Origin of the sequence: Acinetobacter sp. SK-43, from assembly GCF_015351505.1 — a bacterium.
Lineage (GTDB): Bacteria > Pseudomonadota > Gammaproteobacteria > Pseudomonadales > Moraxellaceae > Acinetobacter > Acinetobacter junii.
In genome coordinates this window covers 1-43,600 of record NZ_JADKPY010000066.1, presented here as the reverse complement: position 1 = coordinate 43,600, position 43,600 = coordinate 1, and the positions used below count along the sequence as shown (strand labels likewise).

35 protein-coding genes, 1 tRNA gene and 3 pseudogenes are annotated in these 43,600 nt (G+C 38.2%); 11 read left to right on the top strand and 28 right to left on the bottom strand.

The features are described 5' to 3' along the window. A partial coding sequence (locus tag IRT38_RS12515) for an FAD-dependent oxidoreductase (protein WP_194597889.1) occupies positions 1-265 on the top strand: 265 nt, incomplete at its 5' end. Between the two features lie 48 nt (positions 266-313). Here the strand turns inward: IRT38_RS12515 and IRT38_RS12510 are convergent. From IRT38_RS12510 to IRT38_RS12485, 6 genes are all read right to left on the bottom strand, one after another. Next, positions 314-2,332, bottom strand: coding sequence for an esterase/lipase family protein (locus IRT38_RS12510; protein WP_194597888.1), 2,019 nt, complete (start codon positions 2,330-2,332; stop codon positions 314-316). A gap of 120 nt (positions 2,333-2,452) precedes the next feature. Then, positions 2,453-3,352 carry an ABUW_2363 family tetratricopeptide repeat lipoprotein gene (locus IRT38_RS12505; protein WP_194597887.1) on the bottom strand — a complete coding sequence of 300 codons (900 nt, stop codon included), beginning with the start codon at positions 3,350-3,352 and terminating at the stop codon, positions 2,453-2,455. 113 nt (positions 3,353-3,465) lie between these two features. Then, positions 3,466-4,278 (bottom strand): serine O-acetyltransferase, encoded by an 813-nt coding sequence (cysE, locus tag IRT38_RS12500; RefSeq protein WP_004911872.1) that lies wholly within the window; start codon positions 4,276-4,278, stop codon positions 3,466-3,468. Continuing rightward, positions 4,271-5,116, bottom strand: a complete 846-nt coding sequence (locus IRT38_RS12495; protein ID WP_004962645.1) for an RNA methyltransferase — start codon at positions 5,114-5,116, stop codon at positions 4,271-4,273. Before IRT38_RS12495 ends, cysE begins: the two co-directional genes overlap by 8 nt. 14 nt (positions 5,117-5,130) lie before the next feature. Then, positions 5,131-8,694, bottom strand: coding sequence for a DNA polymerase III subunit alpha (gene dnaE, locus IRT38_RS12490; RefSeq protein WP_194597886.1), 3,564 nt, complete (start codon positions 8,692-8,694; stop codon positions 5,131-5,133). A gap of 169 nt (positions 8,695-8,863) precedes the next feature. Further along, on the bottom strand, positions 8,864-9,931 hold the full coding sequence (locus tag IRT38_RS12485) for an asparaginase (protein ID WP_194597885.1): 1,068 nt from the start codon (positions 9,929-9,931) through the stop codon (positions 8,864-8,866). Between the two features lie 555 nt (positions 9,932-10,486). Here IRT38_RS12485 and IRT38_RS12480 point away from each other — a divergent pair. Further along, a complete protein-coding gene (locus IRT38_RS12480) occupies positions 10,487-11,389 on the top strand; it encodes an SEL1-like repeat protein (RefSeq protein WP_194597884.1) in 903 nt (300 codons plus the stop codon). 41 nt (positions 11,390-11,430) lie between these two features. Here IRT38_RS12480 and IRT38_RS12475 read toward each other — a convergent pair whose 3' ends face one another. Then, positions 11,431-12,861 carry a pyridoxal phosphate-dependent aminotransferase gene (locus tag IRT38_RS12475; RefSeq protein WP_004911850.1) on the bottom strand — a complete coding sequence of 477 codons (1,431 nt, stop codon included), beginning with the start codon at positions 12,859-12,861 and terminating at the stop codon, positions 11,431-11,433. A gap of 240 nt (positions 12,862-13,101) precedes the next feature. Between IRT38_RS12475 and msrB the strand changes: the two genes are divergently transcribed. After that, positions 13,102-13,521, top strand: a complete 420-nt coding sequence (msrB, locus tag IRT38_RS12470; RefSeq protein WP_194597883.1) for a peptide-methionine (R)-S-oxide reductase MsrB — start codon at positions 13,102-13,104, stop codon at positions 13,519-13,521. Beyond that, positions 13,518-14,006 carry a glutathione peroxidase gene (locus IRT38_RS12465; RefSeq protein ID WP_004954840.1) on the top strand — a complete coding sequence of 163 codons (489 nt, stop codon included), beginning with the start codon at positions 13,518-13,520 and terminating at the stop codon, positions 14,004-14,006. The genes msrB and IRT38_RS12465 overlap by 4 nt, the downstream gene beginning before the upstream one ends. A 56-nt stretch (positions 14,007-14,062) precedes the next feature. Here the strand turns inward: IRT38_RS12465 and IRT38_RS12460 are convergent, their stop codons facing one another. From IRT38_RS12460 to IRT38_RS12450, 3 genes are all read right to left on the bottom strand, one after another. Further along, the gene (locus IRT38_RS12460) at positions 14,063-17,212 is read right to left on the bottom strand and encodes an efflux RND transporter permease subunit (protein WP_194597882.1); all 3,150 of its coding nucleotides are present in this window, start codon (positions 17,210-17,212) and stop codon (positions 14,063-14,065) included. Position 17,213: 1 nt separating this feature from the next. Next, the gene (locus IRT38_RS12455; RefSeq protein WP_194597881.1) at positions 17,214-18,404 is read right to left on the bottom strand and encodes an efflux RND transporter periplasmic adaptor subunit; all 1,191 of its coding nucleotides are present in this window, start codon (positions 18,402-18,404) and stop codon (positions 17,214-17,216) included. A 145-nt stretch (positions 18,405-18,549) separates the two neighbouring features. Then, the gene (locus IRT38_RS12450) at positions 18,550-19,002 is read right to left on the bottom strand and encodes an Lrp/AsnC family transcriptional regulator (protein ID WP_194597880.1); all 453 of its coding nucleotides are present in this window, start codon (positions 19,000-19,002) and stop codon (positions 18,550-18,552) included. Between the two features lie 155 nt (positions 19,003-19,157). On the opposite strand from IRT38_RS12450, the gene IRT38_RS12445 reads away from it, so the two are divergent. Continuing rightward, positions 19,158-19,775, top strand: coding sequence for a LysE family translocator (locus tag IRT38_RS12445; RefSeq protein ID WP_194597879.1), 618 nt, complete (start codon positions 19,158-19,160; stop codon positions 19,773-19,775). Positions 19,776-19,830: 55 nt separating this feature from the next. On the opposite strand, the gene dapC is transcribed toward IRT38_RS12445, so the two are convergent. The 3 genes from dapC to purT are packed head-to-tail and all read right to left on the bottom strand — an operon-like array spanning position 19,831 to position 24,934. Further along, complete coding sequence (gene dapC, locus IRT38_RS12440) at positions 19,831-21,000, bottom strand: succinyldiaminopimelate transaminase (RefSeq protein WP_194597878.1); 1,170 nt, start codon at positions 20,998-21,000, stop codon at positions 19,831-19,833. 25 nt (positions 21,001-21,025) lie between these two features. Beyond that, a complete protein-coding gene (gene glnD, locus IRT38_RS12435) occupies positions 21,026-23,692 on the bottom strand; it encodes a [protein-PII] uridylyltransferase (RefSeq protein ID WP_194597877.1) in 2,667 nt (888 codons plus the stop codon). Between the two features lie 24 nt (positions 23,693-23,716). Next, a complete protein-coding gene (gene purT / locus IRT38_RS12430; protein ID WP_194597892.1) occupies positions 23,717-24,934 on the bottom strand; it encodes a formate-dependent phosphoribosylglycinamide formyltransferase in 1,218 nt (405 codons plus the stop codon). 268 nt (positions 24,935-25,202) lie between these two features. On the opposite strand from purT, the gene IRT38_RS12425 reads away from it, so the two are divergent. Next, a complete protein-coding gene (locus IRT38_RS12425) occupies positions 25,203-25,664 on the top strand; it encodes a hypothetical protein (protein ID WP_194597876.1) in 462 nt (153 codons plus the stop codon). A 143-nt stretch (positions 25,665-25,807) separates the two neighbouring features. On the opposite strand, the gene IRT38_RS12420 is transcribed toward IRT38_RS12425, so the two are convergent. Next, positions 25,808-26,512: a Crp/Fnr family transcriptional regulator gene (locus IRT38_RS12420; RefSeq protein ID WP_194597875.1), complete on the bottom strand. Its 705-nt coding sequence runs from the start codon at positions 26,510-26,512 to the stop codon at positions 25,808-25,810. Between the two features lie 106 nt (positions 26,513-26,618). Here IRT38_RS12420 and IRT38_RS12415 point away from each other — a divergent pair, with 106 nt between their 5' ends. Together IRT38_RS12415 and IRT38_RS12410 are read left to right on the top strand one after the other, a co-directional pair. Continuing rightward, positions 26,619-27,152 (top strand): DUF962 domain-containing protein, encoded by a 534-nt coding sequence (locus IRT38_RS12415; protein WP_194597874.1) that lies wholly within the window; start codon positions 26,619-26,621, stop codon positions 27,150-27,152. 128 nt (positions 27,153-27,280) lie between these two features. Further along, a complete protein-coding gene (locus tag IRT38_RS12410) occupies positions 27,281-27,850 on the top strand; it encodes a hypothetical protein (RefSeq protein ID WP_194597873.1) in 570 nt (189 codons plus the stop codon). An 87-nt stretch (positions 27,851-27,937) separates the two neighbouring features. Here the strand turns inward: IRT38_RS12410 and ychF are convergent, their stop codons facing one another. The 7 genes and pseudogenes from ychF to IRT38_RS12375 all read right to left on the bottom strand — a co-directional run bounded on the left by ychF (position 27,938) and on the right by IRT38_RS12375 (position 35,556). After that, positions 27,938-29,029, bottom strand: a complete 1,092-nt coding sequence (ychF, locus tag IRT38_RS12405) for a redox-regulated ATPase YchF (RefSeq protein WP_004911821.1) — start codon at positions 29,027-29,029, stop codon at positions 27,938-27,940. Positions 29,030-29,128: 99 nt separating this feature from the next. Further along, the gene (locus IRT38_RS12400; RefSeq protein WP_194597872.1) at positions 29,129-29,788 is read right to left on the bottom strand and encodes a methionine ABC transporter permease; all 660 of its coding nucleotides are present in this window, start codon (positions 29,786-29,788) and stop codon (positions 29,129-29,131) included. Next, positions 29,769-30,839: a methionine ABC transporter ATP-binding protein gene (locus tag IRT38_RS12395; protein ID WP_194597871.1), complete on the bottom strand. Its 1,071-nt coding sequence runs from the start codon at positions 30,837-30,839 to the stop codon at positions 29,769-29,771. Before IRT38_RS12395 ends, IRT38_RS12400 begins: the two co-directional genes overlap by 20 nt. Before the next feature lie 11 nt (positions 30,840-30,850). Continuing rightward, positions 30,851-31,669 (bottom strand): annotated as a pseudogene (locus tag IRT38_RS12390) (MetQ/NlpA family ABC transporter substrate-binding protein). A gap of 27 nt (positions 31,670-31,696) precedes the next feature. Further along, a complete protein-coding gene (locus tag IRT38_RS12385; protein WP_194597870.1) occupies positions 31,697-33,109 on the bottom strand; it encodes an LLM class flavin-dependent oxidoreductase in 1,413 nt (470 codons plus the stop codon). Beyond that, positions 33,109-34,332 carry an SfnB family sulfur acquisition oxidoreductase gene (locus IRT38_RS12380; RefSeq protein ID WP_194597869.1) on the bottom strand — a complete coding sequence of 408 codons (1,224 nt, stop codon included), beginning with the start codon at positions 34,330-34,332 and terminating at the stop codon, positions 33,109-33,111. Before IRT38_RS12380 ends, IRT38_RS12385 begins: the two co-directional genes overlap by 1 nt. A 13-nt stretch (positions 34,333-34,345) precedes the next feature. Then, a pseudogene (locus IRT38_RS12375) lies at positions 34,346-35,556 on the bottom strand (SfnB family sulfur acquisition oxidoreductase). A 357-nt stretch (positions 35,557-35,913) separates the two neighbouring features. Between IRT38_RS12375 and IRT38_RS12370 the strand changes: the two are divergent. Both IRT38_RS12370 and IRT38_RS12365 read left to right on the top strand, forming a co-directional pair. Next, positions 35,914-36,684, top strand: coding sequence for a glutathione S-transferase family protein (locus IRT38_RS12370; RefSeq protein WP_087536195.1), 771 nt, complete (start codon positions 35,914-35,916; stop codon positions 36,682-36,684). Between the two features lie 456 nt (positions 36,685-37,140). Beyond that, positions 37,141-37,611, top strand: a complete 471-nt coding sequence (locus IRT38_RS12365; protein WP_004911804.1) for an Lrp/AsnC family transcriptional regulator — start codon at positions 37,141-37,143, stop codon at positions 37,609-37,611. A gap of 42 nt (positions 37,612-37,653) precedes the next feature. On the opposite strand, the gene IRT38_RS12360 is transcribed toward IRT38_RS12365, so the two are convergent. Continuing rightward, entirely contained in the window at positions 37,654-38,403 is a 750-nt protein-coding gene (locus IRT38_RS12360; RefSeq protein ID WP_004954784.1) for a YebC/PmpR family DNA-binding transcriptional regulator, read from the bottom strand. Between the two features lie 142 nt (positions 38,404-38,545). Continuing rightward, on the bottom strand, positions 38,546-39,100 hold the full coding sequence (locus IRT38_RS12355; protein WP_039048249.1) for a 1-acyl-sn-glycerol-3-phosphate acyltransferase: 555 nt from the start codon (positions 39,098-39,100) through the stop codon (positions 38,546-38,548). 224 nt (positions 39,101-39,324) lie between these two features. Between IRT38_RS12355 and IRT38_RS12350 the strand changes: the two genes are divergently transcribed. Next, positions 39,325-39,891: a lysozyme gene (locus tag IRT38_RS12350; protein ID WP_194597891.1), complete on the top strand. Its 567-nt coding sequence runs from the start codon at positions 39,325-39,327 to the stop codon at positions 39,889-39,891. 76 nt (positions 39,892-39,967) lie between these two features. Here the strand turns inward: IRT38_RS12350 and IRT38_RS17570 are convergent, their stop codons facing one another. The 5 genes and pseudogenes from IRT38_RS17570 to IRT38_RS12330 form a co-directional block, all read right to left on the bottom strand. Next, positions 39,968-40,201, bottom strand: a complete 234-nt coding sequence (locus tag IRT38_RS17570) for a hypothetical protein (RefSeq protein ID WP_099948791.1) — start codon at positions 40,199-40,201, stop codon at positions 39,968-39,970. A 270-nt stretch (positions 40,202-40,471) separates the two neighbouring features. After that, the gene (locus IRT38_RS12345) at positions 40,472-40,693 is read right to left on the bottom strand and encodes a cold-shock protein (protein ID WP_004911781.1); all 222 of its coding nucleotides are present in this window, start codon (positions 40,691-40,693) and stop codon (positions 40,472-40,474) included. Positions 40,694-40,963: 270 nt separating this feature from the next. Further along, positions 40,964-41,040, bottom strand: a tRNA-Met gene (locus tag IRT38_RS12340). Between the two features lie 117 nt (positions 41,041-41,157). Further along, positions 41,158-42,087, bottom strand: a complete 930-nt coding sequence (locus IRT38_RS12335; RefSeq protein ID WP_194597868.1) for a lauroyl acyltransferase — start codon at positions 42,085-42,087, stop codon at positions 41,158-41,160. A 150-nt stretch (positions 42,088-42,237) separates the two neighbouring features. Further along, positions 42,238-43,400, bottom strand: a pseudogene (locus tag IRT38_RS12330) (catalase family protein). Between the last annotated feature and the right edge of the window lie 200 nt (positions 43,401-43,600).

The following is a 43,600-nucleotide window of genomic DNA, read 5'->3' as shown; positions in this document are numbered from 1 at the left end:
CGATGTAGAACACACAGTAGAACTTGCGGGAATCTTTGTACAAATTGGTTTATTGCCAAATACGGATTTCCTAAAGAACAGTGCAGTTGAACTCAGCAATCGTGGTGAGATTGTGATCAACGATCGTAATGAAACCAATGTACAGGGTGTATTTGCTGCAGGTGACTGTACGACAGTACCATACAAGCAAATCATCATCGCAACAGGCGAAGGTGCGAAAGCAGCATTATCTGCCTTTGATTACATGATTCGTTCTACGAATTAATTAGAACTAGTAATAAAAAAGCCCAAAATTAACTTTGGGCTTTTTTGTTTAGTTTTGCGGTTTATATAAACCGTGTTCAACCAGATGTTGTCGTAAAATTCGTCTTAATTCGAGGACTGCTTCGGGAGTTTCTTGAATTGAATGACCACCTTGAATATTTTTTTCAGAAACAGCTCCATCTAGGTGAGCACTTTTATACGGAACTATTCCATCTGTCATGATGTTAGGATCTTGGCTCTTTGTGATATTTCCCATGATGGAATGAAACAGTAGACCTTTTTGTGGAGGAATATCAGCCGTTAACTCCATAAATTTGGATTTTTTACTTAGATCACTTGGACCATTCTGAATAACATCATTAGTAAGTGTTTTTACAAAATCTTTAAGCTCAACATCATTACTTGTTAAAGTATCTGCCAGTGTTGTGAGAAATGTGGTCGGTAGTTTAATGATTTTCCGTGCTGCGAGAGTAAACCAACGATCAGCGTAATCTGTACCTTTATGCGGTGCTGCAAGAAAAATCGCACGATCAAAATTAGATATAGGTTGCATTTTTAGTCGCTCACCAATTACGGGATGCTTGCGTAAACGAGTTTGCTGACGACTACTCATCATTACTAATGCTTCTTTTGATATATCAGCATTGCTCACTAAAAGACGACTGATAATACCACCCATACTATGTCCAATAAGAACAGCATCTTTGGCTGCAGCATCTTGCATATTCACCGAGCCAAATGCTTGTTTAAGTAGAGCATATATTTGAAAACGACTTTCTAAGATTGGCATATTGGTTGAATAAAAAACTTGCCAGACTTGATAATGTTCACGAAGTACAGGATCACCCATAATATCGTTTGTTACCGCAATCCATGCTTCAGGACTACTAGCTAAACCATGAACCAATACGATGACTTTTTTATTAGGATTGTAAGGTTCCAGCATATATAAATGTGGCATGGTTAGGTGTTGATCACGATCAATTAAAGTTAAGTAAGCTGCTGCGCCTAAATTATTTTCAGACAACCATAAACCATATGGAGCAGAGAAATTTGCAGCCAATGAATAAGGTTTTCCAGCGATATTAACTTTTTCAACGCTATATGGATCGTAAACTTTAATCTCAAATTCTGGGCTATTTAACACTTCATCTGCTGTTGCAGCGGCGCGTTTAGGTTGAGCGATAATAGTCGCAGCTAAATAACGAGCTTTGTGAATATTCGGATTTGTACCTTTAGGGTAGTTGTAGTTGAGAGGATCTAAAATATATTTATTTTCAAACTTATTAGCTGTGTCAGCAGGGAATACTGCTACAAAATCAGAACCAAAACCATCGCGTCGGTTAATTGCTCTTAATCCAGAGAAGTTCATGTTATAGCTAGAGACAAATTTTTCTAGCTTCATATTCTGTAAACGTTGATAAGCTTGGATATCAATCGTATACGTACTTTTCCCAATTTTAATAGTCGGTGCGAGGTCTTTGGATGGATTTCTTAGACTATGAATATTGACCAGTTGAGTTAATGCTTGGTTGTAAAAGTCACGAATTTGTACTTGGCGGTTATCAAAAAGTCGTTCTTGTGGTGCGCGACTGGTTTTAAATAGATAAGCATAGCTATAGCGAATACTTTTATCTAAAGCTTCTAATTGTTGATCTAAGCACTGCTCATAATTTTTCTGAATATTCTTTTGTTCTTCCTCGGATTTGTGTTTGCTTAGTTTACTTATTTTGCATTCTGATGAGTCCGCTAGGGCTTTGGATTTCGCTAGAAATAATTCACTGCTAGTCGATAAGAGCTGTTCATCTAAGATTTGAGGAATCTTATGTAAATCTGCAATGCACTCATCTGCAGATTGCATGCAATACTTTGCTTCTTTACCTGACATCGATAAAACATTGAGACTTGCTTCGCTGAGTCTTTTTTGAGTCAGGATACTATTTCTCTCATTAGCAATTGTGACATCAATGGCTTGCTGTTTTAAGCTTACAACTTGGCAACCACTCATGACGACTGTACTGAGTAGCGTTATTGCAAATAGGCGATGTGAAGAATTAAATGCACGCATTAGGGTTTCAGTAAATTGAGAGCAGGATTACCGCTATAATACGAAAAAAGGATGCATTTTCAATCAACATAAAAAAATAGACCGTATAAAACGGCCTATTTTTACAAAAAAGAGAGTAATTTAGTTAAGAACTTGCCACATGTTCCAACGTTTTCCTGATTCAACTTCTTGAATCAAACGGTCAACTACTTCTGCTTCGTCAGGATAATTAATTTTGTAATTTTTGAGCGTTTGAAGCGCATTTTTCTTCTGTTCAAGCCATAAGAAATTGTTTGCAGCAGAAAGATATGCCTCTTGCACTCCACCTTTAATCGCTTTATCTAGGTATGGAATCGCTTCACGTTGTCCACCACCTTCTGATAATCCAAAACCGAACCAAAAATTGGTTTCAGGATCGTTAGGGTTAATGGCTAAAATTCGTTGAGCATAAGTTAAAGACTTAGATGTGTAAGCTGTACCCAAGTCAAGGTTGCGAGCCATTACACTGGCTTTAAATGCACGGGTCAAAATATCCATCGATGCATTTGGTTTCTCAGCGAGAGCATCTAGTTTGTGTGTGATTTCTTTTAACTTTACTTCATATCCTTTGCGTTCTTGGCGTTCAGTAAATCGAGGAGGGTAATGACGTGCTTTTCCTTCAACTAGTTGTAAGAAGTCATCAATTTCCGTTACATCAATTTCATTTTCGCCTGCAAGAACCGCATATTTCATCCGTCTTTCAGAACTATCAATTGTTGGGACAATCAATTTATTAATATCTAAAGTTGCAGATTTTGTTGGGTCATTTTGCAAAGAAACAACCATCTTTGTCACTGGTTGTGTAGAGGCATCTTTGATGGCAACTTCAAAGCTTGGTGGTGCATCATATCTGATTGGATTTAAAGCATAGAATGGTGGTGTCGGATCTGGTTCTTTGAACACAAATGGTTCAACAATCTTCTCTTTTTTGGTCGGCGCAATACCACATGCGGTTAAAAATGTGGTTGAAATTACAAGTAATGCCAAAGGCTTAAAATTCATGCTTTACATCCATTAATTTTAGTAAAATGAGAAGTAGTTTGTTGGTTTTACCAGTCTAGGAAAAGCAAAACCAACTTGCAATGAAAAGCTTGTTACATTTTTTATAAATTGTATTATGTTGTTGATATTTTGCTTTGTGCTTCACACTCTCTTCTAACTTCCTCAATAATCTTAAGTTCTTCTTTACTCAATGGTTGATTTTTACCACCTTGAGGTTTAAATGTTGGGTCAAGCTCAGATAGACGCTGACATAGAATATTCATACGCTTTTCATTTTTCTGCATACGATCTAATAACACGCGTATGCCTTCTAAAATAGGATCTGATTGATCTTGAGTTGTTGCATAAGGTTGGAAACCGATGCTTTCTGCATAGTCGCGACGGTTTGCTTCATCTTGCTCAACTTGATTTTTATCTTTAAATATATAACGTGCTGGGTTACCTACAGCGGTAACTCCTTCCGGAACTTCTTTGGTCACAACAGCATTTGAACCAACTTTCGCCCCTTTATGTACAGTAAATGGTCCTAATATCTTTGCTCCAGCGCCAACAACAACACCATCTTCTAGAGTTGGGTGACGTTTACCTTTATTCCAAGTAGTACCACCAAGCGTAACACCATGGTATAGGGTGACATCATCACCAATTTCAGCTGTTTCTCCAATCACAACGCCCATGCCGTGATCAATAAAAAAACGTTTTCCAATTTTTGCACCTGGATGGATTTCTATCCCAGTTGCAAATCTACTAAATGACGAGAGCAGGCGAGCTGTACCTTTGTGATCTTTTTTCCAGAGTTCATGTGCTACACGATGCATAATTAATGCATGAATACCAGGATAAGTGGTTAAAACCTCAAGTGTATTTCGAGCCGCAGGGTCACGTGCAAATACAGCTTCAATGTCTTCTTTTAGCTGTTTAATCATGAGAGTGATCCTCCGTCTGTGTTTTTTTCCATGAACCATTGGCTAAAGCTTGTACTCGACTGAAAATACCGCGCAATAAATGATATTCCATACGATCTAATTGTATTCTTCCAAATAAACGACGCAAACGCAAAGGCAATAAACGTGGATTATTTGGATCTAAGAATTCAATTTCAGTTAGCATTTTTTCTAAATGAGGATAGAACTCTTCCATTTGTTTCTGTGTCACCAATGGCTCATCCCATTGCATACTTTGATTTTGCTTTAGCTGCATATGTTCTTGCGGGTCAGTCTGATCAGTGTTTTGCTGATTGAGCTCAAGTGCTGCCATCCTTAATTCATAGCATACCACTTGAATTGCTTGAGCTACATTTAAAACGCCATAACTTGGATTGACTGGAATAGTTAAATGATAGTTTGCTAATGCTAGCTCTTCATTAGTTAGACCACGATCTTCACGACCAAAGACGATTGCAATATTTTGATCTAAATTGGCTGCTTTTAAACTTTCTTGAGCTGCAGGGCGAACATCAAGCAGAGGCCAAGGAATAGTACGGCTGCGAGCACTGGTTCCAAACACCAGATGGCAGTCTTCAATTGCTTGTTCCAAAGTATCAACGATTTGTATTTTTTCGATTAAATCTTGGGCGCCAGCGGCTAAAGCATCAATATCAGGATGAGGATAGGTTTTAGGTGCTACCAATATTAATTTAGACAATCCCATCGTTTTCATGGCACGAAGTGCACTACCTATATTGGCAGGGAGAGTCGTATTTACCATAACAATACGAACATGATCCAATTGTTTGGACACGTCATTTTGGTCAAACAGGTTCATAAATGATCCAATTTTTAAGAATATTGAGAAACTTCGGCTTGATACAGATCTAAAGCATCATCTATAGACATATTTGCAGGTGGAGGAGGAACCACACTTACTTTGGGTGTTTCAATGACTTTTGCTGCTTTGGATTTTACTTGATATTCAATATATATCGCATCTTTGCCAAAGTAGTCACGTAATTTACCGAGCAGTTCATCTAAAGGAGCAACTTTCCACTGAGCACCTAAATGTAACTCAGCTGTCGCAAAACTTTGATCGATAAAAAGCTGTATACCGATATGCTGACACATATCTACATTGCAATATGGTAAGAGAATGTTTTGCATATCTTTTGCTAAAGATTTAGTCATGAGATCGTGTGGCATACGTATTTGAATGGATTGAGCACGTTTTTGACGAATTTCATTCAAACTAAATGCTTTACTTAAACGTGCCATTGGGCGGTCAAAGCCTTCACGCTCATAAATCTCGCCTTCGATCACGACGACTTGTTCTAAGCGCACAATATCTTTATATCTTTGAAAACGTTCATGATTGCAACTAACTTCAATCCGTGCAGTACCATCGTCTAAAGTGATCATGATTCGGTTTGGAAAGTTTGCTACATCGAGTACCAAACCAGCAAATACGGTGGTTACACCACGACGTGTCGGGGTAACTTCATTCAGTTTTGCAGGAATGAATGATTTTAATTCTGAACGATACACATCGATTGGATGTCCTGTTAAGTAAAGTCCAAGTGTATCTTTTTCACCTTTTAAACGAACTTCATCTGACCATGGTTTAACAGGTTTAGCTGGTTTACGCTGAACTTCTTCAACTTCACCAAATAAATCCATAATTCCTGTTTCACGATTGCTTCGTGCTTGTTCCGCAGCTTGAACGGCTTCAGGAAGCTGAGCCATAAGACTGGAACGTTCTATTCCTAAACAGTCGAGTGCACCTGCACGAATAAGCGCTTCGAGTGTACGTTTGTTAATTTTTTTCAGATCAATACGATGGCAAAAATCAAACAAATCTTTATATGGTCCATCTTTAATACGTGAATCGATCACAGACTGCATTGCCTGCTCACCAACACCTTTGATTGCACCTAAACCATAGACGATTGTACGCTCATCAATGGCATGGAAATGATACAAGGACATATTTACAGAAGGGGGAAGAACTTCGAGTTTGTTATTACGACAGTCATCAATTAAGAATACGACACTATCCGTATTCTGCATTTCCGATGACATTACAGCTGCCATAAATTCAGCTGGATAATGTGCTTTCAACCATGCAGTATGGTAAGCAACTAAAGCATAAGCGGCCGCATGTGATTTGTTAAAACCGTAACCCGCGAATTTTTCCATGTAATCGAAGATATGATTCGCTGTTGCTTCATTAATGTCTTTTTCTGCCGCACCTTTAATAAAGATTTGGCGTTGTTTTACCATTTCTTCAGGTTTTTTCTTACCCATTGCACGGCGCAATAAGTCGGCTCCGCCAAGCGTATAGCCAGCGCAGAACTGTGCTGCCTGCATTACTTGTTCTTGATAAACCATAATCCCATAGGTAGGTTCTAAGACACTTTCAAGCAAAGGATGCAAATATTCAAATTCTCCACCGTGCATACGATGGATAAAGTCTGGAATGAGGTCCATCGGACCAGGACGATACAAGGAAACGAAAGCAATAATCTCTTCGAATTTGCTTGGTCTAGCTTCCTTTAACATCTTTTTCATGCCGACGGATTCAAACTGGAAAACCGCAGTCGTATTTGCCTCAGCAAATACGAGATAAGCATCTTTATCATCTAATGGTACATTAGCGATATTTAGTGGGACATCTGATTGAATTCTTTTATTAATATTTTGAACAGCATCTTCAATTACTGTTAAATTTCGCAGTCCTAAGAAGTCGAATTTAACTAAACCTGCTGCTTCAACATCATCTTTATCATATTGAGCTACACGGTTTGTGCCATCAGGATCACAGATAACGGCCGAGTAATCTGTAATTTTTCCAGGTGCGATGACAACACCACCCGCATGTTTACCTGTGTTACGTGTAATGCCTTCTAATTTTAGCGCCATTTCCCAAATTTCAGCAGCATCATCATGATCAGGGTTTGCAGGGTTGGTGACGATATCTTTCAGTTGTGGTTCAAGCTCTATGGCCTGTTTTAAGTCTACACCCAATGGTTTTGTTGGAACCATTTTGGAGATACGGTCAGCTAAACCATAAGATTTACCTAAGACACGTGCTACGTCACGAATTGCACCTTTTGCAGCCATTGTTCCAAAGGTTGCAATCTGTGAAACTGCTTCACGTCCGTAATTTTGTGCAACATATTCAATAACACGGTCACGACCTGCAATACAAAAATCGACATCAAAGTCAGGCATGGAGACACGTTCAGGATTTAGAAAGCGTTCAAATAACAGGTCGTATCGTAAAGGATCAAGGTCAGTAATTTTTAAACTATATGCAACTAATGAACCTGCACCCGAACCACGCCCTGGTCCCACAGGTACACCATTGTTTTTTGCCCATTGGATAAAGTCCATGACGATAAGGAAGTAACCTGGGAATCCCATCTTGAGGATAATATCGACTTCATATTTGATTCGTTCATCATATGGCTTTCGAATATCAGGCCAATCTTCATCGCGTTCATCAATTGGATATAGATGATTTAAACGTTCTTCTAAACCTTCTCGTGATAAATGTTCGAAATAGGTATCAATGGTATAACCATCAGGAATAGGGAAATCAGGCAAGAAATAGGTACCAAGCTGCAAGGCAACGTTGCAACGTTTTGCAATTTGGTAAGTATTTTCAATCGCACTAGGAATGTCAGAGAATAACTCAGACATTTGTTCTGCTGTTTTAAAGTATTGTTCAGGACTATAAGGTTTAGGACGCTTATCATCACCTAATACGTATCCATCTGCGATACAAACACGCGCTTCATGAGCATAAAAATCGTCTTGCTCGATAAAGTGGATATCGTTATGAGCCACTACACCGATTTGGTACTTAGCAGCAAGTTTTACCGCCTCAACAATAAAATCTTCTTCCCCAACACGATCTGTGCGCGTCAAACTAAGATAGACACGATTTCCAAATTTACTAATCCATTCTTCAAGAAGAGGTTCTGCTTTCTGAGGGTTGGAAGAGCAGAGCATTTTGCCTACATCACTGTGTTGCCCCAATAGAATGATTAAATCTTCTGCTTGTTCTAATACCCATTCTTTTTGAACACAAGGAACACTAAGTTGCTGACCTTCGATGAATCCTCTAGATACTATTTCCGTTAAATTTCGCCAACCTGTATTGCTCATCGCAAGTAAAGTTGCACGATGTTCAGCATCATTCAATCGAATAACACTGCCCATAATAGGCTTAATCCCTTTACCTAAGCATGCACCATAGAATTTAACAGCAGCATGTAGGTTCGAAAGATCAGTAATTGCTAAAGCTGGCATTTCTTCAGCAACAGCAGCTTTGACCAAATCAGGTATGCGAACTATCGATTCTGTAATCGAAAACTCTGTGTGAATACCAAGATGAACAAACTGCATAAATCTATCCTAAACGCGATTGAAGAATATTCTAACACGCTCTGTTTAGGACAGTTGTCTAATATTTTTGCAATAGAATGCTGTTCGGAATGATCTAACCAAGAATAAATAAAAAAACGATGCTAATCAGATCAATTGATTAACATCGATTTGGATTTCAGCTTAGCAATTAGTATTGCCAAAAGATTCGCTGAATTTCTTTTGCATCATTAGTTTTAGTCAGTGCTAAAGCAGTCAAAATACGAGCTTTTTGTGGGTTTAAATCATGTCCAGCCACCCAACCGTATTGATCATCAGGTTGCTCTGCATTTCGTAATACAAAACCTTGACCTACGCGAGATGAACGGACAATTTGAATGCCTTGTTCATCATGTAGTTGTTTCAATGTCGGAACAAGATATTTTGCTACTGAACCATTTCCTGTTCCTGCATGAATAATCGCTTTCGTTCCAGCTTTTGCATAAGCAAGATAAGCTTCTGGTGTCATTGAACCTGAACCATATGCGATTTGAACCGATGGAAGTTGATCACCTTTGATGTTTTCAATATTAAATTCAGAGTTGTTAGTATGACGTTTGATACTATTTCTGAACCAATAAGGTTTGCCCTCAACGATTGTACCTAATGCGCCCCATTGGCTTATAAATGCATTGGTATGAATGTTAATCCCTTTGGTTGCATCACGCGCAGCAAAAATTGAATCATTCATCACGATGAAAACACCTTTATTTTTTGCTTCGCCAGATGCAGCGATTGCAACGGCACTATAAAGGTTGTGTGGGCCATCTGCTGAAAGAGCAGTTGATGGACGCATAGAACCAACAAGAACGATAGGTTTTTCAGTGTGAATAACTAGATTTAGAAAGAATGCCGTTTCTTCTAGCGTATCGGAACCGTGAGTAATTACAACGCCATTTACAGATGGTTTTTTAACTAAATCATTGACTTGGCGAGCAAGGGAGAGTAACTCTTTGTCAGTGATATTTTCAGAAGCGATTTGAAGGGCTTGAATACCACTTACATTTGCCAGATCTTTGATTTGAGGAACAGCATTAATTAAACCATCGACTGGAACTTTGGCTGCGGTATATGTCGCACTGTTCGTTGAACTTGCACCCGCACCAGCAATTGTTCCACCTGTTGCTACAACTACAACATTGTTTTTCGCATGTAACGCAACTGATGAAGCAATCAGTGTTAAAGCTAATCCAAATGATTTAACCGTTTTAGTAATCATTAATCACAATCCTGTATTTTAATTTTCCATAGATGTGCTATGTCTATACACGACATGACACTGGAATATTATTCAAATTTTTATAGATCAAAATCATTGGCATTATATTTTTTTCGAGTACATCTAATTTATGTCGAAGCAATGAGAGGTTGGGTTTTAAATTTATAATATTTAATTGCTATTTTAAGGTGTGAAAATCATGAATTTCATAAGGTATTTATGACCAAATGGTCAATTTTTTATTTTTCATATGAGGACTTTATGCTTTGGTCGTATTGTAAGAACCATAATTTTCAATACATGTGCTATGGCAAAAAGCAAACATTGATATTTTTTAACACATTTATCCATTTCCCATTATTTTATTTTTCATGTGATATTTGGTGATGAACAACTAGTTCTGAATAATTCACCTCAAAGTGCTACGGTTATTATAGTGAGCTTTTAAAAGATGGGTTTATTTCATCTAATTGGTAAATTTAAATTTAAGTTTACTTGGATGTTTTTGACGTTAAAATAGATACCAATAAAAAATTTATCCATGAGAAATTTATAATGAAATTAAAGAATATTGTTCTTTCAATACTATTAAGTAGCAGTGTCACTATTTCGAGTACTGTTTATGCCGAAGATGTTCCGTTTAGCCAAGAACTCGTAGAGCAGGCAAAATCAGGTAATGCTGAAGCACAAAATAATTTAGGTGATGCTTATTACTACGGAAATGATGTTGATCAAGATTTTGGTAAGGCTTTAGAGTGGTTCAAAAAGTCAGCTGCGAAAGGAAATGCAGATGCACTTTTTTCGGTCGGTTACATGTACGACTATGGTGAGGGAACAGAAGAAGATAATCCAACTGCATTGAAGTGGTACACTCAAGCTGCACAAAAGGGGCAACTGTATGCTCAATACTACCTTGGTTTTCTCTATTTGTATGGAGATGAAGGAGTTGGTGTGAATAGTAAAAAAGGCTTGGAGTGGATGACTAAATCTGCTGATGGAGGATTAGATTTAGCTCAGGCTGAATTAGGTCACTTATATAATGATGGAAGTGATGGAGTCACTCAGGATTTCAAAAAGGCTCTCCATTATTATCAGCTAGCGGTAAAACAAGATGAGCCAACAGCGATCAATAATCTTGGGATTTTCTATCTAGAAGGTAAGGGTGGTATAAAGCAGGATTATAAAGAAGCGCTAAGATTATTTACCCTTGCTTCTGAGGCAGATAACGGTTTGGGGTCATCAAATATTGCTTATATATATGAAGAAGGCAAAGGCGTCGCAAAAAACTATAAAAAAGCGGCTGAATATTACGAGCTTGCAGTTGATCAGGGTGAGAATGAGTGTTTGTTGGATTTAGCTCGTATCTATGAGAAAGGTGGTTTTGGTCTGAAACAAGATCTAAAAAAATCTAAAGAATACGAAGCTCAGTGGGATGAAATTCAAAGTTCAGAATACTGATAAAAAAATCCCCCTTTAGATAGGGGGATTTTTTTAGATGCTTAGCGCATTTTTGCCAAGAAACGGCTTAAACGATTGATTGCTTCACGTAATTCATTTTCAGCTGGTAAAAATACAACACGGAAGTGGTCTGGTGTTGGCCAGTTAAATCCTGTGCCTTGTACTAAAAGTACTTTTTCGGCTTTAAGTAAATCAAGCATGAGCTTTTCATCATCTTCAACTGGATAAATCTCAGGATCAAGTTTAGGGAAACAATACATCGCCCCATCAGGTTTCACACAACTTACACCTGGAATTTCATTTAACATTTCCCATGCAATATTGCGTTGTTCATATAAACGACCACCAGGACGAATCAAGTCATTAATTGATTGATAGCCGCCTAATGCTGTCTGAATCGCATACTGAGCTTGATGGTTTGAACACAAGCGCATTGACGCTAGCATATCTAAACCTTCGATATAATCAGCAGCTCGTGCCTTGTCACCTGTAATCGCCATCCACCCAGCACGATAACCTGCGATTCGGTATGCTTTAGACAAACCATTAAATGAAATACACAATTGATCACCAGCTAATGCTGCTAGAGCAACGTGTTCAATTCCGTCATAAACGATTTTGTCGTAGATTTCATCTGCAAATAAAATGAGATCGTATTTCTTCGCTAAAGCAACGATCTGTTCTAAAACGTGTCTAGGGTAAACAGAACCAGTTGGGTTGTTTGGATTAATTACAACAATACCACGAGTATTTGGTGTAATTTTGCTTTCCATATCTGCGAGATCTGGATACCAATAATTTTCTTCATCACACTTATAGTGGATCGCTGTGCCGCCTGACAGATTTACCGCAGCTGTCCATAAAGGATAGTCTGGCATTGGAACAAGCATTTCATCGCCATCATCTAGCAAACCTTGCATTGCCATTACGATTAATTCTGAAACACCATTACCTACATAGACATCATTGACATGCATGTCAAAGACGCCTTTTTGCTGATAGTACTGACAAATGGCTTTACGAGCAGGGAAAATCCCCTTTGAGTCTGTATATCCAATTGCATTCGGTAGGTTTAATGCTACGTCATTAATAATTTCTTGTGGCGCTTCGAAACCAAATGGTGCAGGGTTACCAATATTTAGCTTAATAATTTTATGCCCTTGCTCCTCCATTTCATTGGCGGCGCGTAATACTGGTCCACGAATGTCATAGCATACATGCTCAAGCTTTGAAGACTTTTTAATTTGTCGAGGCGTTTGAGCTGAGTGGGGTGTAGCAGTATTTTTAGGCATAGCGGGATTCACTTTTGCATATCGATATAGATAACTTTTAAATGTTTCAACTGTAACCAGATCAAGATCATGTTGATCTTTCAGTAATTCAACAATTTTTTCATGCGTAAAACCAGATTGTTGATACTGTCTGATGGTTGGTAATAGATTTTTAAAAACCACACTTTTTTTCTGTGACATTTTTTGTCCAATACAACCGCGCTGAACAAGAATACCACTATGACTGCTTACTTGAAAGGTGTTTTAAATGAAAATTGCTTACTTGTGTAAAAATATTTTGCTTACTATTTGCTATTTTAATATAAGTGCTTAAATTACGATAAATTACACATTGAAAGACTAGAGTTTTTTTTTTGAATGGCGTAAATATAAAGCATGATCATCAAGATATTTTTTACAACAAAATAATAGGTGCTGGCTATGGGAAAAGTGAATAAAACAGATCGAGAATGGCAAAGAGAGTTGTCACCAGAAGAATATCGTATCACTCGTAAAAAAGGCACAGAACCCGCATTTACAGGTCAATATTGGAATAGCAAACAACATGGCATTTACGTATGTCGTTGCTGTGGTGCTGAGTTATTTTCTTCAGAAACGAAATACGACAGTGGTTCGGGATGGCCAAGTTTCTATCGACCGATTGATAATAGTGCAATAGAAGAGCACGAAGACACATCACATGGTATGGTCAGAACAGAAATTGTCTGCCATGATTGCGATGCACATTTGGGCCATGTGTTTGAGGATGGTCCACAGCCGACAGGACTGCGTTATTGCGTGAATTCGGCATCATTACAACTTAAAACAGAAGAAAAGAATGACGAGGAAACGTATCCATGAGTAACATTTATCAGTTTGAAGCTGAATTGTTAGAGGGAGAAACAAAGGCGCTCGCTGATTATAAAGGCAAGGTCATGCTGATTGTGAACACCGCAAGTAAATGCGGTTTCACTCCGCAATTTGCAGGACTTGAGAAGCTTTACGAAAAATATAAATCTCAAGGATTAGAAATTTTAGGGTTTCCTTGTAATCAATTTGGAGGGCAAGATCCAGGGACAAATAAGGAAATTGGGAATTTTTGTCAAAGGAACTATGGTGTAACTTTTCCAATGTTTGCAAAGGTTGATGTGAAAGGGCCGGAAGCACACGTTATTTTTAGATTTTTGACACGTGAGGCAAAAGGTATTTTGGGTAGTCAAAATATCAAATGGAACTTCACAAAATTCTTGGTTGGTCGTAATGGTGAGGTTTTGGGGCGATATGCACCAACCACTAAACCTGAAGCTTTAGAAGCTGATATAGAGAAAGCTTTAGCGAAAAAGTAACAATAATATAAGTATTAAAAAAAGACGGTCATAAGACCGTCTTTTTCACATACAGATCAAAGCTGTTCAACCGCTTGATCTTTGGTTTTTCTAAAGCTATGCAGCTTGCGATTAATATCATCAATAAAGGTATACACCACTGGAATAACCAATAAAGATAAGAAAGTGCTCGTGATTAAACCACCAATTACTGAAATTGCCATTGGTGCACGGAAGCTTGGATCTGTTCCGATACCCAAAGCGATAGGTAGCATACCTGCACCCATAGCAAGGGTTGTCATAATAATCGGGCGCGCACGTTTATGACAAGCATCAAGCAAAGCATTAAATCGTGAATAATCTTTCTCTTTTCTTGCGATGATCGCGTAATCGACTAAAAGAATAGAGTTCTTACTTGCAATCCCCATCAGCATAATTAGTCCAATCAAACTTGGCATTGAAAAGCTGCTTTTTGCCAAAAGCAGCAATACAAATGCACCGCCCAAAGACAATGGTAATGCGACCAAAATAGTAATAGGTTGTAAGAAGTCTTTGAATAAGAGCACTAAAACGACATAGATACATAGTACCCCTGTGAGCATTGCCAATCCAAAGCTTGAGAAAAGCTCCTGCATTACCTCAGCATCACCAATATTGGTACGTTTCACGGTAGGTGGTAAGTTTTTCATCGTTGGTAATTGATCAACTTTTGCTGCTACATCACCAAGCGGTTGGTTATTCAACTCAATATTAAAATTAATATTACGCAGGCGATTGAAACGATCGATTTGTGATGGACCGCTTTCAATATTGACATCAGCAATTGTGCCTAACATTACTGGACCATGACTTCCTTTGATCATTAAGCGTTTAATTAATTCCTGATCTTGACGTGCAGAAAGCGGAAGTTTGATCACGACAGGAACTTGTCGTTGCGATAAATTTAATTTTGCTAGGTTTTGGTCGAAATCACCTGCAGTGGCAATTCTCAGTGTTTCTGCGATATCAAAAGTTGTAACCCCAAGATCAGCTGCTTTAGCAAAATCTGGGCGGATAACCAACTCTGGACGAATGAGTGCTGCACTGGAAGTAATACTGCCGATGTTTGGAATTGTGCGTAATTCGCGTTCCAGCTTACGTGCTGTTGAAATAAGAGCTTCAGGGTCATCACCTGATAAAGCGAGTTGATATTGGCTATTGTTCCCTGCGATACCGACTTGAATACGAGCACCAGGTAAAGGAGCGAGTCGTTGACGTATTTCACTTTCGATTTCTTGCAAACTTAAACTACGATCTGAGCGCTCTGAGGTTTGGATTGTCAGAGTTGCTTTTCGAGGCTCACTGGATGCACCACCAGAAAAAGGATCTGAACCTGCTGCACCACCGCCGATGGTTGTATAGATGCTTTTGATTTCTGGATGATCTTTAATAAGATTTCGTGCGTATTCGGCAGTTTTTAAGGTGTCTGCGAATTGTGAGCCTGGAGTGAGTTCTAATCTTACTTGAGTTTGTCCTGTGTCAGGTGGTGGAACAAAACCTGTAGGTAAAAGCGGAATCAGCATAATTGAGCCGATGAAAAACAGAATAGCACCTCCAAGCGTAACCCAACGGTGATGTAGACACCACGTGACTAGACGCATATAACCACGCATAACACGACCATCTTTTTCTCGGTCACGTGCGAGCTTGGATGTCCCTTGATCATTTAATCTATCTGCATCTGAGTTTTCTGCTGTGTTCTCAACTTTGCCAATCCAAGGCTTCAGAATATAAGCTGACATCATTGGTGTTAATAATCGAGCGACTAAAAGCGAGGCAAATATCGCTAGCGCTGCTGTCCAGCCAAATTGAACAAAGAATTTTCCTGCGATTCCGCTCATGAATGCGGTGGGAAGGAATACAGCAATCAATGTAAATGTGGTTGCAATAACAGCTAGTCCAATCTCATCGGCTGCTTCCATAGCAGCTTCATATGGTGTTTTACCCATCCGTAGATGCCGAATGATATTTTCAATTTCAACAATTGCATCATCCACCAAGATACCCACGACGAGTGACATAGCGAGTAGTGTTACGGTATTTAAGGTAAATCCAAAATAGTACATGCCGATTAAGGCAGGCAAAATAGAGAGTGGTAAAGCGGTTGCTGCAATAATCGTAGCTCGCCAATCACGCAGAAACAGCCAAACCACTAAAATTGCAAGAATTGCACCTTCATAAAGTAGTGACATCGAACCTTTATAGTTGTCAGCAACAGGCTTAACGAAGTTAAAGGCTTCTGAGATTTTGATATCTGGGTGAGATGCCTTGAGCTTATCTAATGCCTCAATAACGCCTTTTTCAACATCAACTTCACTTGCACCTTTGCTTCGTGTGATCTCAAAACCGATTACTGGTTGTCCATTCAGTAATGCTGCAGAACGTCGTTCCGCTATTCCATCTCGAATTGTAGCCACTTGATCAAGTCTGATATGTCGACCATCACTTAAAGCAATATCCATGGCACCAATTTCAGCAGCTGTTTTTACAGTTGCAATCGTACGAATGGATTGTTCACTGCCACCAATCTTGGTTTGTCCACCTGAAGCATCTTGTTGAACCAAACGAAGCTGGCGAGTGATATCCGTTGCAGTCGCATTGAGTGCCAGTAATTTTTCAGGATCGAGTTCGACTTCAACTTGGCGGGTGACACCACCAACACGTGCAACAGCACCCACACCTTTAACCTGTAACATAGCACGAGCAATATCGTAATCCACGAACCACGAAAGAGCTTCTTCATCCATTTTAGGGGATTGGATGGTATAGGTGAGGATAGGTGAACCAGATAGATTAATTTTACTAACAATCGGGTCTCTTAAATCAGCAGGTAGGTCTGAACGTACTTGTGAAACAGCATTACGCACGTCATCAACAGCTTCTTGTAGTGGCTTTTCTAGCTGAAATTCTGCGGTGACAGTCACAACACCATCTTGAATGTTTGTGTACTGATTTCTTAGACCTTGTAGCGTTGCAATTGAGTTTTCAATTTTTCGAGCAACTTCTGTTTCTAACTGTGGTGGAGCTGCACCTGGTAATGCGGCGGAAACAGTCACCATCGGTAATTCAATATCGGGAAATTGTTGTATTTTCATCCAGTGAAAACACAACAGACCTGCCAATCCAAGCATGATGAATAAAAGAATTCCTGGAATTGGATTTCGGATTGACCACGCTGAGAAATTCATTTTATTTCTCCTGCGATTTCACTAGTTTTTGAGTAAGTGGTGTTTCAGGAATTGCTTGCGCAACATTCACTAAATCACCATCGGTCAAGAAACCTGTACCAGAAGAAACCACTTTTACATTTAACGGGAGGTCTAAGATTTCAACTCGATCATTTTGTCGACGTCCTGTTGTTACTTTTTTCTGTGTTACACGGTTGTTTTGATCAAGTACAAAAACATAGGAAAATCCATCACGTAGCAGTAGAGCGGTCTGAGGAACGGTGATCGCTGTTTTTTCACCTAGATCAAACTCTCCCTTTACAAACATTCCCATACGAATTGCTTGAGTTGTTGGCAAATCAACATATACCAAACCATAACGTGTTTGAGGATCAATTACTGGTGCAATCATTCTAACTTGACCTGTCACTTTGGGTTGTGAAGGATCAGGTGAAATAACGTGAGCAGTCATACCTTGTTGAAGTTTGTATAAATCTGTTGTTGTAACTTCAGCTCTCCACTCCAAGCGATGATCTCGAATCAAGCGGAATAATTCTTGACCTGTTTGTGCTAAAGAGCCAACGGTTGCAGTTCTAGCAGAAATGACACCGTTGTCAGGAGAAATGACTTGTGTTTGGGCTAAGCGCAGTTGATTGCTTTCAATTTGTGCTTTTGCTGCATCTAAACGTGCTTGAGCTGTTGCTTGTGATGTTTGATATTGTGTTGATTCTTGAGCTGAAATAGCACCAGTATTTTTTAGCTGCTGAATGCGCTTATTATTGGTAATTGCATCAGCCAAGACAGCTTGAGCTTCTGCATAGCTTGCTTTTGCTGCCGCTAAATCAGCACGAATAGTTTCACTATTTATTTCAGCTAAAATCTGACCACGTTTTACTTCATCACCGACATTTACATTCACACGTGTTAATCGTTGTCCAGATAGCTCACTGCTAATTACAACTTCTTGCCAAGCTGCAATATTTCCATTTGCAGTAAAAACTTGTTTCCAGTTTTGTTGTTCTGGTGAAACTACTGTTACGGTGAGTGCAGCTTTTTGGGTGTTTGTTTGAGCATTTTTTTGCTTATCATCTATGTCTGAGTTTTTACTTGAAGTCGTTTTCCACATTAAAAATGCAACAGTGATAAGTACAATAATGATTGCAGCAATCAACCAAACCTTTTTCTTTGTATTTTGTGAAGTTTGAGGAGCCATCTTTCTATAGTCACCAAATTTTGATGCCTAAGTATAGACGAACATTTCAACAGATGGTCAATAGTTAATAGATAGATGAATAGCTTTTAAATGCACTATATGTCGGGAGACAAATGAATGGAAAGCGGCTACATATTATGAATATTTAAAGAGGTAATAAGCGGTTGATCACCACATTTTTCATCACAATCGTTGAGGTGAGTCGTTGCACATTTGGTAATGCCGATAAACTATCATCATAGAGTTTTTGAAAACTAGCTAGATCTTTGGCAACCACATGGAGAAGATAATCAGGATTACCAAACAGACGCTGTGCTTGAATAACGTTAGCTATTTCACTGACTTTTTCTTCAAATTGAGATAGTGCGCTTTTATCTCCATCTTTAAGTGTCACAAAAATGATAGCTGAGAAATTAAATCCAATTTGAGATGCTTCCAAATCCGCATGATAGCCTTTGATTACACCTGATTCTTCTAAAGCCTTTACTCTACGATGGCAAGGAGACAAGCTTAGACCTACTTTTTCAGAGAGTTCTGTGATAGATAGTCGCCCATTTTTTTGTAATTCAGCAAGAATTTTCTTATCTGTACGATCCATTTAGAAGAATCTCCTGAATAAATAGAAATAAAAGAAATTAATTAGGAAAACATTTTAACCATTTAAGCATATTCTCTCCAATAGATTTTTCAACACATGGTTGAAATAAAAATTCATTTCAATCGTAGTGTATTGAAATAAATAGAGTTATGGATATGGATTTAAATGTAATTATTGCCTTTTGGTGTGTTTCAATCTTGTTTGTTTTAACACCTGGTGCTGACTGGGCGTATGCAATATTGGCGGGAATAAAAGGGAAGTTTATTGTTACAGCTGTTTCAGGGCTTGTACTGGGGCATTTTTTAGCGATTATGTGTGTTGCAGCTGGCGTGGGCACTTTAGTTAGTCATTATCCAATTTTATTGACATCTTTAACGATTGTTGGCGCATGTTATTTACTGTGGATGGGGATAAGCTTGTTGATTCGACCAGCCACCATCTCAAGTACTGAACAGCAGACATCTGCGTTTGATTCAGCAAAGTCTTGGTTCGTTAAAGGTGTGGGAATTAGTGGGTTAAATCCAAAAGTTTTATTGCTCTTTTTTGCACTATTGCCGCCATTTATTCACCCAAACTTGCAGTTTTCAGCTACAGCTCAGATCCTTTCTTTAGGCATTATTCATCTAATTAGTTGCGCGATTGTTTATGTATTGGTTGGATTGGCAGCAAAGAAACTATTAAGTACTAGACCCTATGCGGTTAGGGTGGTAAGTCGAATTTCAGGTACGTTGATGGTTTTGATAGCCACAATTCTAATTATTGGTCAGGTTTAAGTTTTATTTCGGAATCTGTAATAAAAATCACTTACAGATTCCGAACTCATTGTATTTAAAGAATTGCTTTTAAGCGTTTAACCACTTGTTCACATTGAGCGAGATCAGCAACTAAAGCCATGCGCACGTGACCTTCGCCTGGATTACCTTGTTCAGTATCACGAGATAAATAGCGACCTGGAAGAACTTTGATATGTGCTTTTTCCATTAACATTTGAGCAAAAGTTTCATCATTGTCAACTTTTAACCAATAGTAGAATCCAGCATCTGGCTTTTGTAGTGGTAATAAATGACCAAGTTCACTTTGGAATAATTCAAATTTCGCACGATATTGTTGGCGGTTTTCTTCCACATGTGCTTCATCATTCCATGCTGAAATAGATGCAAGCTGATGTTGAACAGGCATTGCTGCGCCATGATAGGTACGATACTGTAAATAAGGTTTTAATAATGCTGCGTCGCCTGCAACGAAACCAGAACGCATACCCGGAAGGTTTGAACGTTTTGAAAGTGAATGAAATACGATGCAATTCTTATAGTCATCACGTCCAATTTCAGCGCAGACTTCTAAAAGGCCAATTGGTGCTTGGTCAAACCAAAGTTCTGAATAACATTCATCAGAAGCAATAACAAAACCATATTGATCAGACAGTGCGATTAGCTTCTTAAATTGTTCTTTTGAGAGTACGGTTCCAGTTGGATTTCCTGGTGTACATACAAACAATAAAGCTGTTTTTTCCCAAACTTCTGCAGGTACAGCATCAAAATCGCCTAAATAACCATTTTCTTCTGTACAGTTAATGAAATATGGTTTTGCACCAGCAAGTAACGCAGCACCCTCATAAATCTGATAAAAAGGGTTTGGCATCACAATATAAGGTGCATCTTCTCTTTTAATCAAAGCTTGTACAAAAGAAAAGATTCCTTCACGTGTGCCAGAAACAGGCAAAATATGTTCTTCTGCACTGATTTGATTCAGTGAAAAGCGATTTGTAAGCCATTGTGCAATACTTTGGCGCAGCTCAGGTAAGCCCTTACTGTTTGGGTAGGTTGATAAATGTGCAAAGTTATCAATAATTGCTTGTTTAACGAACTCAGGTGCAGGATGTTTCGGTTCACCAATAGATAATGGAATCAAAGGTAAATTGGCTGGTTGCACATTTTTAAAAAGTTGATTTAACTTTTCAAAAGGATACGGATGCAATAAAGACAAGCTAGAGTTCATTTAAACAGTTACCGAACAATAAAAATTAAGAGGGTGGATTACAAATTTGGTTTGATGCTTCATCAAGAGCCGCTTTCAGTGTCTCAGCAAAGAGTTTGACCTCTTCATCAGTTAACAACACACCATTTTTTTTGGTTACAAAGAAAATATCTTCAGCACGTTCACCTAGGGTAGCAATCCTCGCTGAGTGGATATCCAAACCTTGTAACATGAAGAGAGCGCCAATACGTGCAAGTAAACCGGGTTGGTCAAGTGTCGATATTTCAACCATATGTTGTTGTAAAGCAGGGTTTAGAGCGATATCGACAGTGTTCTGAACATCGAAATGACGCAAATGTCTTGGTATACGACGTTGCATGATACCAGGGTATTGGTCAGGATGGCTGAGTGCTTCAACCAATGCCAATTTCACTTTTCGTTCCCGTTCTGGGTCAGTCAGTAAGGTACCAAAACGATCTAAGACTAAATATGTGTCTAAACTAAAAGCAGTACTTGCCGTAATAATTCGGGCGTCTTGAACATCAAGGTTCATACGATCTAGTACGGCTACTGTTGTGGCAAATAGGTTTGGTTGATCACGGGTATAAATAAAAATTTGTACTGCATCTTGTGCAGCATTGCGGTGAGCACGTAACAATACCAACGGAGCAGGGTTATCGCCGTGCTGTAATATAGCTTGAGTATGCCAAGCGATTTCATTTGCAGATTCTTTTACAAAGTATTCATCACCAAGTTCTTGCCAAACCTTTTCTACTTCAGCGAGTGAAAAATCATTCACTAACAATTCACTTGCAGCGAACTTGGTATCTTCAATCAACATTTGATAATCAACAGGTCGACCTAGACCTGAACGAATCACATCACGTGCATAGGTATACAACTGACGCATTAATGAAGCACGCCATGTATTCCACAATTTTGGATTTGTCGCATTGATATCTGCAACCGTAAGGGTGTATAGATAATCAAGATGCTCCATATCACCAACTTTTTCAGCGAATTCCTTCACTTCATCAGGGTCAGAAATATCTTTTTTCTGAGCAGTGAGTGACATCAGTAAGTGATTGTTGATTAACCATGCAACGAGTTTACATTCACGTTCAGTAAATCCGTGTGTGCGACAGAATTCAATGGCATCCAAAGCACCGAGTTCACTGTGATCACCGCCACGACCCTTGGCAATATCATGGAAGATTGCAGCAAGATAAACGATGTCATGACGTGAAATACGTTGGAACACTGAACTCACGACAGGAAATTCTTTCGCAAATTCAGGCTCTTTAAAACGACTTAGGTTACGCAGCAGTAATAAAGTGTGAGCATCGACTGTATAAATATGGAAAAGATCATATTGCATCAGCCCAGTAATTTGACCGAAAGCTGGGATGTAATTACCTAATACGCCATAACGTTTCATCGCGACCATAGTGTCATATAAATCGGGTGAACGAATAATCGACATAAAGAGTGCTTGATGATCAGGATTATCGCGGAAGCGTTGATCGATTCGTTTAGCTGCGAGCACAAGTAGTCGTAATGTACGCGCACGAATCCCTTTTATTTCAGGACGATTGGCGAGTAAATAGAATAACTCTAATATTGCACTTGGCTCTTCAGAGAAAACTTTGTGGTGCTGTACTGCAAGTTTACTATCTACGATTTTGAAACGTTCATTGATGTCTTCGATTTGACGTTCATAGTCTGGTAAGCGAGGGGTAATCACTGATTCGTTAAAATAAGCTAAAAGCATTTCGTTCAGTGTTGAAACTTGCTGTGCTGTTCGATAGTAACGTTTCATAAATTGTTCAACGCCATAGTTGGCAGGTTGACCTTCTTCACGAACATAGCCGAATTTAGCAGCTATTTCTCTTTGATGATCGAATAAAAGTCTGTTTTCATCACGTTTAGCTAAACGATGTAAATGGCTACGAATTTCCCATAAGAAGCTCTCTGCTTCTTCTAAAACTGCAAGTTCAAATTCTGTAATAAAGCCTAAATGCACAAGATCATAAATACGATTTACACGAAAATGGCGTTTAGCAATCCAACCAATTTGATTGATGTCACGGATACCGCCAGGCGCATTTTTAATATCTGGTTCGAGATTGCTTTCAGTATTATTGTGTTGAGCATAACGCTTAGCTTGCTCTTCCATTTTCGCATCATAGAAGGTTTTATCCGTCCATGTCTGTGCAACAATTCGACGTGGCCATTTTGCTAAATTTTCATTGCCTGTGATCAAGCGTGCTTCAATCAAGGTAGTAGCGACTGTTAAATCATTTGATGCTTGATCAACACAGTTTTGAATCGTGCGTACACTGGTACCTGGTTTAAAATTACCAACATCCCATAAAGAGGAAATGAAAGAAGAAATCAGCTTTTCATGTTCTTCACTGATCTCATCCTCAGACAAGATCATAATATCTGTATCTGAATATGGCAGCATTTCGCGGCGACCATATCCACCTACAGCGAACAAACCTAAATTCGTTTGATCTAAACCTGCATGATTCCATAAAAAAATCAATGCTTCATCAATAGAGTTTGATCGAGCTTTAATAACTTCACGAATAGATTGCCCATTTTCATAACTCTCTTGTAATTGCTTTTCTACATCGGTTCGCCATTGGTTAATAGCTTTAATATCATGATGACTGGTGACATAGTTCAGCAATGGAGATGTATTGATCATGAAAATGGGTCTACTCAATTTAGGTTAAACGTTGGTTTGAACATTCACTTGATCTGCGGCTTGTTTTGCCAGTTCACGAGCCAAGTCTGTATTTTCAGCACGTGCCGTAGCAACACCCATACGGCGGCGTTTGAAACCTTCAGGCTTACCAAACAAACGCAAGTCAGTGTTCGGGTTTGCTAAAGCAAAATTCAAGCCAGAAAAGCTAAGATTTTTTGCATCAACACCCGCATAAATCACTGCACTTGCAGCAACACTATGGCGTTCAGTATTGACTGGTAATCCTAGAATCGCACGTGCATGAAGTTCAAATTCACTTTGGAACTGAGAAGCGAGGGTAACTAATCCAGTATCATGAGGACGAGGTGATACCTCACTGAACCAAACTTTATCGCCTTTAATAAATAACTCTACACCGAAAATACCACAACCACCCAAAGCAGTCGTAACTTTATTAGCAATTCGTTTTGCTTCTTGTAAAGCTGCAGCAGTCATTGCTTGTGGTTGCCAGCTTTCTACGTAATCACCAGCATCTTGGCGATGCCCAATTGGATCACAGTAATGTGTTTCAATCTCACCAGTTTGAGGGTTTTTCGCACGAACTGTAAGTAGGGTGATTTCGAAATCAAAATCTATTTGTGACTCAATGATCACCGTGCCTTGATTAACTCGACCACCTTGCATTGCATAATCCCAAGCTGCATCAACTTCCTCAAAGTTTTTTACTCGAGATTGACCTTTGCCAGAAGATGACATAACAGGTTTTACAAAGTTTGGATAACCAATATCATCGCATGCAGCACGGAAGCTTTCCAAAGTACTCGCGAAACGATATGCAGAAGTTGGTAAACCAAGTTCTTCAGCAGCTAAACGGCGAATACCTTCACGATTCATCGTAAGGTTTACAGCTTTTGCTGATGGGATCACCGTTGCCGTTTGAGACTGTTCGATTTCGACGAGAACTTCAGTCGCAATTGCTTCAATTTCTGGAACGATTAGATTAGGTTTGATTGTTTCAATCAGTTGTTTTAATTCGGTAGGATCAGCCATATTCAAAGTATATGAATAATGAGCAACTTGCATAGCAGGTGCATCGTCGTAACGATCAGCAGCATGAACTTCGACACCTAAACGTTGTAAAGATATAACAACTTCTTTACCTAGCTCTCCAGAACCTAACAGTAAAACCTTAAATGCAGAAGATTGAAGTGGAGTTCCAAGAGTGACGCTCATGCGCATAATCCTATCCTGAGTAATTTGTGTTTAAGCATAGCAGAACTTTTTGTTGAATTAAGCTCGCGAGGAACAAAAATACTAGGTTTTTGTTAGACAAATAATGGCTTTAAGTTTCTTTATCCAAGATGGAAAGACAACTATTTATATAAATTAAATGATTTTATTGTGTCTAAAACGATTAATGTCATAGCTGCATGATAATGTGTCAACAGCCGTTGAGAATTATGACTAAATTGACTAGCATAAAGACCAAATTTTTCATCGGCGAATTGATATGTTAAATGCAAGAGTTCATCTTTTAGCAGCACTGATGATTTGTCCTTTTTTAGCTGCATGTGGTAACTCAAACAGTGAAAGCGAGAAAAAGGTTGAAATCAAACCAGCTCCAAAATTAACGAATGACGCTACAACATATGCAAATGCTGCTTGGAAGTTAATTAATGAGATAGATGTACTTGTATATAACAAGCAATTTACTGATATCGAAGAGAAGGTGAGAAAGCCTATCCGTCAGTTGAGTACAGATTGGCGTATTAATGTCAAAATGACTGATTCTGTGACGGAAGGGAAATATGCTTTATGTCGTAAAGCGCTCACAAGCCTAGATAGTTGGGCTAGAGATGTTAAAGACAATGCAAATAACTCAGGTCAGAAGCAATCAGATTATGAGCGCGATAAAGCCCAGTGTAAGGATGCAATTGACAATCCAGCATTAGGTAATACTTCACCGAAGTAAATTTAAATTTGCGCCTAAAGCGAGAATACGATTTTCGCTTTAGGTTTTATGTAGCTTCTATTTTTTTAATTTTTTATTTTCAGGTTCTTAGATTGCTCATTATTAGAAAAATAAATCATGGATATCAAACAAAGAATTTATTTTTAATGATTCAAATTATTCACCGCAGCTAAATGTCTCAACCCATCTAAATTTATAACGATGATTTTTTTAAATCCTAATTGAATGATTCCTTGTTTTTCTAAAGCATTCAATTCTTGATTTACAGTTTGCCTAGAGACTGTCAGCATATTGGCAAGTTGATCTTGTGAGATTTGAATATTTAGATCTTGAATGGATGAGCGGTTACCGTAACCTTCTAATATAAATAACAAGCGTTGAGCAAGACGCTGACTGATCGTTTGAGTTTGAATTGCAATTTGCTCTAAAAAGACATAGCGAAGTTTTTGACTGGTCAGTAGGGCAAAGAAATACCAATAATAGGGATTTTTAGATAAAAACTCGTTCAGATGTTGAGCAGGGATTTGAAGCACAACACTTTTTTTCACTGCAATAGCATCATGAGAGCGTGGTTGTTTGTCTATGAGAGAAATCTCGCCAAACCACATGATTGGTTCAGCGATAGCAGCAATTGCTTCATTACCGTTAACGTCTATGTAACCCAAACTAATTGAGCCATCGAGAACACCATACACACCATCAAATTGATCTTGAGCATTAAACACAGCGGCATTTTTTTCAATTATAAGTTTCTTACCATGATCCAAAATGAACTGCTTGAAAGGCTCTGCAAGATGACTAAACCACGAATTTTGCTGTAAATGGTGAATATGAATGGGATCTAACACTCTATTTCCTTTTAAAAATATAAATCCATTTGTCAGCTACATGACAATTTTATTTGCTGATTTGTAATAGATTAATAACATACAGAAATAATATGAGGAATTAAAAATGACAAATTTGGAGCGTCTACTCAGTCAGTATGCTGCATATCATTTGGATCAGAAAAATATTGTGACCCATTTTGTGGGCATTCCACTGATTGTTTTTTCAATTTTATGCTTAACTGCGCGAGCAGGTGTAGAAATATCTGGTGTTTCAGTCACTTTGGCATCGATACTGATTGTATTGAGTGCGATTTACTATATATCAGTAGATAAGTTATTTGGCATTCTAATGCTGATTATATTCATCGCAGCATATCCACTTGCAGTAAAAATAGCCATATTACCGATGTGGAGCTGGTTAGGAGCGAGTATCGGTATTTTTGTAGTAGGTTGGGTATTTCAATTTGTAGGGCATTATTTTGAGAAGAAAAAACCTGCATTTGTTGATGATTTGATTGGTTTAGCAATAGGACCTCTATTTGTATTAGCAGAGTTCGTTTTTCTACTTGGATTCCGTAAGCAATTACATCAACGTATTTTAAAAGAAGCACAAATGAAACGTGCAGAAATGGATATGAAACCGCAAACAGCGTCTTAATTGATCTATTGCAAGTTAAAAAGCCAAGCTCATAACGACTTGGCTTTTTCATTTACTGATTCTAAAAGCTTGATCTAATTGCTAAGCTTATTTTCGGTTTAGGTTGATGATTTATTATTAAAGAGCAAATGACAGGAATTTATGAATATTGGTCCTTACCTGAAAAATTAGAAATTAAATGTCCATGTTGTGTCGGTAAAGCTAATTTCGAATTTGCCAGAATAGCCAAGATAACACTCAAGAAAGATGTCGAGTATTTCCAACAACATGCTGATTTTGAATATGAGCGCTTTCAGGATAGTTGCGGATCTTATTGGCATGCTGCATTTTATTATCCAAATTTATCAATTCCGATTGAACAAATTCAAGACTTACCTAAAGGCTATGATGCAAAAGTTTGGCATGCACGTTATTCCAGACTAAGTCATGGAGGAGTCGTTTGCGAATCATGTAATTGTCAACAAAAGCATCATTTAAACTGGCCGAATGATGCTTATTACACTGTGATGTATAAACAGCAAGTTTTATGGGCGTTTCATCGTGAGGCTGCTTTGGATCTGTATCATTATCTAAATGAAAACCTAAGAGACCACAAAAATTATCGACATTCTTTCTTTTTATTACATATCCCAACTATCTTTAAGCAGAAAAAAGCGAGATTGCATGTCACGCAACAATTGAAAAAGTTATTGTTATAAGTTGTTTTTTAAATTTAAGTGGTAATTAAAAAATAAAAAAAACCGCCAATCAGGTCAAATTGGCGGTTTGGAAATCAAAACTTTGATTTATACGTTGAAACGGAAGTGAAGGACATCACCGTCTTGAACGACATAAGTTTTACCTTCTAGACGCCATTTTCCTGCTTCTTTCGCGCCGTTTTCACCGTTGTATTGAATAAAGTCATCGTAAGAAATACATTCTGCACGAATAAAACCTTTTTCAAAATCAGTGTGAATCACACCAGCAGCTTGTGGCGCAGTCGCACCCACTTTAACTGTCCAAGCACGAACTTCTTGTACGCCTGCAGTAAAGTATGTTTGTAAGCCAAGTAAGCTATAGCCTGCACGAATCACTACGTTTAGACCTGGCTCTTCCATACCCATTGCTTCTAAGAATTCAGCACGGTCTTCATCTTCAAGTAATGAAATTTCGGCTTCGATCTGATTGCAAAGTGGTACAACAATCGCATTTTCTTCAGCAGCAAGTTTTTTAACTGCGTCAAGATGTGGATTGTTTTCAAAACCATCTTCTGCAACGTTGGCAATATACATGGTTGGTTTAAGTGTCATTAAACCAAAACCACGAACAGCTTTACGCTCATCATCTGATAGGTCAGCGGCACGAGCTGGTTTGCCTTCATCGAGTAAAGGTTGGATTTTTTCTAATGCTGCTTTAGTGGCAATTGCATCTTTGTCACCGCCTTTAGCTGCTTTAGTTAAGCGTAGTAATGCTTTTGCAACAGTATCAAGGTCAGCAAGTGCAAGTTCAGTGTTAATAGTTGCGATGTCATCTAATGGGTCAATTTTACCATTTACATGAATCACGTTTTCATCTTCAAAACAACGCACTACGTGTGCAATTGCATCTGTTTCACGGATATTGGCAAGGAATTGGTTACCCAAACCTTCACCTTTTGAAGCACCAGCAACCAAACCTGCGATATCAACGAATTCCATCGTAGTTGGAATAACACGTTGTGGTTTAACAATTGCTGTAAGTTTGTCTAAACGTGGATCTGGAACAGGAACAATGCCTGTGTTTGGTTCAATGGTACAGAACGGAAAGTTTTCAGCTGCAATCGCTGCCTTTGTTAATGCATTGAACAATGTAGATTTACCTACGTTTGGCAGACCAACAATACCGCAATTAAAACCCATGAAACCACTCACAAATGTGTTATTTAAAAATTGTTGCTGATTTTACATGAAAGCCATGACAAAGTCAGGTCATGGCGAGTGTGGATTTTTATTTCAAGCTTAAACTTTTCGTTTATCGAGTTGTTTGGCAATATTATCACCTGTCGTTTGTACCAACATGACCAAAAAAATTAGGACCAAAATCACCGCCAGCATGACTTGCATATCAAAACGCTGATAGCCATAACGATAGGCAATATCACCGAGCCCACCTGCACCAATCGCACCTGCAATGGCAGAAGAGCTGATCATAGTGACAATAGTCACGGTAAAACCTGCAACAATTCCCGGCAAAGCTTCAGGAAGCAATACATGCCAAAGAATCTGCTTACGGTTACAGCCCATTGCTTGTGCTGCTTCAATCAACCCTTGATCGACTTCACGTAGACTGACCTCAGCAATACGGGCGAAGAACGGAATTGCGGCAATGGTTAGGGGGACAATCGCAGCCAAGACGCCGTAACTGGTGCCAACGATCCAGCGGGTAAATGGAATCAAAGCCACCATTAAAATCAGGAAGGGCACGGATCGAGTGATGTTAATGATCCAGCCTAATGATTGATTGATTTTCTTGGAAGGGTAAATCCCAAAATCAGCAGTACTCACTAGAATTAAAGCAATCGGCAGCCCAATCAGAAAAGCAAGAATTGCAGAGACACCCACCATGATTAAAGTATCGGTCGTACCTGTCTGTAACAGATCAATGAGTTGATTGTACATAACCGATCACCTCAAGTTGTGTTATTGCAGGATGTTTTGCAAATTGGGCGCTGTTCAGATCAAAGTCGAGATTACGAATCCCGATGATCAATGAGCCGATGGTACGCTGCTGAATGCTATCAATTTGACTGTAGTACACCTGAATGGGAGGATTAAAACCATCCAATAGTTCATATAGATCAGGCACCGATTTCGATTCACTGACATATTTCAATTTTAAAATCTGATGGGTACTCTGAGGCAGAATGGTTTGGCTCAACTCAAAGGGTAAATTCACCTGTTCAAAATTGAGTAATTCCTGTGTGATCTGTTGTTGTGGATTGGAAAATACCGACCAGACTTGCCCGGCTTCAACAATTTCACCCTGATCAATTACGATCACTTGATCGCAAATCTCTTGGATAACTTGCATTTCATGGGTGATCAAGACAATGGTTAAACCGAGGTCTCGGTTGATCTGTTCTAATAAGGACAGAATGTTGGCAGTACTTTCAGGATCAAGTGCTGAGGTGGCTTCATCACAGAGCAGGATTTCAGGCTGAGAAACTAAGGCACGCGCGATCCCAACACGTTGTTTTTGTCCACCAGACAGTTGAGCAGGGTAATCATTTCGCTTTGCCTCTAATCCCACCAGCGTCAGTACCTCACTAACCCGTTGTTCGATCTCAGCCTTGTCATAACCCGCAATACGTAGCGGTAAAGCCACGTTTTCCCACACAGTTTTGGCAGACATTAAATTAAAATGCTGAAAAATCATGCCAATTTTCTGCCGGGTCTTGATCAACTCGGCATGGTTGAGTTCAGCAATATTTTGTTGATGAATCAGGATGCTGCCAGTATCAACCGACTCCAGTCCATTGAGGGTGCGGAGTAGGGATGATTTACCAGCGCCACTTTTCCCGATAATCCCAACAATCTGTGCTTTGGGAATATCAATATTAATGTCTTTTAAAGCATGTAAGCGTTGGCCCTGTACATCATAAAACTTATTTAAACCGCGTATTTTCAGATGCGGGACTGAAAAATCGACCTGTGAACCAAAACTCACCATGATTGTTCTCCTTATTTCCAACCTGGGAACCACAACGTTGGACCGAAATCGCTATCCAAGGCTGCTTTAACTTTTGCTGAGTTTTGATAAATCTCGACAAATTTCTGTAGCTTGTTGTCTTTGTCCTGATAATCATCACGAACCACAAATAAAATCGCATAACGTTTATTGGTGTTGTCATCAAACAATAAGGCACTTTCAGGATCAGCCGTTTTTGCTAAACGTAAGTAATGTGGATAGCCAAAAGCGAGATCAACATCATCAATGGCACGCGCAGTTTGCGGGCCTTCAACTTCGGTAAATTTCAGGTTCTTCGGATTCGCGGTAATGTCCTTCAGTGCAGAAAGGTGATTATTGCTGTCTTTCAGCTCAATCAACTTAGCTTGTTGCAATAGCAATAAAGCACGCCCTTGATTGACAGGATCATTCGGAATCGCAACAGTTGCACCATTCGGAAGTTCATCAAAACTTTGAATACAGTCCAACATGTGAAGCCGCACCCGCAGCAAATGACTTTAATTTAAAGCCAGTTTCTTTAATGGCATTATCCAAAAAGGTTGATGCTGGAAAAAGTTCGCATCAATATCGCCATGATTCAAAGTGATGTTTGGGGTATTCCAGTCTGAAAACTCGACCAATTTGACATTCAAACCTTGTTGTTTGGCTTCATCTGCTGCAACTTGCAGTGGATGAGCAAAAGAAGGACTGATCCCAATCACCAGTCCACTGCTATGGTTCTGTCTTTGTTTATTCCAAATCAATAAGGCAATAATCGCAACGACGACGACGAGGCCAATACCAAGCCATTTTTTTGAGGCTGTTTGAGCCATATATTTCTCCAATTCTTTTCTTAAATGTTAAGCACTAATTTCTTCAATTATTTTTCGCTCATCTGTGTTGTTATTTGGTCTACATCGGAACTGCTTAGCAGGATGGCTTGCAGCTAAATGATCGCCTTGGGCAAACAGTTTGTTCCGCAGTGAACCTGTGGCATATTCAGTTTTATAACGTCCACGTTGCTGTAACTCAGGGATCACCAGTCGAATAAAGTCATGGTGTGATTCAGGTGCAACCGTACGAGTTAGGTTAAAACCATCAATGCCAGTTTGATCGAGCAGCTCAATCAGGTATTCCGCAACTTCAGTACCACTACCGACAATGAGTGGATAACGTCCACCCAGAATATGTTGTGCTTTTAAGTCATTCTTGCTGATGCGCTGTTCTTTAAACTTTTCATTGACAGAAGCAATGCTATTGCTCTTTTGATAAGGAATCGTTTCATCATCTGCAAACTTGGCAAGATCAATTCCGACTGAACTGGCATAATGTGCTAGACCTGCTTCAGGGCTGGCATATTGACGGTATTCAGTCAGTTTTTGCTGGGCAAGTTCATGTGTTTCAGCCACAACTACGGTAATGCCGACAAATATTTTAATCGCACTTGCATTACGACCTTGTTGTTGTGCTTGTAGTCGTATTTTATTGACCTGTTGACGAATCTTTTCTGGTTGATCACCACCAATAAAAATACATTCAGCATGGCGCGTGGCAAACTGTAGTCCTTTCGGGGATGCACCAGCTTGGAATAAAGTTGGAGTACGTTGCACCGAAGGTGCAACCTGAAATACACCTTGGCTTTGGTAATATTGACCTTGATGATTGATCGAGTGGACTTTATTGGGATCAGTAAAAACGCGCTGTTGCTTATCTTTTTTTAAGGCATCATTTTCCCAAGAACCTTCCCAATATTTATAACAAAGCTGTAAAAATTCCTCGGCCTGATCATAACGCGCATCATGATCTTTCAAGCCTTTTTGCCCAATCAAACGTTCGGCACTATCCAAATAGCCAGTGACAATATTCCACCCGAGACGACCTTGGGTTAAATGATCAAGACTGGCAAAGCGCCGTGCAAATTGGTAGGGCTGTTCATAGCTTAGATTGACCGTGACACCAAAACCCAAATTCTGCGTGACCAAAGCCATTGCCGAAATCAGGGTGGAAGGATCATGACTTGGTAGTTGAATTGATTCTTTTAAAGTCAGCTCAATCCCATTTTGATAAACATCATAAACACCTGTAATATCTGCAAGGAATAAGCCATCAAACAAACCTTGTTCTAAAGTTTGTGCCAATTCAGTCCAATAACTCAGTTCATTAAAGCGATGTGATTGATCACGCGGATGCGTCCATAAACCATGATTGATATGACCGACACAGTTCATATCAAAGGCATTTAACAAGATTTTTTTAGCAGTCGTTTGACTCATTACAAAGTCCCCCGACGTGGAGGCAGAATGCCATTCAACACATAATTACCGATGAAGTAATATTTCCAGCGTGCAGCATCATGCAAGGTGTGTACACGTGCATTACGCCAATGACGATCAAGACCATCAGCACGTTGACTGCCACGACTACCTGCTAATTCAATCAGTTTCGATGATGCCTTTAATGCAGTTTCAGTACTATGCGCACGTACTTTTGCCACATCAATTGAGGCTTTGGCTAAGGTCTCCGCATTCAAATCTTGTTTGGCAATATCTACAGAGCGAGCTGCTTGTTTTAGTAAAAGTTCGCTGGCTTTGACATCGGTTGCCACACGACCCAGCTCAGATAGGGTTAGGGGGTCTTGAGTGGCGGAATCAATATTGGCATCAATCCAAGGGCGGGCAACACGTACACGTTCTAGGGTTTCTTCAAAAGCAGCACGCGCAATCCCGACTTCAATCGCGGCATGCATGATTTGAGCAAATGGTCCTACCAAAGATAGCTGCTTAAAGGCGGTATCAAAAGGAATCACATCCTCTTTGGCAACAAAGACCTGATGAAATTTGACTGTACCGCTGCCAGTAGTCCGTTGCCCAAAGCCAGACCAGTCATCAATCAGTTCTAATCCTTGACTGTCTCTTTGTACAAAAGCCAAAAATTCGCGTCCAGATTCATTCACCACTAAGGTTGGAATACGATGGGCGAATAGGCTACCAGTGCAATAGAATTTTTCCCCTTGGATCAGATAACCGTTTTCGCTTGGAATCAATGTGGTTTGCTTATGTGCAGAGGTACGTGTTTTAAATTCAGCCAGTGCATTACCAAAACGCGCACCTTGTAACACTTCTTGATAGAGGCGTTTCTTTTGCGCTTCTGTACCAGTATTGCGCAATACTTCCAATGCATAAAAATGGTTTTGTGGAATCTGTCCGATTGAACCATCCGCACCACTAAACAGCGCAATCACTTTAGCTACTGTTAGGCTGAAAACTTCTGCACCACCGTACTGCTTAGGTACCGTAATTGCCCATAAACCTGACTGACTATAGGCTTCGATTTCAGTAAACGGCAAGTTTCGATTGGCATCGCGTTCCACCGCATTTTGTTTAAACTGTTGACTGAGTTGAGTCGCAATTTCTAGGGCTTCTGCATCGTTTTGAATAATACGCGCTGCTTTAATATGGGTTTTGGCAAAACCTTCTAATTCTTGATATGAGGTCATGATGATTTACTCCTTAAATCCAAGCATGGCGGGCAGGGTGAGTACCATTCAGGTAATAGTCACCAATCACATGGAATTTCCAACGCACAGGATCGTGTAAGGTATGTACGCGAGCATTGCGCCAATGCTGATCAAGATTATGTTGGCTTAGGCTGGCACGACTACCACCAAATTCGAGTAATTTTTCTGAGATATGCAGGGCAGCATCATTGGCATAGATCTTTGCTTCTGCTACAAAATAGAAGCGCGTGCGGCTTGCTCGCTAGAAATCTCAGTAAGTTGATCAAGTTCATCTAGAAATTCTGCTGCCTCATCTAGTAATAAAATGGCAGCATCGAGCAGGATATTCAGTTTGCCAACTTCTTGTAAGGTGTAATGTTCTTCACTGGCTTTTTCTACACCTGCATCAATAATGGGACGTGCTTTACGAATGCTGGATAAAGTGTCATCAAAAGCTGCTTCGGCGATGCCAACATCAATGGCAACTTGTAGAAGCTGAGAATACGCACCGCGAACATTTGGAGTATCAGCAATAATGCGTTCATCAAAGAATAATGCGGGATCAGCGATGACGTTGTGGAGTTTTACTGTTCCGCTGGCTGTGGTGCGTTGACCAAAGCCATTCCAGTCATTAATCACTTCAACACCAGCAGCATATCGATCAACGATCGCCAATACGGTATAACCTTCAGGATGTAGTGCGCGGATCGCTAACCAATCTGCAAAGCTGGTTCCAGTCGAGTAAAACTTTTCTCCATTTAAAAAGTATTGACCATTTTCCAAGCTTAAAGTGGTTTGAATGGGTTTGGTATCTTTGGAGTTTTTTTCAGGTCCACCATTTGCAATGCGTTTACCTGCCAGAATTTCAGTGTAGATAAACTGTTTTTGTGCATATGAACCCGTGATACTAATAAAATTTAAAAGACCGAATTGGTTTTGTGGAATTTGCCCAACATTGGCGTCTGCTTTACTCAAAATACGAAACACATGGGCCAAAGTTTCATTGGAGACAAAAGCACCACCATATTGTTTTGGAATACGGATACCGCCTAAACCCTTTTGACTAAACTGATTGATTTGTTCCGTTGGCAAAATACGATTTTGGTCTCGTTTATTTCGTTCTTCTAATGCAAAGTCAGCAACTTGATAGGCAGCATTAATGGCCTGCTGATCATTTAAAATCAGTTGTACTGGAGCTTGGATCACTGATTGATTACTGGACATGTAAACACCTCTAATAGATAAGAGGAACTTTACAAAAATTTTACTTTTCCACTAAACCATCAGTTTTGTCTTGTATATCACAATAATTGTTAAGCATTTTTTATGAGAAAAATGAAATAAAAAGTGATATTTAAATTTTAGTGAAAACAATTGTTTATCACTTTTAATGTAAACCTAAAGCTACAAAAACAGTTTTTTTATGACTAAATAGAATAACTTCATCTAAAAAATGTATAGCAAGCTTTAGCCGAAATTAAAAAAGATAGAGCGAAAACGACATTGTAATCATTCATTTTTACTTCTAAAGTAGAGCAAACCTTAGGTTTGATCGAGTAGAAAAATAAATTTGGAGAGTTTATGCGGGTTTTATACCAATTTCCTTTGTCTCATTATTGTGAAAAAGCTCGCTGGTTGTTAGATCATAAGGAATTGGACTATGTGGCACATAATTTAATTCCTGGTTTTCACCGAGCATTTACCTATCTCAAATCTGGGCAATATCTATTGCCGATGTTGAAAGATGATAAACGCTGGGTTGCTGATTCAACACAAATCGCTTTATATCTTGATAGTACTTATCCTGAACATGCATTATTGAGACGTGATGAACAGTTACGTGAGCAAGCTTTAGAAATTGATAAATTATCGGGTGAGCTGGGTGTGCATGTCCGACGTTGGTCATTGGCGCAAGCGTTATCTGTTGGCGATCATCCACTCGAAATTATGATGGGTGAGCAAGGCTATTTACGCCAGTTTGAAAAAATTTCTAAACCAATTTTAAAGAGTTTAGTTTCTTCAAACTATAAGTTAAATCCTCAGAAAGTCGCAAAATCTAAAGTGAGAATGACTGAGCTGATTACCGACCTCAATCAACGCTTGATTGATAATCAAGGGCGTTATTTGGTTGGCGATCGTCTAGGTTTAGCAGATATAGCAGTTTGTTCAATTCTTGCGCCTTTACTCGTGATTAAAGGTACGCCGTGGGAATTGGAAAATGATGATATTGAACAATTCACGGGTGAATTGAAGGAATATCATGACTATTTATTAGATTTACCGCTTGGACAATATGCACAGCGTATTTATGCGACTGAACGTAATGCACGGGTTGATTGGCGCGGTTTATAAGATTTGTTGGTGAATAAAGCCCTGATTGAAAATAATCGGGGCTTTTTTATGAGAAAGAAAAGAGCAAAATAGTCAATAAAGTAAAAAATTATCGGTGAATAAAATTAATTATTAAAAGAAAATTCGTTTTAAATAGAAAATATTAGAAATTATTGCCAAATTTACTTTAAAAAAACTGAAAAGAGGGAAATAATTATAAAAAGTCTTTGCTATCTTATGTTTCAGGGTGTGATGGGGATCGAAACGAGTTGTTCACTATTGGGAGATGAGTTGAACAGTTGCTCAAAAGGTCTTGTTTCGGCTTTGAGACAAAGATAAACCAAAAGTTTATCGGAATCATGTTTGCGTTATCCATGCAGCATCGTCAAAAGTTAAACGAATGTTTTCCCTTGACCCTTAAAAATTACTGAGTGAGCAGTTCCGATAGAAGCATAAATTCAGAGTGAGAACTGTAGAATGGAATTGGATCGTTTTGATAAACAAATTCTTGAAATTTTGACCCATGAAGATGTCAATCTAAATGAGCTTTCAGAGCGTATTAATCTATCTGTAAGTTCAGTGCATCGCCGTATTAAAAATTTAATTGAATCCCAAGTAATGGGGCAACTTAAACGAGAAATTAACTTTAATAAGCTTGGTTTTAGTCTGCACATTCTTTTGCAAGTGTCGCTTAGTAAGCATGACAGCGAAACTTTTGATAAGTTTTTAGAAGAAATTGAAGATATTCCAGAAGTGACCAATGCATTTCTGGTAACAGGGCAGAGTGCAGATTTTATTTTAGAACTGGTAGCGAGAAATATGGATGACTACAGTGAAATTTTATTACGCCGTATTGGTAAGATCGACAGTGTAGTCGCACTTCATTCGAGTTTTGTGATCAAAGAATATAATGTTTTCAACTGTTATAAGCTTTTAAATAAGCTATAAAAAATGCATCTAAAAAGATGCATTTTTACTCACTTGAATCAGTTAAGCATCGAGTTGAGCTAAAACTTCTTCTGTAAATTCCACGTTTGTATAAACGTTTTGAACATCATCAAGATCTTCAAGCATATCAATCATTTTCATGATCTGTTTAGCTTGATCGATATCGTTGATTTCAGCTTTAGTCGATGGGCTCATGACCACTTCGGCATTGTCAGATTTTAATCCTGCTGCTGTAAGCGCATCTTGAACATCACCAAAACTTTCTGGACTAGTGATAACTAAGATACTGTCTTCATCGATCTCGATGTCATCAGCACCAGCTTCTAAGGCAACTTCCATCACTTTGTCTTCTAATGAAACATCATCAAAAGAAATTTCGCCGCGCTTAGTGAATAGGTACGCTACTGAACCGTTGGTACCCAAGTTGCCATTGGTTTTACTAAAGCAATGACGAACATCTGGAACAGTACGGTTTAAGTTATCAGTCATGGTTTCAACGATAACTGCAACACCACCAACACCATAACCTTCATAGGTTACTTCTTTTAAATCATCATTATCTTCGCCACCAGCACCACGTTGGATCGCACGGTTGATGGTGTCACGTGTCATATTCACAGAAAGTGCTTTTTCAACAACGGCACGTAAACGAGGGTTACTCGCCGCATCTGGCCCGCCTAAACGTGAAGCTGTTACGATTTCACGGATGTATTTAGTAAAAACTTTACCGCGACTTGCATCTTGTTTAGCTTTACGATGCTTAATATTGGCCCATTTAGAATGACCCGCCATGGAAGTAACTCCAAAAAATTAAAACTCAAAAAAGTGCGTGAATATTAGCATAGCGATAGTTTTGTTGAAAACCACCGCATTAAGCATTCAAAATTTAAATTCCTGATCATGTATTAAAGATTGATCAGAAAGAATGCAAAAATTAGTTAATCTTTACGTCAATATCGTATTCAGCATAAAGAGCTTTGATTTGTTCCAAATCTTTTTGTAAATCTGTAGGATAAATTTTTCCTAAAATCCCACCTTGTTTTGTACGTGCATTGGCATACATCAAAATAATAGGTACGTTGGCTGCTTTAGCAATATGCCAAAATCCTGTACGAATTGGTTTGCGATCTTCACCATTTTTTGCGCGTGTTGCCTCTGGAGCTATGACTAAATTAAAGCGCTCATTACGCTTAAATAAGTCGACCATTTGCGTCACTATGTCTTTATTTGCTTTACGATCAACAGGAATGCCACCTAGCTTTTCTAAAATAGGTTTAAGAGGACCTTTGAAGAGTTCCTTTTTAATCAATGTATGAACTTTAAGTTCTAAGATTTCAAACAAAGCGAGTGAAAGAATAGTGTCTAGATTTGATGTATGTTCAAATCCAATAATTACTTGTTTCTGTTCCAAAATTGCGGGATCAACTTGATATGTCCAGCCTGCTGCCTTAAAGATTGATTTTCCAATAATTTTTTTCATAGCAGTCATTCATCGTTCAAAAGAATCACAGCAGTTTAATATGACTTATTGTGAAAATATATATATCCTTAACAACCACAACTTCATGATTTCGGCAAATTGAATATTTTTCAAGGAATAGCAAATAATTCTGATCTGTTGATTCAGTGATATGTAAGCTTGTTACCATAACAAACTCGTAATCACAGCATGAATATGCTGAACTCACTTAATTTAGATTCGAGAAAAACTTGGTGAAAAGATTTAAGAAGTGGCTAAAACAAATGATCAATCAATACCAAGTGAGTTCTAGATCAGAGACATCGAACTCTAATATAGCAACTGCATATGATGAAACTGAAGTTGAAGCCATAGTGCCTATGCAAATAAGCCATGCTGGAATGCGCTTCATCATGGAGTTTGAAGATCTGAGATTAAAATCTTATGATGATGGAGCGGGTACTTGGACTATTGGATATGGAACAACGATTTATCCAAATGGAGTGAGAGTTAAAAGAGGTGAGACCTGCACTGAAAGTGAAGCAAAAGCTTATTTTCAACATGATTTACTAAGGTTTCAGTGTACAGTAAATCACCTTGTTAATGTTTCATTAAAGCAAAATCAGTTCGATGCCCTTGTATCATTGACTTATAACATTGGTGAAAATGCATTTAGAACATCAACATTATTAAGGTATCTAAATATGGGTAGGTATTCAGCAGCAGCCGAACAATTTGAGGTTTGGAATAAGGCTGGTGGGAATGTGATGCGTGGATTAGTGAGACGTCGACATGCTGAAAAAGAACTATTTCTAAAATAATTATTGGAGTTCTATTCAATAAATGAAGATTGAAACAGTAAATACGTTAAGGGGGACTTTCTAATAACGAATAGAGCTATCGTAACTCTAACTGGTGATCATCTTGAGTTAGCTTAATTTTAATTTTTCTGTACTTACGCTTATTGGGTTCTATAGCAGAATTCTTTAATTCGTCTGAAAATTTCTTTTGATGCATAAGTTCAGTGTAGGTTTTATAACCTAAAATAATTCGACTTGGATATTGCCCATTTCTATTTAAATAGTACTCAATAGATTGGTTTAATTCTTCTAATATACTAATATTGCACATATTTATAAGATAATCTTAGATTCGATCTTATACTAACATAAAAAATAAGCTTTGTAATGTAAATGCAATATTTAAATTCTATGAAAATTTTATTCGAGAGATTTTAATTTTATTTAATGATTTATCTAATAAGAAATAAGCCCACTTCTATAAGTAGGCTTATTGAGCAAATTTAGTAATATTCTAAGACCGTAAGATGAAAAGTTTATGGTATTTTCAGCTATAAGTTTTGATATTTTTGACTGGAATTAACTAAATAAGCAAAGGGAGTTAAGAGTTCAATGCAAGAACAGAAATATTACTTGCTTGTAAACCTTTTTTACCTTGCATTACGTCAAATTTAACGCGTTGACCTTCAAAAAGTGTTTTAAATCCGTTGTTTGCAATTTCGCTGTAGTGAGCGAAAACATCTTGACCATTATCTGACTGAATAAAACCAAAACCTTTAGTTTCATTAAACCATTTAACTGTACCATTCATACCATTTGACATAATAATATCCTTTCTCTTGATGAGAATAAATTTATAAAAGACTGATTTTAAAATAATAAACTTGAAACTAAAATATCAAATAAGCGGGAAGTATTCATGCAAAATGAGAATTTTAATGAGACAAAAATATATTTTCTTATCGTGTATATTCACTATACGCTTTATATGTGAATTAGCAATCTTTATTTTTAGATTAAAAAATGAACTAATATTAATGTTATGAATTACATAAGATTAATACAGAATATTTTTCTAAAAAACTTAAATAATTGGATGCGGGGGTTGGATTTGAACCAACGACCTTCGGGTTATGAGCCCGACGAGCTACCAGACTGCTCCACCCCGCACCAGTGAGTTGACTTTATACGCGGTATAATTGATAAGGTCAAATAAATCTTCAATAAATAATGCTATCTGAAGTATTTTTAACCTTTATTGAAGTTTTAACATGATTTTATCTATAATTAATAGATCTTATCTTGACCTACTAATCGTGTTTTAAAGCGGCGATGGAACCACATATATTGTGTTGGTTGAGTACGAATTTGATTTTCTAATATTAAATTTACACGAGTCGCATCATTAATTTCATCATTTGTAGGAAAATTCTCAAGCTGCTTCTCTAATAAAATATGATACTGAGGATTTTTAATATCTCCAGTTCGATAGAAAAATAAAGGAATCGCTACAGCATTTGCAATTTTAATTAGACGCCTATATGCGGTTAATGTTGCTGCCTGTACACCGAAAAAGGGGGCCATCACACCTTGTTTCAGTCCAAAATCTTGATCGGGACTATACCAGATAGCTCGTCCAGCTTTTAGACTGCTAATTAACCCTTTCATATCATCTTTTGGGATTTGATGTTTATAGCTAGATGCTCTGCATCTTGTAATCATCATATCAAGTAGAGGGTTGTTTTGAGGGCGATAAACTACATCTAGATCAAAGAAGCGACTACTGATAAATCCTCCAGCATCCAGTAGCGTGGTATGACTTCCTAATAGTAATATTCTATGTCCTTTTGCTGAGTTAATGTGTTCGATACCATGGATATGAATTCTATTTTCATACCATTTAGGGCAATACCATGCATTTAATGCTTCAAATACTCCAAGCATGGTATTGAAAAAGACCTCTTGACCATCTTTGTATAATGATTCAGCATCTTTTTCGGGAAAACATATCATTAAGTTTTTAAGTGTAGTTTTTCTTCTTGAATGAAGATATTTCCATGCTAATTTTGCTAAACAATTTGCAACTCTGTGCTGAATAGACCAAGGTAAAATTGCACCGATCATAAGTAGGGATATTGCAATCCAAATACCCCAGTATTTGGGCAGTAAAAAAGCCCACTGAAACTTTCCTGCCTCATAATGTTTGTTGGTTTTCATAGCAGTCTATTTCGTTTAAAAAACTCACCAGCCTAGCATATTTTAGATTTATTTGTTTTAGAGAAATCTTTACTTCTAGAAAAGCATATTCACTATATTCTTAAGTTATTATTTTACATTAGATTAATTTATCTAGAATTGAGGTGTTATTCACGGTTCAATTCTTTGGGTAACGTTCATCTGATGGCGAACAGTACTTATATTTTCGTAAATGATTTTACGCATACGATTGATAGCGCCTAAAGGTTTGTGTTCAGGCAAGGAATGCCAAGGTGTAAATGAAAGATTCTCACAGAATTGATTTTGTTCTGGGGTGTCAAACTCTTGTTTAGGAATGTTTATGATTGCAACAGTATAAAATGGCGCGATTGACTCTTTCCACTCGGTCATTGAATCTTCGACAGACATGTTAGATGACGTTCTTGGTTGAACCATAAATTCCATACAAACATTTTTTTCCTGTAAGGTGCTTCTAAGCGCTGTTCTTAAATAATCAGGGTTTGTTTGTTTAGTTATAAACTCGGAAGTCTGTGTGCATGGTTTAACTGAGTATTTTACTGCTTTTCTATCAGCTCCTGATCCAAGTTGATAGGGAACCATCGACCAATAACGACTATTTATTGGATTAGTTATTTTTGAGTTCGCGGCACTAAAAGCATTTTTTGTACCTTTAAAACCAAGTGTAAAAGGGAGTTTTAGTTTTTTTAAGATACTATCACTGCTGGTTGCATCCACAAATTTAAGATATCGACTTGCATTATCTGCAAAGAAAACAGGATGATTAATCATAATAAAATCTTGAGTCGTGGCATTTTTTTCATTTTCTAGAATTTTATTGCCTGTAACGCCTAAAATTTTAATCGCCATGCCGCGAGCATCTTTTTCATAGTCTGCTTTTGAAGCATCGCTAGATGCATTTGAAAAACGGATCCAAGCATCATAATTTTTATTGGGTATGAAAATGCCATGTGCAAATTTTTCGGCTAAATTTGGTAAAACTTTGAATTCTGCTTTCACACAACCATGGGCTTTAGGATGAGCGTCTCGCAGTGCTAATTTTGTTGCGTATTGTTTGCGAATAGTTTCTTCAATATGTTGAGAAATTTCATAGGCGAGTTTCTCTTCGTTGTCTTGAAGCTTCTCACCTAAAAAATGATCGGGTGTTGGGTATGAGAAATTTGTTTTTTTGGGGAGTTGGACGTATCTACATCATTTAATTTGATAGGAGCTGAGCTACAACCTATGCTAAAAAGTGTTGAAGAAGTAACTAAAATGAATAAAGCATTTCGAGAAGTATTTTTGATTATTTTCATAGTTTTAACTCATTTAGCATTATCAAATTCTAGTGCTTATTCTAAATAAAGTATATTTAAACACGAGTGTTTTTATTATTCATATACAATTGCTTGCACAAATGCCATCGTAAAAGTCTAGGAAATTTCCTACTCTTAAATAGATTATTGTAGATTTTATAGAATAGACTTCTTGCAAAAATCAAAAAACGATGGTAATC

What these genes read in the sequence shown, in the direction of transcription:
- IRT38_RS12510 (WP_194597888.1), bottom strand. Translation starts at nt 2,332, where the DNA reads ATGCGTGCATTTAATTCTTCACATCGCCTATTTGCAATAACGCTACTC.
- IRT38_RS12505 (WP_194597887.1), bottom strand. Translation starts at nt 3,352, where the DNA reads ATGAATTTTAAGCCTTTGGCATTACTTGTAATTTCAACCACATTTTTA.
- cysE (WP_004911872.1), bottom strand. Translation starts at nt 4,278, where the DNA reads ATGATTAAACAGCTAAAAGAAGACATTGAAGCTGTATTTGCACGTGAC.
- IRT38_RS12495 (WP_004962645.1), bottom strand. Translation starts at nt 5,116, where the DNA reads ATGAACCTGTTTGACCAAAATGACGTGTCCAAACAATTGGATCATGTT.
- dnaE (WP_194597886.1), bottom strand. Translation starts at nt 8,694, where the DNA reads ATGCAGTTTGTTCATCTTGGTATTCACACAGAGTTTTCGATTACAGAA.
- IRT38_RS12485 (WP_194597885.1), bottom strand. Translation starts at nt 9,931, where the DNA reads ATGATTACTAAAACGGTTAAATCATTTGGATTAGCTTTAACACTGATT.
- IRT38_RS12480 (WP_194597884.1), top strand. Translation starts at nt 10,487, where the DNA reads ATGAAATTAAAGAATATTGTTCTTTCAATACTATTAAGTAGCAGTGTC.
- IRT38_RS12475 (WP_004911850.1), bottom strand. Translation starts at nt 12,861, where the DNA reads ATGTCACAGAAAAAAAGTGTGGTTTTTAAAAATCTATTACCAACCATC.
- msrB (WP_194597883.1), top strand. Translation starts at nt 13,102, where the DNA reads ATGGGAAAAGTGAATAAAACAGATCGAGAATGGCAAAGAGAGTTGTCA.
- IRT38_RS12465 (WP_004954840.1), top strand. Translation starts at nt 13,518, where the DNA reads ATGAGTAACATTTATCAGTTTGAAGCTGAATTGTTAGAGGGAGAAACA.
- IRT38_RS12460 (WP_194597882.1), bottom strand. Translation starts at nt 17,212, where the DNA reads ATGAATTTCTCAGCGTGGTCAATCCGAAATCCAATTCCAGGAATTCTT.
- IRT38_RS12455 (WP_194597881.1), bottom strand. Translation starts at nt 18,404, where the DNA reads ATGGCTCCTCAAACTTCACAAAATACAAAGAAAAAGGTTTGGTTGATT.
- IRT38_RS12450 (WP_194597880.1), bottom strand. Translation starts at nt 19,002, where the DNA reads ATGGATCGTACAGATAAGAAAATTCTTGCTGAATTACAAAAAAATGGG.
- IRT38_RS12445 (WP_194597879.1), top strand. Translation starts at nt 19,158, where the DNA reads ATGGATTTAAATGTAATTATTGCCTTTTGGTGTGTTTCAATCTTGTTT.
- dapC (WP_194597878.1), bottom strand. Translation starts at nt 21,000, where the DNA reads ATGAACTCTAGCTTGTCTTTATTGCATCCGTATCCTTTTGAAAAGTTA.
- glnD (WP_194597877.1), bottom strand. Translation starts at nt 23,692, where the DNA reads ATGATCAATACATCTCCATTGCTGAACTATGTCACCAGTCATCATGAT.
- IRT38_RS12425 (WP_194597876.1), top strand. Translation starts at nt 25,203, where the DNA reads ATGTTAAATGCAAGAGTTCATCTTTTAGCAGCACTGATGATTTGTCCT.
- IRT38_RS12415 (WP_194597874.1), top strand. Translation starts at nt 26,619, where the DNA reads ATGACAAATTTGGAGCGTCTACTCAGTCAGTATGCTGCATATCATTTG.
- IRT38_RS12410 (WP_194597873.1), top strand. Translation starts at nt 27,281, where the DNA reads ATGACAGGAATTTATGAATATTGGTCCTTACCTGAAAAATTAGAAATT.
- ychF (WP_004911821.1), bottom strand. Translation starts at nt 29,029, where the DNA reads ATGGGTTTTAATTGCGGTATTGTTGGTCTGCCAAACGTAGGTAAATCT.
- IRT38_RS12400 (WP_194597872.1), bottom strand. Translation starts at nt 29,788, where the DNA reads ATGTACAATCAACTCATTGATCTGTTACAGACAGGTACGACCGATACT.
- IRT38_RS12395 (WP_194597871.1), bottom strand. Translation starts at nt 30,839, where the DNA reads ATGGTGAGTTTTGGTTCACAGGTCGATTTTTCAGTCCCGCATCTGAAA.
- IRT38_RS12385 (WP_194597870.1), bottom strand. Translation starts at nt 33,109, where the DNA reads ATGAGTCAAACGACTGCTAAAAAAATCTTGTTAAATGCCTTTGATATG.
- IRT38_RS12380 (WP_194597869.1), bottom strand. Translation starts at nt 34,332, where the DNA reads ATGACCTCATATCAAGAATTAGAAGGTTTTGCCAAAACCCATATTAAA.
- IRT38_RS12370 (WP_087536195.1), top strand. Translation starts at nt 35,914, where the DNA reads ATGCGGGTTTTATACCAATTTCCTTTGTCTCATTATTGTGAAAAAGCT.
- IRT38_RS12365 (WP_004911804.1), top strand. Translation starts at nt 37,141, where the DNA reads ATGGAATTGGATCGTTTTGATAAACAAATTCTTGAAATTTTGACCCAT.
- IRT38_RS12360 (WP_004954784.1), bottom strand. Translation starts at nt 38,403, where the DNA reads ATGGCGGGTCATTCTAAATGGGCCAATATTAAGCATCGTAAAGCTAAA.
- IRT38_RS12355 (WP_039048249.1), bottom strand. Translation starts at nt 39,100, where the DNA reads ATGACTGCTATGAAAAAAATTATTGGAAAATCAATCTTTAAGGCAGCA.
- IRT38_RS17570 (WP_099948791.1), bottom strand. Translation starts at nt 40,201, where the DNA reads ATGTGCAATATTAGTATATTAGAAGAATTAAACCAATCTATTGAGTAC.
- IRT38_RS12345 (WP_004911781.1), bottom strand. Translation starts at nt 40,693, where the DNA reads ATGTCAAATGGTATGAATGGTACAGTTAAATGGTTTAATGAAACTAAA.
- IRT38_RS12335 (WP_194597868.1), bottom strand. Translation starts at nt 42,087, where the DNA reads ATGAAAACCAACAAACATTATGAGGCAGGAAAGTTTCAGTGGGCTTTT.